This is a genomic window from Commensalibacter oyaizuii, from assembly GCF_029953265.1.
Lineage (GTDB): Bacteria > Pseudomonadota > Alphaproteobacteria > Acetobacterales > Acetobacteraceae > Commensalibacter > Commensalibacter oyaizuii.
Genome location: NZ_JASBAO010000001.1, coordinates 461,373 through 519,043, shown reverse-complemented (window position 1 = coordinate 519,043; position 57,671 = coordinate 461,373). Strand labels below are relative to the sequence as shown.

General features: G+C 37.7%; 45 protein-coding genes. 16 read left to right on the top strand and 29 right to left on the bottom strand.

The window, feature by feature from the left end; translation table 11 throughout:
• Positions 1-82 precede the first annotated feature (82 nt).
• Positions 83-1,465: an MATE family efflux transporter gene (locus tag QJV27_RS02240; protein ID WP_281447362.1), complete on the top strand. Its 1,383-nt coding sequence runs from the start codon at positions 83-85 to the stop codon at positions 1,463-1,465.
• Positions 1,466-1,499: 34 nt separating this feature from the next.
• Here QJV27_RS02240 and QJV27_RS02235 read toward each other — a convergent pair whose 3' ends face one another.
• The 7 genes from QJV27_RS02235 to QJV27_RS02205 form a co-directional block, all read right to left on the bottom strand.
• A complete protein-coding gene (locus QJV27_RS02235; protein ID WP_281447361.1) occupies positions 1,500-2,504 on the bottom strand; it encodes an acyltransferase in 1,005 nt (334 codons plus the stop codon).
• A gap of 74 nt (positions 2,505-2,578) precedes the next feature.
• Positions 2,579-3,604, bottom strand: coding sequence for a lipid A deacylase LpxR family protein (locus QJV27_RS02230; protein WP_281447360.1), 1,026 nt, complete (start codon positions 3,602-3,604; stop codon positions 2,579-2,581).
• A 149-nt stretch (positions 3,605-3,753) separates the two neighbouring features.
• Positions 3,754-4,440, bottom strand: a complete 687-nt coding sequence (gene dnaQ / locus QJV27_RS02225) for a DNA polymerase III subunit epsilon (protein ID WP_281447359.1) — start codon at positions 4,438-4,440, stop codon at positions 3,754-3,756.
• Positions 4,437-5,033 carry a dephospho-CoA kinase gene (gene coaE / locus QJV27_RS02220; protein WP_281447358.1) on the bottom strand — a complete coding sequence of 199 codons (597 nt, stop codon included), beginning with the start codon at positions 5,031-5,033 and terminating at the stop codon, positions 4,437-4,439. Before coaE ends, dnaQ begins: the two co-directional genes overlap by 4 nt.
• Before the next feature lie 9 nt (positions 5,034-5,042).
• Positions 5,043-5,885, bottom strand: coding sequence for a shikimate dehydrogenase (locus tag QJV27_RS02215; RefSeq protein ID WP_281447357.1), 843 nt, complete (start codon positions 5,883-5,885; stop codon positions 5,043-5,045).
• The gene (locus tag QJV27_RS02210) at positions 5,882-6,649 is read right to left on the bottom strand and encodes an N-formylglutamate amidohydrolase (protein ID WP_281447356.1); all 768 of its coding nucleotides are present in this window, start codon (positions 6,647-6,649) and stop codon (positions 5,882-5,884) included. The genes QJV27_RS02215 and QJV27_RS02210 overlap by 4 nt, the downstream gene beginning before the upstream one ends.
• Before the next feature lie 63 nt (positions 6,650-6,712).
• Entirely contained in the window at positions 6,713-7,444 is a 732-nt protein-coding gene (locus QJV27_RS02205; protein WP_281447355.1) for a JAB domain-containing protein, read from the bottom strand.
• A gap of 61 nt (positions 7,445-7,505) precedes the next feature.
• Here QJV27_RS02205 and QJV27_RS02200 point away from each other — a divergent pair, with 61 nt between their 5' ends.
• From QJV27_RS02200 to QJV27_RS02175, 6 genes are all read left to right on the top strand, one after another.
• A complete protein-coding gene (locus QJV27_RS02200) occupies positions 7,506-9,725 on the top strand; it encodes an ATP-dependent helicase (protein WP_281447354.1) in 2,220 nt (739 codons plus the stop codon).
• Positions 9,722-10,627: a 50S ribosomal protein L11 methyltransferase gene (locus tag QJV27_RS02195; protein ID WP_281447353.1), complete on the top strand. Its 906-nt coding sequence runs from the start codon at positions 9,722-9,724 to the stop codon at positions 10,625-10,627. The genes QJV27_RS02200 and QJV27_RS02195 overlap by 4 nt, the downstream gene beginning before the upstream one ends.
• Positions 10,624-11,130 carry a GNAT family N-acetyltransferase gene (locus tag QJV27_RS02190; RefSeq protein ID WP_281447352.1) on the top strand — a complete coding sequence of 169 codons (507 nt, stop codon included), beginning with the start codon at positions 10,624-10,626 and terminating at the stop codon, positions 11,128-11,130. The genes QJV27_RS02195 and QJV27_RS02190 overlap by 4 nt, the downstream gene beginning before the upstream one ends.
• Positions 11,131-11,158: 28 nt before the next feature.
• Entirely contained in the window at positions 11,159-12,916 is a 1,758-nt protein-coding gene (locus QJV27_RS02185; RefSeq protein WP_281447351.1) for an aminopeptidase P family protein, read from the top strand.
• A gap of 88 nt (positions 12,917-13,004) precedes the next feature.
• A complete protein-coding gene (locus QJV27_RS02180; RefSeq protein ID WP_281447350.1) occupies positions 13,005-14,033 on the top strand; it encodes an isocitrate/isopropylmalate dehydrogenase family protein in 1,029 nt (342 codons plus the stop codon).
• Between the two features lie 87 nt (positions 14,034-14,120).
• Positions 14,121-14,456, top strand: a complete 336-nt coding sequence (locus QJV27_RS02175) for a DoxX family protein (RefSeq protein ID WP_281447349.1) — start codon at positions 14,121-14,123, stop codon at positions 14,454-14,456.
• A 47-nt stretch (positions 14,457-14,503) separates the two neighbouring features.
• On the opposite strand, the gene QJV27_RS02170 is transcribed toward QJV27_RS02175, so the two are convergent.
• Together QJV27_RS02170 and QJV27_RS02165 are read right to left on the bottom strand one after the other, a co-directional pair.
• Positions 14,504-14,968 (bottom strand): hypothetical protein, encoded by a 465-nt coding sequence (locus QJV27_RS02170; protein WP_281447348.1) that lies wholly within the window; start codon positions 14,966-14,968, stop codon positions 14,504-14,506.
• 6 nt (positions 14,969-14,974) lie between these two features.
• Positions 14,975-15,667 carry a hypothetical protein gene (locus QJV27_RS02165; RefSeq protein ID WP_281447347.1) on the bottom strand — a complete coding sequence of 231 codons (693 nt, stop codon included), beginning with the start codon at positions 15,665-15,667 and terminating at the stop codon, positions 14,975-14,977.
• A 397-nt stretch (positions 15,668-16,064) separates the two neighbouring features.
• Between QJV27_RS02165 and QJV27_RS02160 the strand changes: the two genes are divergently transcribed.
• The 3 genes from QJV27_RS02160 to putA all read left to right on the top strand — a co-directional run bounded on the left by QJV27_RS02160 (position 16,065) and on the right by putA (position 23,031).
• Positions 16,065-17,438: a hypothetical protein gene (locus tag QJV27_RS02160; protein WP_281447346.1), complete on the top strand. Its 1,374-nt coding sequence runs from the start codon at positions 16,065-16,067 to the stop codon at positions 17,436-17,438.
• Positions 17,439-17,520: 82 nt separating this feature from the next.
• Positions 17,521-19,116, top strand: coding sequence for a carboxylesterase/lipase family protein (locus tag QJV27_RS02155; protein ID WP_281447345.1), 1,596 nt, complete (start codon positions 17,521-17,523; stop codon positions 19,114-19,116).
• A 273-nt stretch (positions 19,117-19,389) separates the two neighbouring features.
• Positions 19,390-23,031 carry a bifunctional proline dehydrogenase/L-glutamate gamma-semialdehyde dehydrogenase PutA gene (gene putA / locus QJV27_RS02150; RefSeq protein WP_281447344.1) on the top strand — a complete coding sequence of 1,214 codons (3,642 nt, stop codon included), beginning with the start codon at positions 19,390-19,392 and terminating at the stop codon, positions 23,029-23,031.
• A gap of 374 nt (positions 23,032-23,405) precedes the next feature.
• Here the strand turns inward: putA and QJV27_RS02145 are convergent, their stop codons facing one another.
• The 7 genes from QJV27_RS02145 to QJV27_RS02115 are packed head-to-tail and all read right to left on the bottom strand — an operon-like array spanning position 23,406 to position 35,517.
• Complete coding sequence (locus QJV27_RS02145; RefSeq protein ID WP_281447343.1) at positions 23,406-24,959, bottom strand: formylglycine-generating enzyme family protein; 1,554 nt, start codon at positions 24,957-24,959, stop codon at positions 23,406-23,408.
• Complete coding sequence (locus QJV27_RS02140; protein ID WP_281447342.1) at positions 24,956-26,176, bottom strand: ABC transporter permease; 1,221 nt, start codon at positions 26,174-26,176, stop codon at positions 24,956-24,958. Before QJV27_RS02140 ends, QJV27_RS02145 begins: the two co-directional genes overlap by 4 nt.
• Complete coding sequence (locus QJV27_RS02135; protein WP_281447341.1) at positions 26,169-26,882, bottom strand: ABC transporter ATP-binding protein; 714 nt, start codon at positions 26,880-26,882, stop codon at positions 26,169-26,171. Before QJV27_RS02135 ends, QJV27_RS02140 begins: the two co-directional genes overlap by 8 nt.
• Positions 26,882-28,876, bottom strand: a complete 1,995-nt coding sequence (locus QJV27_RS02130) for a vWA domain-containing protein (protein ID WP_281447340.1) — start codon at positions 28,874-28,876, stop codon at positions 26,882-26,884. The genes QJV27_RS02135 and QJV27_RS02130 overlap by 1 nt, the downstream gene beginning before the upstream one ends.
• A complete protein-coding gene (locus QJV27_RS02125; protein ID WP_281447339.1) occupies positions 28,873-29,925 on the bottom strand; it encodes an SEL1-like repeat protein in 1,053 nt (350 codons plus the stop codon). Before QJV27_RS02125 ends, QJV27_RS02130 begins: the two co-directional genes overlap by 4 nt.
• A complete protein-coding gene (locus QJV27_RS02120; RefSeq protein WP_281447338.1) occupies positions 29,915-32,539 on the bottom strand; it encodes a virulence factor SrfC family protein in 2,625 nt (874 codons plus the stop codon). The genes QJV27_RS02125 and QJV27_RS02120 overlap by 11 nt, the downstream gene beginning before the upstream one ends.
• A gap of 38 nt (positions 32,540-32,577) precedes the next feature.
• On the bottom strand, positions 32,578-35,517 hold the full coding sequence (locus tag QJV27_RS02115) for a virulence factor SrfB (protein ID WP_281447337.1): 2,940 nt from the start codon (positions 35,515-35,517) through the stop codon (positions 32,578-32,580).
• 227 nt (positions 35,518-35,744) lie between these two features.
• Here QJV27_RS02115 and QJV27_RS02110 point away from each other — a divergent pair, with 227 nt between their 5' ends.
• Entirely contained in the window at positions 35,745-37,115 is a 1,371-nt protein-coding gene (locus QJV27_RS02110) for a DHA2 family efflux MFS transporter permease subunit (protein ID WP_281447336.1), read from the top strand.
• Positions 37,116-37,121: 6 nt separating this feature from the next.
• On the opposite strand, the gene QJV27_RS02105 is transcribed toward QJV27_RS02110, so the two are convergent.
• The 3 genes from QJV27_RS02105 to thiD are packed head-to-tail and all read right to left on the bottom strand — an operon-like array spanning position 37,122 to position 39,880.
• Positions 37,122-38,069, bottom strand: a complete 948-nt coding sequence (locus tag QJV27_RS02105) for an aspartyl protease family protein (protein WP_281447335.1) — start codon at positions 38,067-38,069, stop codon at positions 37,122-37,124.
• Positions 38,070-38,079: 10 nt separating this feature from the next.
• Positions 38,080-39,048 (bottom strand): tyrosine recombinase XerC, encoded by a 969-nt coding sequence (locus tag QJV27_RS02100; RefSeq protein WP_281447334.1) that lies wholly within the window; start codon positions 39,046-39,048, stop codon positions 38,080-38,082.
• 34 nt (positions 39,049-39,082) lie between these two features.
• On the bottom strand, positions 39,083-39,880 hold the full coding sequence (gene thiD / locus QJV27_RS02095; RefSeq protein ID WP_281447333.1) for a bifunctional hydroxymethylpyrimidine kinase/phosphomethylpyrimidine kinase: 798 nt from the start codon (positions 39,878-39,880) through the stop codon (positions 39,083-39,085).
• A gap of 242 nt (positions 39,881-40,122) precedes the next feature.
• Between thiD and QJV27_RS02090 the strand changes: the two genes are divergently transcribed.
• On the top strand, positions 40,123-40,818 hold the full coding sequence (locus QJV27_RS02090) for a DUF421 domain-containing protein (protein WP_281447332.1): 696 nt from the start codon (positions 40,123-40,125) through the stop codon (positions 40,816-40,818).
• A gap of 32 nt (positions 40,819-40,850) precedes the next feature.
• Positions 40,851-43,073 (top strand): primosomal protein N', encoded by a 2,223-nt coding sequence (locus QJV27_RS02085; protein WP_281447331.1) that lies wholly within the window; start codon positions 40,851-40,853, stop codon positions 43,071-43,073.
• 51 nt (positions 43,074-43,124) lie between these two features.
• Here the strand turns inward: QJV27_RS02085 and QJV27_RS02080 are convergent, their stop codons facing one another.
• Positions 43,125-43,889 (bottom strand): helix-turn-helix domain-containing protein, encoded by a 765-nt coding sequence (locus QJV27_RS02080; RefSeq protein ID WP_281447330.1) that lies wholly within the window; start codon positions 43,887-43,889, stop codon positions 43,125-43,127.
• Between the two features lie 194 nt (positions 43,890-44,083).
• Here QJV27_RS02080 and leuA point away from each other — a divergent pair, with 194 nt between their 5' ends.
• Positions 44,084-45,751, top strand: coding sequence for a 2-isopropylmalate synthase (gene leuA, locus QJV27_RS02075; protein ID WP_281447329.1), 1,668 nt, complete (start codon positions 44,084-44,086; stop codon positions 45,749-45,751).
• A gap of 210 nt (positions 45,752-45,961) precedes the next feature.
• Positions 45,962-46,948, top strand: coding sequence for an MYG1 family protein (locus QJV27_RS02070; protein ID WP_281447328.1), 987 nt, complete (start codon positions 45,962-45,964; stop codon positions 46,946-46,948).
• Between the two features lie 112 nt (positions 46,949-47,060).
• Here QJV27_RS02070 and gabD read toward each other — a convergent pair whose 3' ends face one another.
• Complete coding sequence (gene gabD, locus QJV27_RS02065; protein WP_281447327.1) at positions 47,061-48,509, bottom strand: NADP-dependent succinate-semialdehyde dehydrogenase; 1,449 nt, start codon at positions 48,507-48,509, stop codon at positions 47,061-47,063.
• Positions 48,510-48,837: 328 nt separating this feature from the next.
• Here gabD and QJV27_RS02060 point away from each other — a divergent pair, with 328 nt between their 5' ends.
• Complete coding sequence (locus tag QJV27_RS02060) at positions 48,838-49,935, top strand: branched-chain amino acid aminotransferase (RefSeq protein ID WP_281447326.1); 1,098 nt, start codon at positions 48,838-48,840, stop codon at positions 49,933-49,935.
• A gap of 42 nt (positions 49,936-49,977) precedes the next feature.
• Here the strand turns inward: QJV27_RS02060 and QJV27_RS02055 are convergent, their stop codons facing one another.
• From QJV27_RS02055 to QJV27_RS02020, 8 genes are all read right to left on the bottom strand, one after another.
• Positions 49,978-50,481, bottom strand: coding sequence for a hypothetical protein (locus QJV27_RS02055; RefSeq protein ID WP_281447325.1), 504 nt, complete (start codon positions 50,479-50,481; stop codon positions 49,978-49,980).
• Between the two features lies 1 nt (position 50,482).
• Complete coding sequence (locus QJV27_RS02050; protein WP_281447324.1) at positions 50,483-51,715, bottom strand: hypothetical protein; 1,233 nt, start codon at positions 51,713-51,715, stop codon at positions 50,483-50,485.
• 44 nt (positions 51,716-51,759) lie between these two features.
• A complete protein-coding gene (locus QJV27_RS02045; RefSeq protein WP_281447323.1) occupies positions 51,760-53,001 on the bottom strand; it encodes a hypothetical protein in 1,242 nt (413 codons plus the stop codon).
• Positions 53,002-53,007: 6 nt separating this feature from the next.
• Positions 53,008-53,763: a hypothetical protein gene (locus QJV27_RS02040; RefSeq protein ID WP_281447322.1), complete on the bottom strand. Its 756-nt coding sequence runs from the start codon at positions 53,761-53,763 to the stop codon at positions 53,008-53,010.
• Positions 53,760-55,481 (bottom strand): S1C family serine protease, encoded by a 1,722-nt coding sequence (locus QJV27_RS02035; protein ID WP_281447321.1) that lies wholly within the window; start codon positions 55,479-55,481, stop codon positions 53,760-53,762. Before QJV27_RS02035 ends, QJV27_RS02040 begins: the two co-directional genes overlap by 4 nt.
• Positions 55,482-55,634: 153 nt before the next feature.
• The gene (locus QJV27_RS02030; protein WP_281447320.1) at positions 55,635-55,775 is read right to left on the bottom strand and encodes a hypothetical protein; all 141 of its coding nucleotides are present in this window, start codon (positions 55,773-55,775) and stop codon (positions 55,635-55,637) included.
• Positions 55,776-56,487: 712 nt separating this feature from the next.
• Complete coding sequence (locus tag QJV27_RS02025) at positions 56,488-56,871, bottom strand: hypothetical protein (protein WP_281447319.1); 384 nt, start codon at positions 56,869-56,871, stop codon at positions 56,488-56,490.
• A 252-nt stretch (positions 56,872-57,123) separates the two neighbouring features.
• Positions 57,124-57,408, bottom strand: coding sequence for a hypothetical protein (locus tag QJV27_RS02020; protein ID WP_281447318.1), 285 nt, complete (start codon positions 57,406-57,408; stop codon positions 57,124-57,126).
• Between the last annotated feature and the right edge of the window lie 263 nt (positions 57,409-57,671).

Below are 57,671 nucleotides of genomic sequence, written 5' to 3'. Positions count from 1 at the left end.
ACTTTTGAGGAAACTTTAAACCTGTTGTTTAATTTTTTAAATAAAAATTCAACTTTTTTTTCGATATGTCGTAGTTATTTCCATGCAGAATAATAATCCAAGCTTTTTCAAAAGTGAACTTGTTGCTATTGCATATATTGCAATTCCAATTGCTTTTTCCCAATTATGTCAAATGGCAATGGGGGTAACAGATACTGTTTTATTAGGACATGTAAACAAGGAAACTTTGGCTGTTGGCGGTTTAACAACAAATATTTTCTTTGCCATTAGCATTATCTTTCAATCTGCATTAAGCTCGGCTGCGATATTAATTGCACAGTTTATTGGTGCAGATAAAGTAAAAAAAATATCTGGTGTCTATTGGACAACATATATTTTTGGCTTATTGCTGTGTATCCCTTGTTTTTTTGTTTTATACCATACTGGAACGATTTTGCAGTGGACAGGGGAAAATAACCAAGAAATTTTAGATAAATGTAACCACTTTATGCATATCTTGCTATGGGGGATGCCCCCTGTTATCGCAGGAACGGGGTTAATACGGGTTATTCTACCAGCATTTAATGCTTCTAAAATTCTAATGCAAATTACCCCTATAACAGCTGTCATTAATGGTCTTTTAAATGCTGCTTTTATTTACGGATTATGGGGTGCACCGAAAATGGGATTATACGGTTCTGCCTTAGGAACGACAATTACTTTGTGGCTGTCAACCTTTATCTTAATTGGCGTGACCCATTGTAAAAAAAGCTTAAGGCAATATTTATGTCCATTTAAAATTGATTTAGCATTATTATGGCCTTTGGCACGTTTGGGGTTGCCAATTTGTATCAGCTCAGCTGCTGAAATCTTATTATTTTTATTTGCAAATTTTAATGTAACCAAACTGGGTACAGAATCCTTGGCTGCCCATCAAATTGCTGTCAGTTTTTCAACATTAACCTTTATGATTCCTCTGGCCATTGCCCAAGCAGCAAATGTCAGAGTTAGTTACTGGATTGGTGCAGAAAAACCATACCGTGCCAAAAAGAGTGGTTTTTTTTCAATTGGAATAAGTGCTTTTATTATGACCTTGGTCTGCGTTACAGTATTTTTATTTCCGCAACTGGTTGTGAATTTATCTTTAGATGCATCTTCTGAGGACAATTTTACCACAATATCAATCGCTATTGCGATTATCCAAGTGGTCGGACTTTTTCAAATAGTTGACGGTATACAGACCGTTGCTATGGGTGCCTTACGTGGGTTAAAAGATACCACTATTCCAATGATTTTAGCCTTAATTAGTTTTTGGGGGGTTGGATATACTTTAAGTATTTATTTTGCCTTTAATCTGCATTGGGGAGCCCCTGGCTTATGGGCTGGCATGGGGGTTGGATTGGGTGTTATCGCACTTTTGGCAACAACACGCTTTTATTTATTAACACGTAACCCCAAAAAAATGTTGGCTCGAGCATTAAAGTAATTATAAGATTCAATTTTATAATTACTTTTGACTTTTAAAATGCCTCTTTAACGTATTTTATTTTTCTGCATATCACAGTGACGAAGAAAGAAACAGTAAACACCAAAAGTGTGTTAACAATAGGATCAATAATGGTATTTATATGAAATAATAAGCTGTAATTCCCAAGTATCTGAATAACCAATACATGACACAGATATATTCCAAATGTACATTCACCTAATATATATAGCAATGTCGTATATTTCTTTTCGATGAAACTAAAATCTAAATTAATGAACAAATTAAATAATAAACATGAAGAGACGAAGACAGGTAAAGCCGTAAATGAAAACCAATATTCGTAAGGTCTTCCAATTTGATAGGCAAATTTAATATTAATACACGCGGTTAGGATGATACATAAAAAATATAGAAAAAGTGATAACAGGCGATTTATTTTCCTTGTAATAAAAGGAATGACCAAAGCATATAAATAATATTGAGAGAATTCAAAGTCAAAACCTGACAAATGTCTTATTTGAATACCCAAATTGTCTAATAATTCGTACAAAGATGGAAGAATAATGGAAAAAAGAAATATAAAAAAGATTATTGGCTTATAAGCCTCTTTTTGGGTTGTTTTTGAAAATGCCATAATAAGAGGTAAAACAATTGCATATCCTAAAAAAGCTACCATAAACCATAGATGATAACTACTGATATCACAAAATATCTTTGTGAAAAAAGAAACGAGGGTGTGTTTGTCATTAATCCACCAATAAATTACAGACCATATAAAGTAAGGGATAAAAATCCTTTTAAATTTTTTGTATGTATTGACTTTGCTGTTTCCGACAAAATATAGATAAGCCGTAATTAAGAAAAAACTTGGCACACAAAATCTAGCTAAGGAATAATAAAAATTTATTATTGACCATTCTAAGTGATGATTTTTCATTATTGTATCATTATAAAAAAACGACATTGAACAGTGAATAAAAATTACACCCAGCATTGCGAATGTTCTTAATATTTCTATATTTAAATTTTTTTGCATTTACAATTCGCTATAAAAAATTAAGCCCTACAAAAAATTGTAGGGCTGGTTATCATGATGTATACGTAAAAAACTCAGAACTTGAAGGAAACAGAAACAGAGCCATAGTTGAATAACCCCCCTCTTTGTCCATTAAATTCTTGGGTTTGCCATGTCTGGGTATAAGCAATTTTATACCCCTTAACGATAACTGCTGCGCCGGCGACAATTTCGCCGACATCCCACTTTTTGGAGACATGTTGAGAATGAGAGTTGGTTGGGTTACCTTGCAAGGTGGAATTATAAGCGACAGCTTGACCATCGACACCACCAAACAAATACCAATTTACGAATTTTGTGCCAACATATGCATCTGTTCCATCATTGCCAGAACCAATGCGCGATGGTCCAAAATCACTGTCTAACCCTTGACCAAATCTGAAAATGGTACCGATTTGAGCATAAGTTTTATAGTTTCCAGCTGCACCATTGGCAGAAGGCAAGAAATCAAATTCAATTGGACCAGCTTTTCCAACTGGGAAACGCCATGTGCGCCCCATTTGTACTTGGAAGACAGGCATATTTTGTAATTGATTGTGCCATCCATTATTTTTATGGTCGCCAATAATGCTATGAAATCCATTTTGAACTTGTCTGCCTAAGGCAGCTGGCCCCATTACACCTGCCTGAATACCAAAAACACTTCGTGTATTATCTGTATCACTGATTAAATTAACGGTGGTTAATAAAACACCTGCATATGGACGGTCATGGGGTAATCTAGCATATGCCCTGGTATCACTTGGGGTGTACATCATTTGTTGTAATCCCCAATGAATACGTTGCATACCATCACCAAGCAAAAAACGATTCACATTGGCAATTGGTTCGGGTAAGCTGTCTGTTGGAGAGGTCCAACCAATCCGTAATCCATTGGTGTAATATTGATCAGACGTACCACTTAACGTTGAAGCAGCATCATTTTCCCATTGTAGGGTTAACGTATTGTAAGGATCTTGTTTAGGGGTGGCTTTTGCAGGTTTTAATTGCAAAGAAGCCACAGAAAGAATGGTTGTCGTCAATATGAAACCAGACATGGATAAACATTTTAGGTTGCCCATAACATCCCCTTACCTATAAAAGAACCAATTGAAGAATTTCTAAGTCTTTTATACGGGAAAGAAAAGAATTTTATACGACTTTTTATTCTAAAAGATTTTTTTTAAGCCAAACAGGAACAAATTTGCAACGCCCTATCAGGTCAAAAAGATTATTTTTCCTGATTCCACAATGCATTAGGAATCTTTTTTTCTAAGAATTCTCGATGTAATTCTATTTCTTCCTTAGTGGGTTTGATAAATATAGAGGTATGTTTTTTAATGCTTTGATAAACCTTACTTGTTTTTTCTGATCGTTGATTAGCAAATCCAAGACCTCTTTGACGACCACCTGTTAATTGGATATAGACCTCAGATAATAATTTACAATCGAGTAACGCATTATGGGTTGTACGTTCAGATAAATCAATTGAGAAACGCCGACATAATGCATCCAAACTGTTTGGAGATGAAGGAAATTTTGCCCTAGCTAACTGCAATGTATCAATCATGCGGTCCATCGAAATGGGTGGTCTTTTTATACGGTTTAATTCGGCATTCACAAAACGAAAATCAAAAGGTGCATTATGGGCAACCAAGGGATCATCTTGAATAAAATTTAAAAAATCATCAACAATTTCTTTGAATTTTTGCTTATCTTTCAAGTCATCCAGGGTAAATCCATGCACTTTGGTCGCTTCAATTGGAATGTCACGTTCTGGATTTAATAAAACATGATAAAATTTATCCGTTGGTAAATCATTAATTAATTCAATAGCAGCAATTTCAATTATTCGATCACCCTGATCAGGATTAACCCCTGTTGTTTCAGTATCAAAAAGAACCGATCTTTTATTCATAATAGACCTTTTTGCATTTGACAAATTAAGCGTTTCATTTGAAAAAAAGTATGAGCCTTAGATAATCCTGTTTGAATAACGATATCAGCTTTTTTACATTTTAATCGATTTGGCCATTGACTATCAATAAAAGCTTGGGCTTGTTCCCACGTAATTTTACCCCGTTTTAATATTCTTACTTTTTGAATTGCCATTGGGGCATCAACAACCAAGGTCTTCGTGCATAATTGATCTATTCCTTTTTCAAATAATAAAGGTACGTCTAAGATACACCATTGGTGACCTTTGGCTTGTGCCAGACGTATAAATTTATCCCTTTCTTTTGCAACTAATGGTAGAATAATTTGTTCCAATCGCTTTAAATTCTGACGATCTTGAACAATAATTTTTCGTAAATACTGTCGATCGAGCACATTATCTTTTACTGCTTTAGGAAAAACCTGGGTAATATGATATAATCCTTTGCCTTTAGGGCTTTGCAGTTGATGAACTGTTAAATCGGCATCAAATACTAAAAAACCATAATTACGGAAAATAGAACATATGGTGGTTTTACCCATACCCATACTGCCTGTTACGCCCAAAATTTTCATATTAAACCATTATTTCCTTAAGCTGCTGGCAACATATTCCGTTAATTCTTGATCAACGGTTGGATTAACACCAAACCATTTTTCGAACCCCAGACGTGCCTGATGTAACAACATGCCTAATCCTTCGACTGTCTTTAAACCTTTATCTTGTGCTGCTTTTAACAGTGGTGTTACTCTTGGTACGTAAACAATATCTGTAACAACCAGCTTTGGATGTGCATAGGTCAGATCAAAAGCAAAATCCTCTTTCCCCTCCATTCCCAAAGAGGTTGTATTGACGAGTAAATCAAACTGTTCTAAGGAATTAGGCCAATCTTCCCAATTTAGTTGATTGGCTTTTATATCCAGATCATTAATCAGTTGTTTTGCCTTTGATGATGTTCGGTTGGTAATGGTTATAACAGCCCCCACATCCGACAGTGCTGTTACCACAGATCGTGCTGCCCCACCTGCCCCCAAAATTAATACTTTACATCTTTTTAATGATACTTCTTGATCTAATAATGACGCAACAAAGCCCAGCCCATCTGTTGAGGTTCCACAAATGGTTCCATCTGGCTCAAACCACAATGTATTAACAGACTGCATTTTTTTGGCAGCCTCGTCGACACGATCACAACATAAATAAGCAGCTTCTTTATGTGGAATGGTTACATTGCATCCTTTAAATCCTGCGGCCACCATGCCTTGTATAACTTTTCTTAGATCTTCTGGCTTAACGGCTAAGGGAATATACGCGCCATCAATTTGGTAACGATCAAGCCAAAAATTATGCAATAAGGGCGAACGAGAGTGTTGAATGGGCCATCCCAATACAGCTGCAATTTTTGCCCTACCTGTGATTATGGTCATAATATTGTATAGTCCTTTAAAGCAATAGGTAATAAGAACGATAGGCGTTCCGCCCATTCTTCTTGCTGTTCAGAAGTTGTTATTAGATCTTGACGGATTTCAAGTTCTAAGTACGGGATATTCCTTTTTAATGCGTGGTTCGGCACTGTATAATCATTTTTTTCGGTCAAAGCATAGGGCTGATTGTCCCCAATAGGATACGCATAATTTTCCTGCAATTTTTGTTTAAAAAGCAATGAAAATTTGTCTGAATATTCATGCAAAATCCCAGCATGCCAAGGCCGTTTTTCCCCGTTTTGCATTTTTGGGGTAAAGCTGTGCAATGAAACAAAGACAGTATGAATATTTCGTTGCAAACGACAATCTAATAAGTCAGATATTTTTTGATGATAAGGCTGATAAATTTCGGTAATTCTGGCTTGTTGTTGTTCTAAAGAAAGGTTTTGATTGCCGGGGATTACGGTATCATCACTAGTGGGGGCTATTAAGGTTGGATTTAGTGTATTGCGATTGCAATCAATGACTAATCTTGAATAAGATTGTGTTATTAGGGTTGCATGTAATAAAGAGGATAACTTTTCCCCGACCCCTTTAATACCTATATCTCCTGAGATATGCCGCTGTTGATCTTCTTTGGTCAGTCCAAGATTTTTCAAAGCTTTGGGAAAAGTAAAACCTGCATGATCACAGACAAGAAAAAATGGGGATAAGGAATCAGGATTTACAAGCGTTACGGGATTTGGATCAGTATCACATAATAACATTGGAATATTAAACTTTTATAAGAATCATAAGGTTAATCAGAGTTTACCATTATTTACAAAAAATTAAAAATCTAAGGCTTTGTTTTTAAAAATACTAAAATATTGTTTGTCCATATGAATGATATGATCACTAATATTTAAATCAAAAGGATGAGCTGAACTTTGTAGGGTTAAAGCAAATTTTGTCTCTTGTTGACGCATTTTCTGTGAGAAAACAGTATGAGGTGTATAATTAATTGTTATTAGATTGATTGCATAAAGTTCAATGGCTTTTTTGATAATAACAGAAATAGAATCTAGGCCTTGATATAAAATATATTCATCACAAATTAGACGTTGTTGGCCATTCAAAAATAATAATCGTATAATATTTTTATTGGCTGTCTCTACCTTTAACTTATAATCATTTAAATAAATGATAACATCTTTCCAACGTCTAAGATAAGGTCGGTCACAACCATCTGGTGCAATTAACCGATCTGAGATTTTTCTTAAAATATCGATTAAAACAATAAAATTTTCGGGTATAGATGTTTGACTTAGTGTTTCAATGTCAGCTTCAAAAATTTTCTCTAGGGACCCAAAAAGATTTATTAATTTTTTAGCAAAAGGTTTTGTATCCTTCCGTGGAATAACCAAATAAAGCAACATCTCCAAAACTTCATAATCCTCAAGGATATCAGCCCCTTTTTCAAGTAACTTATTTCGCATGCGTACACGATGACCCATTCCGTTTAAATGAGTAAAAGGTTTGCTTCTTTTCGCAACAGGGGGTAAAGAAGAATTATCGTGCATTTATTTGTTCTTTTTATCTATACTCATCATGAAACTGAAGCAAAGGTAATTGTGAAACGGTATGGCCGAGTATCTTAATCAATTAAACGACACTCAACGTCAAGCAGTTGAAACAACAGAAGGGCCCGTGTTGGTACTCGCTGGTGCAGGTACAGGGAAAACGAGAGTACTGACAACCCGTTTCGCCCATATCTTGTTAAGTGGAAAAGCTTACCCAAATCAAATATTAGCAGTGACCTTTACAAACAAAGCTTCTAAGGAAATGAGCGAACGTATTGCTCAATTAATTGAACGTCCTGTTGAAGGATTATGGCTGGGCAGTTTTCACAAAATCTGTGCCAAAATGCTTAGAATGCACGCAGAGCTTGTCGGGCTGGCTTCTAATTTCACGATTTTAGATACCGATGATCAATTACGATTAATCAAACAAATTATTCCAGCTTATGGAATAGATACAAAAACGACACCCCCCCAACTTATTCTGGGAACTATTCAATTTTGGAAAGATAAGGGTTACACCCCAGAAAATCTGTCTTTAACAGAAAGGAATAATTCTGAAAAGGCACAGATCGCTACTATCTATACAGAGTATCAAAAACGTTTACAACAAATTAATGCATGTGATTTTGGCGATTTAATGCTGCATATGTTGACAATTTTTAATCAGCATTCTGAAATCTTGCACAAATACCAACGTTATTTTCGATATATTTTAGTAGACGAATATCAAGACACCAATACAATCCAGTATTTGTGGCTGCGTCTATTGGCCCAAAAATCCGATATGCCTGCCAATATTTGTTGTGTTGGGGACGACGACCAATCGATTTACTCTTGGCGTGGGGCAGAGATAACAAATATCCTAAGGTTCGAACAGGATTTTCCAGGCGCAACACTTATTCGTCTGGAAAATAATTATCGATCCACACCAGAGATCTTGGGCGCGGCCTCTGGATTAATTCAGATGAATACTCAACGTTTGGGAAAAACACTACGTGCTGCCAACTCAACATTACAAGGGGAAAAAGTAACTATTTCTTCGGTATGGGATTCTGATGATGAGGCACGTTTAATTTGCGAACAAATCATAAAATTACATCAAGAAGGATATCGTTACGGGGATATGGCTATTTTGATGCGTACAGGCTCACAAACGCGCCCCTTCGAAGAACGCATGATCGCCCTAGGGTTACCCTATAAAATTATTGGTGGTGTACGGTTTTACGAGCGTGCTGAAATTAGGGATGTTATTGCTTATATGCGCGTTGTCGCACAACCTGCAGACGATTTGGCTTTGGAACGTATTATTAACGTACCAAGACGCGGCGTGGGTCCTGCTGCTTTACAAAAAATCCACCAAATTCGCCGCGAATTAACCATTCCCCTCAGCGATGCTGTTGATTATTTATTAATTCATCAAGGATTAAAGGGAAAGATTTTTAACGAATTAACCCAATTAATGAACCATTTTGATCAAACGCGTAAAAAAATAGAACAAGACGGCCATATCAATGCGATTGAATATTTATTGGATATTTGCGGTTATATGGATATGTGGAAACATGATCCCGCACCTGACGCCACAGGTAGGTTAGAAAATATCAAAGAACTTTTCCACGCCATGGCAGAATTCCCAACGTTACTAGAATTTTTGGAACATATTTCGTTAATTATGGATAATGATGAGTTGTCGGGTGACGACAAAATCAACTTAATGACGTTACATGCTGCTAAGGGATTAGAATTCAATACTGTCTTTTTACCTGGATGGGAAGAAGGATTATTCCCCTCCCAACGTACTATGGATGAAAGTGGCAATAATGGACTTGAAGAAGAACGAAGATTGGCATATGTCGGAATAACCAGGGCTAAACAACGTTTATTTATATCCCATGCCGCCAATCGCCAATTATATGGTAGCTGGCAAACTTCAATACCAAGTCGATTTATAGAAGAAATACCTAATCAATTTACAAAAATAGTTTCTTATTTTAAACAAAGTCAAAGTTATAACGCACAACAAAATCGTTTTAAAGAACATCGTTATTCTCAACAATCGACATTAACGCACTCTACTGCATATGAAGGATCAAAATCTACATCTATAAAAAAGCCTTATACACCTCCTAAAACTAAATCTATTCCCGTTGGAAGCCGTGTGTTTCATCAGAAATTTGGCTATGGGATAGTGACTGGTGTTGAACAAAACAAACTGGAAATTCAGTTTGATAAATCTGGTATTAAAAACGTTATCGACAGCTTTGTGACCCTAGAATCATGACATTAAAAACAAAAAGACACGCAACCGCCCTTGAAACAATTTCTATTGTCGTTCCTGAGGAACATGTAGAAATATTTGAAAACGCTCTTGGCACTATTTGCCCCACAGTTGGAATTTTTGAAGAAGATCCTGATCAAAATTTCTGGCGTTTAGAAGGAATCAAAGACGTTGGTTATGGTGAAGAAGAATTAAAAAACGCATTAACTTTGGCCACCAATCTGACGGGAATTGAACCCCAATTGGACCGACATGCAACCAAAACAGAAGGATGGTTGGCCAGAACGTACGAAGCATTTCCTGAACAAGAAATTGGCAAACGATTTATCATCCGTGGAACTCATCTAGAGGACGTTCCCTCTCCTTCTCATTTGGTTTTGACACTGGATGCTGGCGTTGCTTTTGGTTCGGGGGAACATGGTTCTACACGGGGGTGTTTAATTGCGCTTGAAAAAATTGCCCATACAAATCCCCGTAATATTTTGGATTTGGGGTGTGGCTCTGGTATCCTTGCAATGGCTGCTGCGGCATTATTACATAAAAAAGTATTAGCCGTGGATATTGAACCTTGGTCTGTTCGTGCAGCCAAACAAAATGTTATTCGCAATGGGCTGCGTAATTTGATTGTTTGTGAACATGGAAATGGGTGGCTGGCCCCATCTATCCGTAAAAAAGCCCCCTTTGATTTAGTTTTTGCAAATATATTAGCCCGTCCTTTGTGTAAAATGGCTAAAAATCTGGCCATTAATCTAGCCCCCGGTGGAAAAGCAATCTTAGCAGGATTGTTAAAAACACAAATACCAATGGTTCTAGGGGCACATCAACGCCAAGGTTTGAAATTACAAGAGAAAATTATCCAAGGCAGTTGGGCAACATTAATTCTTTACAAGCCAGAAAAATCATGACCCATATTCGACACGCTATTCCTTCTGATCTCAGAGACATTTTAGAAATCACCAACCGTGAAATTATTTGTGGAACCGCTTTTTGGATGACGGTTCCCAGAACATATGAAGAACAAGTTCAATGGTTCGAAGCACGTCAGGCAGCAGGATATCCAGTATTTGTTGCTGTTAATGAAAATCAAAAAATACTGGGATATGCCTCTTATGGCTCGTTTCGTCCTTATGATGGGTATAAATATACTGTTGAGCATTCTGTCTATGTTGACCCAGCTGCCCAAGGGCAAGGTTTGGGGAAACAATTAATGCAAAAGATAATTAATTATGCCGAAAATCATCAAGTCCACGCAATGGTTGCAGGGATTACCGATGGAAATATTGCTTCTATACGCTTACATGAATGGTTTGGATTTAAACGGGCGGGCGTTTTACCCCAGACAGGCATTAAATTTGATCAGTGGTTAGATTTACTATTTATGTATAAAATTTTAACCCCTTCTTCTTAATTTTTCAATTTTGATTGCACCCTAAATTATGACCCCTTCTACAAAGTTAACACAGCTACGCCGTTTGTTGGTTCAACATCAAATCGACGGTTTTATTATCCAACGTGGGGATGAATATTTAAATGAATATGTTGCCCCCTATGCCGAACGTTTGTCGTGGTTAACAGGATTTGCAGGCAGTGCCGGTTTAGCGTTGGTACTAGAAAAGAAAGCAGCTGTTTTTTCAGACGGACGTTATATTTTACAAATGCAACAAGAATTGGACAGCCAGTGCTGGGAACATTATCATATTTCTCAAAATCCGCCTGTTGATTGGATATTGTCTGAAGGAAAAAATACTTTAAAAATTGGATATGACCCAAGGTTAATGAGCGAAAAAGATTTAAAGTCTTTTGCACATCCAAATATTACTATGATCCCTGTCAACTCTAATCTTGTTGATGCTATTTGGGTTGATCAACCTCCTCCTCCATCCCATCCAATTGTTCCGCACCCTGTTGAATTCTCGGGATTAGACCATCAAAATAAAATCAAAACTTTGCAAGAGGGGTTAATAAAATATGACGAAGATGCTTATATATTTTGCGACCCAGCATCAATTTGCTGGTTATTAAATATCCGCGGGTCTGATGTCCCTTATACCCCTATTCCCTTAGTCTATGCCATTATCACGCAAAATCATGTATCTTTGTATGCTGACTCCAATCAATATAGCCAGGATTTGACAAGGTTTTTAGGTAATAATGTTATTTTACAGTCACATGCCAATTTGGAAAAAGACTTAGAAACATTAAAAGGAAAGAAGATTGGATTTGACCCTGTGCAAACTCCAATTTGGTTTATTCAAACCTTAAAATTACATCAAGCAATTTTACATCCTCGTGAAAATCCGTGTATGCTATCCAAGGCATGTAAAAATCCTGTTGAGCAAGAAGGCGCACGTCAAGCCCATTTACGTGATGGAATTGCAGTTTGTCGGTTTTTATACTGGCTAGAACATGAAGGGATTGGGCATAACGAAATCGAAGTTGCCCATCGATTAAATGAATTTCGTAAAGCTGCTGGTGGCACATATTATCAAGAAGAAAGCTTTCCTGCTATTTCAGGTGTTGGTGCGAATGGTGCCATTATTCATTACCATGCCAGCCCACAACATTGTGCTGTATTACAAGAAAACCAAGCTTATTTAATCGATAGTGGTGGACAATATTTAGATGGTACCACAGATGTAACACGAACTGTTTGGTTGGGAACAGAAAAAGCCCCAGTAGCATTAAGCCAAGCAGCCACGGCCGTGTTAAAAGGTCACATTGCTTTGTCTTCTGTTATTTTTCCCAAAAAAACAACTGGCAGTCGTTTAGACGTATTAGCCCGTTATGCTTTGTGGCAAAAAGGCTTAGATTACGATCATGGTACAGGTCATGGGGTTGGCAGCTATTTGTCTGTTCACGAGGGTCCTTGTCGGATTTCTTCTTTGCCATTTCCTATAGCATTGCAAAAAGGGATGATTTTATCCAATGAGCCTGGGTATTATTTATTGGGTCAATATGGTATTCGTTTGGAAAACCTTTTACTTGTCATTGATGCTGACTTCCCTAATTTTTTACAATTTGAACCTTTGACATTAATTCCATTTGATTTAAAAATTATTTCTAAAGAAGATCTATCCTCGTCTGAAAAAGAATGGCTAAATGCCTATCATTATCTTGTTATGATGAAAATATCTCCTTTCCTTTCTAAAAAAGAACAAGAATGGTTAGCTAAAATTTGTTCACCAATAACATAGATGTGCCTTTTGGTTTTGTTAAAAAAGACTATAATGACCCACAAGATGCAGAGATTCTGCGATTTATTGCGATAAAAGGAATTGATTAATGACAAACTCCCCCATGATCCCAGTAACCCTTATTCCTGGTGATGGTATTGGTCCTGAAATTATTTCTGCGACGCTGGAAATTTTGGAAGCAATTAAGGCACCGTTTCAATGGGATAAACAATTGGCTGGTATGGCTGGGGTTGATTCATCGGGTGATCCCTTACCCCAAGCCACACTGGACAGTATTCATAAAACAGGATTGGTTTTAAAGGGTCCTCTTACCACCCCTGTTGGCAAAGGATTTCGTTCAATCAACGTTACTTTACGCAAAGAGTTTGGTTTGTATGCAAATGTGCGCCCAACGCGTACTTTGATCCCTGGTGGGCGATTTGAAAATGTTGACATTGTCCTGGTTCGTGAAAATCTGGAAGGTTTTTACGCAGCTATGGAACATTATATTCCTGTTGACGATGATCCAAAAGCAATTGCTACTTGTGCTGGATATACGTCCAGAAAAGAATGTCGTCGTATTGTAAAATATGCTTTTGATTACGCAGTGGAACATAATCGTAAAAAAGTCACTTTGGTTCACAAAGCCAATATTTTAAAAGAACTTTGCGGTTTATTCTTGGAAGAAGGTCGTAAGGTTGCCAAAGAATACGAAGGTAAGATTGCCTGTGAAGAACGTATTGTTGATGCATGTGCAATGGAACTGGTTTTAAAGCCTGAAACCTATGACGTTATTGTAACAACCAATTTGTTTGGAGATATCTTATCAGATTTAACTTCTGGTTTGATTGGCGGTTTGGGAATGCCGCCAGGTGCAAATATCGGTGAAAAGGCTGCCATGTTTGAAGCCGTACATGGTTCTGCGCCTGATATTGCTGGAAAAAATTGTGCTAATCCGTTGGCTGTACTAAGAGCATCTGCGATGATGTTAGAACATGTCAATCGTGCTGACCTTGCAAAACGTATAGAAACTGCAATTGAAAAAGTAGTGGTTCATGACAAAGTTCGTACAAAAGATTTAGGAGGAAATGCAACCACCAGTGATATCACCGCCGCAATAAAACAAGCCATCATTTAAAATACTTCTAATAAAGCGAATTTTTTTATTAACTTTTTTAGCTATAAACTTTATACTTAAATCATGATCATCAAAGGAGTTTAAAAGATGGCGAAGCCTTGTAAAAAAATATGGCACAGTTTGGTTGGCCTTGGATTTGCGGCCTGTGGTATCAGCAAAGTAATGGGTGTTGATATACAAGAAAAAAGATTTTCTGCTTTAAATTGGTCTGAATCGAATATGAAAACCCTAGGCGGTGCACAGATTGCCGGCGCTGCTTTGTTAACTTGCAAAAAGACCTCTAAATTAGGGGCGTTGTTGTTGGCAGCAACTGCTTTATGTTTATTTTTTACAGGACTTAAACATAATAGAAAAGAAGAATTAGCAATCGATAGTGTTGGAGTAATTGCTGCTTTATCTCTGTTATTTTGTAAAAAGAAATAATACTTTTGATGAAAGCTCTTCATAAATATTGAAGAGCTTTCGTTTATCTACATTTTACTTAAAATACTGGACAGTGAATCTAAATCTTGCTGAGAAGGGTTTGTAGAGACTTTCGCACGTTTGTTATTATAGCTTGCCAGCTGTTGTTCTTTTTTCTTAATTTCTTGCTGTGTTAAACTGTGGTTTGCTTTTGCTTTTTGTAGCTTTTGCCTGATTGACCAAGCTTGACTGTCAATTTTACTTAATTCATTACGACGTTGCGCAATATCGTTTTGCAACTGATTAGCCTGTTGATAGGCTTGTTGTGCTTGTTGCTGTTGTTGCAGTGCACTTTGTTGTTCTGAACCCAACTGATTTTGAAGATTTTGGGTTCGTTGTTGATATCCTCCCCCTACAGAACATCCAATACCTGAAAATAATCCAGCATTGTCCGGATTACATTCTTGGGCAGAAGCACAACCAACCAGCAACATTAAACTGCCAAATGTAAAAAAGTAACGAGAAATACGCATTTCAATTTACCCCCTTGGCTGACTATAACCAGCGGGCTGTGCCCCCATACCAGATGCCAACAAATTTTCAGCATACTTCAAACGGTTAAGGGCATCATCCGTTTGTTGTGCTTCCCTTGCTAATCTTGGATCTTGGGATAATTGTGCATATTGATGTATTTGACGGCTTTGTTCTGAGTAATAATTTATTTTATTCTTTAATTCTTTTGATGTGTTTTGTATGCGACCTAACTGCTTATTATATTGCGCCATTGATATTTTTTTAGCAGCAATTTTTTGATTTAATGTTGCAAGTTGCTGTTGTGCGTTATTCACTTGTTGGGCGGCATTTTGTGCATCAGCTTGTGCTGCCATATTAATTTGATGGGCTGCAGCAATTTGCTGATTTAATTGATCTTCACCGATTTGTTGATTTTGAGTACGGTTAGCGGTCAAGGCACCCACACCTGTTCCCAAAGCCGCACCACTTAATGATCCGATCAATAATCCTTTTTTACCACCAGCCAAACCACCAGCCAATGCCCCAAGTGCGGTTCCTAGTAATGCGCCTTCCCCTAGGGTACGATTATATTGGGCGTCACGTTGTTGTTGTCTATTTTGCTCCGGAGTTAAATTAACATTATATGTCGGAGAACATGCTGACAGTATCAAACATGCAGAACCCACTAGTGTTATCTTGTAAAAATTGATCTTAATCATATTTTACCTTTGATACTTAAATATTTCATCAGTTAAAATATTATTTCTATATTAAATTAGATTAAAATACTTCAGGAAATACAGTATTTTGTACTATATAGTTAAATATAGTGATAATTTTATCACCTCTGTGATGATCTATCAAAATTTATTAAGATTAATAATACGTTCTGATAACCGATATTTGTAAATAAAAAATTATTTATTTAACGATTACATACATTTGTATAATAAACCTTTACATATCTTAACTGGTTTATTTTTGATTGATGTTTTATGTAATAAAAAATGAACCATTGCGACTTTCTTTAACTTCAAAAAATAATTAAAAGATAAAAAGCATCAACTACTAACGCTAACAAACTGTAAAGAAACGATATGTAAAGGAGATAAAAAAGTGATAATTTTTGAAGGGGAAGAATTAGTTCTTCATTACCACGAAGGACATTCCGATTACATCATAATTACATTTAACGGAGCTTACGAATATCATCACGCACGTAATACTTTTTTTCTAGAACCTGTTGTAAAAAAATATGACATATCGTGTATAGGTATTAATTCTAAAGCTGACTTATATTATTTGATCAAAGAGATGGATAGGGTTATTGATTTATGCAACGATATCACAAAAAATTACAATAAAATCATTATTATGGGACTATGTATGGGAGGGTATGGTGCCATAAAATATTCTAGGCGCCTGAATGCTGATGTTGTTTTTACAATGAATCCGAGATATACTCTTAACGAAAAAGACTACGCCGTGGTAGATTTCGTTAAATCCATAATGCATAATTTTTCTCAAGAGGAAATTGAGAAATCTACTATCCAAGCTGAAGATGTGAAGGGTAAAATCTATATCGGTCATGATCCTATTGATATTTCAGATATTTCAAAGCAAGACCGTCCTCAAAAAGAAGTTTTATTAAAAATACTACCTCACGCAGTATCAGTCCCAATTTATTTTTCAGGACATATTACCATTCATCATTTACAAGGGTCTCAAGAAATGAAACACATTATTGATGCACTCGTACATGGTGAAGATCAAGAGGTTGTAAAAGCTGTCAATAAGGTTAGAAAACATCACATAACTAATATCTTAGTTAAAACAAATGCATTAATGTCAAAATATCCATTACTTGTTTATAAGATGTTAACAAGTTTGACTTTTCAAAAAGTTAAAAATAATCATTTATTATTGGAAGATTATCCTCTTCGTTTGAGATTATGCTATCTTCTTAATACTAACGGATATCAACAAGAAAGTTCAAACTATTTAAAGCTAACTTTTTTTTATCGTTTGATGCGAACTCTTTCTCTTACAGACATTCAATCTGCATCTATTAACTCATACCCCTACGTCATATCTTATAATGGTTTTTATTTAGGTTACAATTTCATTACAAAAAAAATTGAATCAATCGTCAATTTTTATGAAAAAAAATTTTGCTTGCCGTTGCAACTCTACAAGTTGAACGGGAAAATCAGACTTGTGTGTGTTCACCAAGGTGTAATTTTTGCCATTCAATATGGTAAAGAGGATTCCTTTGACTTAGTGCTATTACCAAACACCACTACAGAAAATAGCGTTAAGATAAGTTTTTCTGATTATCGTCTCTTCATACAAACCAAAAGTAAAAAACAATATATTTGTGTATCTCCAAATGGAGACATTGCTACAAGTAATCAATTAAAAGAATGGGAAAGCTTTACTGCGATACCAATGACCTATAATAACGATATTAACAATGGATGTCTATTTTAATTGATGATTGCTAGAAAACTAACTTATGCGCTTTTTTACTCTTGTTAAGTCCTTATTCATCATGGGGATATTTAATTACACCATGTCTTGTCTTACTCCTTTCTCTGTCTTTGCACAATCTTATCAAGATCCCGTTGTATCGCTACCAAATCAGGGTAATATTCAAGGTGTTTTCTCAAATAATTTAGCTGTATTTAAGGGTATTCCATATGCAATGCCCCCCATCGGGACATATCGATGGATGCCCCCTCAACCAACAAAGAAGTGGCAAGAGATTAAAAAAGCAACAGATTTTGGCCCCAGCTGCCCTCAACTCTCAAATAATTGGGATAAAGACCCCCAATTATTTAGAACAAATGAGGATTGCTTATACCTCAATATTTGGGCACCGAGATCCTATTTTGAACATCCAAATCAGCAACATACTTATCCAGTTATGGTTTGGATCCATGGGGGTGGATTTGTTTCTGGTAGCGGGTCTTTGGATATATATAACGGTGCAGCTCTTGCACAACGGGGGATCGTTGTTGTTACGATAAATTATCGTTTAGGACGTTTTGGCTTTTTCGCTCATCCAGCTTTAAAAAAAGAAAATGAAGAAGACAAATGGGCAAATTATGGGTTGTTAGACCAAATTTTTGCTTTGCAGTGGATACAAAGAAATATTGCCTCTTTTGGGGGGGACAGCAACAATGTTACAGTTTTTGGGGAATCTGCAGGGGGTGCTTCGATCATCGCGTTGATGACAATTACCGAGGCGAAGGGATTGTTTAATAAAGCAATCATTCAATCTGGTACGGGACATAACAGAGCTTTCCCACCTATTTCTGCCGAAAAAGCAGAAGCAATAGGGGTAAATTTTGCATCTAAACATCATATAACTGGAAATGGTGCGCAAAGTTTAGAACAATTGAGGGCTTTACCAACTGATAAAATTGTTGATGGATTAAATCTACAAAATTTTCAATCAGATTTATTTTCTGGTTTGGTCGTTGATAATACTACATTACGAGAAACATTAGATGATGCCTTTAAAAATGATCATTTTTATCCTGTACCAACATTAATTGGAGATACTGATGGCGATGGTTTAATATTATCAGCAACTAGCCTGGATGATTTGGCAAAGACACTAAATACAACAGTTGATGAAATTAATAAAATTTACAATCCAATAGGTAAGAATTCACAAACGAAGGTACTGCATCAAGTAGTCGCAGATTTACAAATTATAGAACCTACGCGCTTATTGGCACGTCAAATTGCTCAAAAGCAAACCCCTGTTTATCGGTATCGTTTTTCGTACATCGCTAATGTAGCCAGACCTTATACTTCTTTTGGGGCCCCTCATGCTTCTGAAATACCTTATATTTTTAATACATTAAACAAAGTTTATACTGATATTACGCCTCAGGATACCGCGATGTCCAAGGCAGTTATGATGACTTGGGTAAATTTTGCCAAAAATGGCATTCCTCATATTGATGGTTTTCCAGATTTCCCGTCAATGCAATCGCATCCTGAAGGCGTGTATAATTTTAAAACTGATGGAATTATTTTTGAAAAAGATTCCTTTAAGTCTCGGCTTGATTTTATTGAGCGTCAATTAGATAGAAAAATGAATAAAGAGCAAAATAGCCCAACACAAAACAACCGCCCAAAATATCCCACACGTTAAAACCTGATTGCAAGGCAGGCCTTTAATGGCCTGCTTGATAAAGCATTCATTCACATACTGTAATCACTATCAATTTATCAATAAATCGTTACTTAATGTCGTTCAAAATGACAATAATTGTTGCTCAAATTATCGAATAAATAAAAAAATGAAAGAAAGCTATAAAAACACTAGCCTAACGGTCTATTAAATATTATTCCCTGAAATAACAAATATCCAATATAAGATAAAGATGTTTGAACATATCCAATTTTTTGATGTTTCGAGGGACGTATGTCTAATTTTTCCTTATTTTACAAATCATTACGTAAACAAACCCCACTAAGGGACAAAATTACCGAAGCGACACGTCGTCCAGAGCAAGATTGTGTACAAGATTTGATAAAACAGGCAACTTTATCAGAAACGATGAACGCCCAAATCACTGCTCACGCAAAAACATTAACCCAATACCTCAGAAGCCATCGTCATCTGACAGGTGTTGAAACACTCGTCCAGGAATTCTCTTTATCTTCTGCCGAAGGCGTAGCCTTGATGTGCCTTGCAGAAGCCTTACTGCGTATTCCTGATCAAGCAACTAGAGATGCTTTGATTCGCGATAAAATTGCAAATGGCGATTGGACCTCGCATGCTGGATTTCAAAAACCATTATTTACCAACGCAGCAGCTTGGGGATTGGCAATTACGGGGAAACTAGTACAACCCGTAAAAGAAAGCAATCTAGCCTCCGCATTGGCAGGTTTAGCCAAGCGTAAAGGCGAAAAGTTAATTCGTCAAAGCCTAGATATGGCAATGCGTATGATGGGTGAACAGTTTGTTTTAGGGCAAACCATTCATGAGGCCCTTGATCATAGCAAAAAACTTGAAAAAATTGGTTTTCGTTATTCATATGATATGTTAGGTGAAGCCGCCATAACTCATCAAGATGCTGAACGGTATCGTTTGGACTATGAAAACGCTTTACATGCTATTGGTAAAACAACCCAAGGTCAAACCTTATATGACCGTGCGGGTTTATCAATCAAATTATCTGCATTACATCCCCGTTATTCACGATCGCAACATGATCGTGTCATGCAAGAATTACTGCCAACGTTAACCAACTTGGTTATATTAGCACGTCAATATAATATCGGAATTAATATTGATGCCGAAGAAAGTGAACGCCTTGAACTATCTTTAGATTTAATGGAAGCATTATGCCATCATCCAGAACTGCAAAACTGGAATGGTATTGGATTTGTCGTGCAAGCTTATGGTCGCAGAGCACCTTATGTTTTAGACTACTTAATCGATTTGGCTCATCGAACCAATCGACGTTTGATGATACGTTTGGTGAAAGGGGCATATTGGGACAGTGAAATTAAAAGAGCCCAAGTCGAAGGACAGTCTGATTTTCCTGTTTATACACGTAAGGTTCATACAGATATCAGTTATATTGCTTGTGCTCGTAAATTATTGGCCCATCGCGACGCTGTATTCCCACAATTTGCAACCCACAATGTCCGTACAATGGCCACAATTTTTGCCATGGCTGGCCGTAATTATGACCCTGAACAATATGAATTCCAGTGTTTGCACGGTATGGGTGAACAACTATATAGTAAAGTTGTTCAAGCAAAACATTTGTCACGTCCATGTCGAATTTATGCACCTGTTGGAACCCATGAAACGCTGTTGGCATATTTAGTCAGACGTTTGTTAGAAAACGGGGCTAATTCATCTTTTGTAAATCAAATTGGTAATGATACAATTTCTATTGACCAATTGATTGCAGATCCAGTGATAGAAGCAGCATCAATAACCCCTGTTGGGGCGCCTCACCCTGCTATTCTTAATCCATTATCAATTTATGGGGATAAACGCAAAAACTCTAAAGGTATAGATTTTAATAACGAATTTACTCTTGACGACATTGCTGCTGCCTTAAAAGCCTCCCCTACCACTTGGGAAGCCCAACCTTTATTAGCACAAAAAAATGCTAAAAATAAAAATATTGCAATTGATGTTTTAAATCCAGGGAATCATCAAGACAAAGTTGGAACCGTTATTGAAGCTTCTACAGAACAAGTAGGGCAAGCCATTCAGTCCGCCAAGAAAGCTGCTAAAACATGGGCTGCTACCCCTCCCAAGGAGCGAGCAAATATTTTGTTGAAAGCTGCGGATCTTTTGGAAGAGCAGATTTATCCTTTGCTTGGATTAATTATTCGAGAAGCAGGAAAATCCTTTCCAAATGCTTTGGCCGAAGTTAGAGAAGCCGTTGATTTCTTAAGATATTACGCAATCAATATAGAAGAGGATTTTAATAACAAAACCCATGTTCCAGTGGACGGACCTGTTGTTTGTATCAGTCCTTGGAACTTTCCTCTTGCAATCTTTTTGGGTCAAGTCTCTGCAGCGCTTGCTGTTGGGTGCCCTGTCATTGCTAAACCCGCAGAAGAGACACCTTTGATCGCAGCACAAGCTGTGCAAATTTTACATGACGCAGGCATTCCAAAGGACGTATTACAATTATTACCTGGTAAAGGGGAAATTGGTGCAGCACTTGTTGAACACAAAGATATAGCGGGCGTTATGTTTACAGGTTCAACCGCGGTTGCGAAAGAAATTTCTAAAATTCTTTCCAAAAGACGATCACCCAGTGGTGACATTATTCCATTTATCGCTGAAACAGGCGGACAAAATTCTCTGATCGTTGATTCTTCTGCATTGGCAGAACAAGTAGTATTAGATATTTTGGCATCTGCTTTTGACAGTGCGGGTCAACGCTGTTCAGCATTACGCGTACTATGCGTTCAAGAAGATTGTGCCGATCGTGTAATAACGATGTTACGAAATGCTACCAAAGAGTTAAATGTCAATAATCCAATTGCCTTAAACACAGATGTAGGACCTGTTATTAGTCAAGAGGCACTAGATCGTTTAAATAAGCATGTCGACTATATGCGCGATCAAGGGTTTAATGTCTGGTCTTTACCTTTGCCTGACGATGCAAAAAATGGCACATTTATGATGCCAACAATTATTGAAATTAACAAAGTATCCGACATTCCAGATGAAGTATTTGGCCCTGTTTTACATATTATCCGTTATCAACGTGATAGTTTGGACAACTTAATTCAACAAATTAACGATACGGGCTATGGTTTAACCTTTGGTGTACATTCACGTATCGATGAAATGATTGAATATACGACCCGTAAAATCCATGCTGGTAATATTTATATTAATCGTAATATTATTGGTGCTATTGTTGGACTGCAACCTTTTGGTGGTCGCGGATTATCTGGTACTGGACCAAAAGCGGGGACCCCTTTCATATTACGTAGATTATTATCTAAATGTCCTGCTTACACACAGTTACCAGGGCAAATCACTCCTGCTATTGCTCAAGATTGGATGAATTGGCTTAAAATTCACCAACCTGATTTTTTACAAACGGCCAGTGAAATTTTATCACATACACTAGTTGGTACAACCATAAAATTAAAAGGACCTGTTGGCGAAGAGAACAGTTATACTCTTGCACCACGTGGCCCAATTTTATGTGTGGCTCAAACCAAAGAAATATTATTATATCAAATTACTTTGGCCGTTAATTGTGGAAATTCGGTATTAATCTTGGCACCTGATACAATTACACAATGGTATGAACATTTATCCCATGAATTAACTTTAAAAATTAAAAAAGTAAAACGCGCTGATGAATTTCCCTGTGTTGTAATTCTGGGTGAGAAAGGGTATGACGTTTATGAACAGTCACGTCAATTACTGGCCTTTACCCCATCAGGTATTGTCTCTGCCTTTGATGTGGATAAAAATCACAACCCAAGTGATTTCTTAATGGAAGAGCAATCTGTCAGTGTTAATACAACAGCTGCTGGAGGAAATGCCTCTTTAATGACCATCGAATAATAATAAAAAGAGGCTTTTTAAATCTAAAAAGCCTCTTTTTTACAAAATGACAAGTCGTACCCTGGAAAATGTATAAAGAAGTCAATAAACTTAACAAGCAAAATAGATATAACTTAATTTATACAAAGTTAAATTTGCAAACTATTATAAATAATATTTATCATCATAAATTGCATGTACAGCCCTCTTAAAGATATGAAATCTGTGCCAAATATATTCATTGATTAATATCTATACTTAAACCTCTATTCTATCAATATAACAAAATTAAGAATAAACTTGGTCAAGAACAGCCTGTAAAAATTCCTAAAAACATTATATACAAGCTATCTAAACTTAATGCCAAAAGTGGCCGAACGAATTTTGAATGGTCATTATTTCTTATCCCTTGCCTGAATTGGGGAGATAGCACTGATTTGTTGGATTACATAAGCAACGGTCCATTTACCCTTTGGTGTCGACAACAAATTTTGAACTTGATCAGCAAAAAAGGCTAGATTGTCTAAATTTCTAGTTTTATAGGCTGTTGTCACCATTGAAAATTGCTTGCTTTTATCGACCACTGGTGCCGCATCTGCAATTTGACGAATTAAGTCTAAATATCCTTCAACGGATCCTTGTAAAATCTTTTTGTGATTTTGCACGTTGGCCTGGATATCTGCCTTTTGTTTATCGCTTAACATTTTAAGGACGGATAATTCTTTTTCCAGTAAATTAATTGTATGTTGATGTTCCCATATATTCATTGCCAAAGCAGAAGCGGCCTCAATTTGGGCACGCATGGTTGCAGCTTGTGCATCATTGCGGGCCCTGGCATCTGAATCAAGCTGAGCTGAAATACGATCAAGACCTGCTTTGGTTGTTGCTTCTGTTGTTTGGCTTTTTAATGTTTGGATTAATTGATGCGTATCTGAAGTAATATTTTCAGATTTTTGTAATATTGCCTTGAATTCATTATCAGCCTGTGTCGTTTCTTGCAAACTGCCCAGACTGGGTCCTGCAATAACAACCCTGAACCCCATCGTTGCCAATTTTGTTGGGGCATTAGTATTTGAATCGTACAAGGGGATTTCTTCGCGTAAGGCCGTGTTTAGATCAGATGGGTTAAAGGTATAATTTCCTCCTTTCACAATAATTCCCCCTGTTTGTCCATGTAACCGCCCTACTCGGTTTAAATGATAATAATCCTGCATCATTTGGCCAACTTCACCCAACATATCATACAGCCCCAAAGGATTGGGTTTCATCGCCCCAACAGTCTGTACTTGACCATTCGCCAATTCAGATCCTGCCATTACGTATTGCTCTATTCCTTCGGGCATTGGCCACGTTGGCGATAAAAAATCTGTATTGCTGACTTTATTTCCCCCTTGGGCTGCGTAATACCACTCAGCCTCGGTTGGTAAACGGATAAATCCAAAACTATTATCACGTTTTGGTAAAGATTGCTTGGCATTTTGTAACAGCCATGTTGACCATTGTCTTGCAAAATCCTGAGCATCAAACCAAGACACATTATTTATTGGTTTTTGTCCATTTTGATCAACATTAACGCATTCCTTACCAGCATGCATAATGGCGTTATATTGATTACGTGTGACATCATATTTACCAATATAATATAATTTTACACTAGATTTTGATGATGGAAATGATCCAGCTAGAGCAGATTGATGGATGTAATTACTATATCCTTGATCTGTATCCCCTTGCCCCATTTGAACGGATATATCATCCAAAACACCACCTTCAGAAGGGACTTCAACGGCTCTAAAAACCATTGCCCCTCCGCATGGCATGGGTAACGTAAAATCGCCATCCATGGGATGTGGATCAATAAAATTTTCAGGCCATGAAGGATCTGCACTGTATGAAGCTGTGGGAATACTTATTCCCATCGCGATTATAATCAGTATTTTGCAATTCATAATGCCGTTATTCCTTCCCAAGGTTGAATTCTGGCGGCTCGATTTCCTGATAACAGACTGACAATTATTCCACCCGTCAAAGTCAATATAAAACTGCCCAAAATAATCCATATGTTTAATAAGAATAAAGCATGCCCTTGCGGTAAAACAGTATTAAACAAATAATTGATTAATTGCCCAGCCCCCACTGCAGCCCCCAATGATATTATAACCCCCAAACATACCAAAACAGCCCCTTGTATTACTGGAAAAATCATCAGATCAACAGCACTAAAACCATTGAACCGCAGCAAAGCCAACGACTTACGCTTACGCTCTGTATTAGCCCATAGTCCTGCGCCTAATGAGATACACAACCCCAAACCCCCAAGGGCAGCAACACAAATAAAGAGTAAAGATAATCGATAATCTAGGGATAATAAGCCAGAAACATCCCCTGCTCTTGAAACAATATCAATTCCTGATTGCCGCAAATCAGCATCAATTTTAGGTATTTCAGCAAGGTTATGTGTGTATAATCGAAATCCCGAATAAACAGTATGGGATGGTAAAACCAATTCCTGTAACGTATTGGGCCAAGACATGACCCCATCTTGATAAGACTCAATCCCCACGGCCAAGGATAACGTTACAAACGCACTGTCTTGATCTGTGATAGAGCTTGGAGCTATTCCGATAATCTTTAAGGTAAATCGAGTTTGCTGTTTTTCCCCTTTTAAAATACGATTCAAATAAGCTGTAATTTCATCCCCTTTCTTAAGGTGTAAATGATTGGCAGCCGATGAGGAAAGAATAATTTCGTTATTATTGATAATAGATGGGGTAATATCTGTTAATAATGGGTCCCCTTTTGCAGTTGGAATAATCGTAATATGACGACCACTGCCAGGGTCGTTGGCTTTTTCCATAAACAAACTGGCTGCTAATGTACGGGTTCTTGGTGCTAAAAACTGAACATCTTTTCTATTTCTTAATGAGTTTAACACCTCATTAGAAAAGCTGCGGTTAGAAACGTTAACAATTTCACGAGCATGAGGATCTTCTAATAATGTCTGTCGGATACTGGTCAAGACCCCACTGCGCAATCCAGCAATTACAATCAAAGGGGCCAAAACGGCAACAATCCCTAGAACAAGGCACAAGGATAGGATAGGTTCACTTTTTAAATCCTGCCATGCTAATCGTGCAGATAATAAAAAATGAAAGCGTTTATACATTACAAACCAACCTTGTCGTTTGATTTTGTGGATCCAGTTGACATGCAACTTCGGTCAAGCCGTATTTTAGGGTACGTTGTGTATCATGTGAGGTCATAATCAGCGCTGAATTGCTTTCTGCAACAGTTTCAATTAAAAGCTGCAATATTTCATCGGCCAATGAAGGATGTACAGAGGCTGTTGGTTCATCTGCTAACACAATAAAAGGACGATTAATTAATGCCCTAGCCACGGCAGCACGCTGTCTCTGCCCTACAGAAACCTCATGCGGTTTTTTTGAAATAATCGATGCAATTTCCAGTCGTTTTACTAAATGTTCAAACCAACTTTGATCTTGTTTAGCAATTAGATGTTGTGGCAATAGAATATTGTCTTGAAGGGTTAAAAATGGAATTAATCCAGCTGTCTGCGGAATAAACCCAAACAAAGAGGCCCTTATCATTGCCAAATCATCACGACGATTAAGACGCCATTTGTCTAAAATATCAATTTGATTGCATAAGAATATTTTGCCCCTATCTGGTCTTAGGGATAAAGAAAGAAGACCCAAAATCGTACTTTTCCCACATCCAGAGGGACCTGATATTAAAATCTTGTCCCTTAGCCTTATCCGTGCCATGGCAATTTCAATGGCAATACCGCCTGTAAATTGGCGAGATATTTTCTCAAGATAGAATACGTCTTGATTTTGCCTTTCTGGTGCCATCAGGGCAAGGCCTCTAGCGGTACGGGAAATACAGCTTCTCCTGGATCTTTGCTGCCACTTAATTGTACCCAAAGATCTGGATGAGCTTGATATTCTTGATATAAACGTAGACGACTTTCCACATTATTTAATACCGTTCTTTGCGCTATCGCCCCCATGGCTAACCAATCTTTTTCAGAAATATTCATAATGTCTGATTTATAAGGTAACCCTTGCAAATATTCGCCCAACATTGTCCCTATTTGCTGAGCTTTGGCAATCTGACTGGGATCTCTGGCGGCAGCGGCAAAGGCTGATCGTAATTGTGTAAAAAATGTTTGGGGTTCTGTTCGGCCAGCAAGACCCGTTTTTAAAATAATTTGTAAAGCTTGTGCTAAATCAGACAATTGATTACGAGTTAATAATACCCTAACTTTTATCGATTTTTTCATAGGATTTGTTAAATCGCGATCAGTCGTATAGCTGGAAACCACGTCTGGTGCTGCTGTTTTTTCTTCTTTCCCAACATAAGCTAATCGCATGGCTTCACTAACAACCTGAATTTGTTTTTGTGCAGCTTTATCTTGGGCGGTTTTATCCTCTGGTTTTAAACCTGCAACGGGACGCCCCGTTGTATTGGCAACTTGTTGTAATAAGGACGTAGATAAAGTTTGAATTACTTTGCCGAATTCTTCTGGTGTTCCGCCTTTTACTGGATAATAAAGCGACCCTGCGGTTCCAAATTGGCTTAATGCTCTATATTGTTTTTCAGCTTTTTTATGGTCATTGTTTTTCTCGCCTGCTGGGGTTAATAAATGAACCACAAAAACAGCAACATTTTTAGATTGTGCCAGTTGTCTTATTTCTTCGATCCCTAATTTTGTAATGCTATTAGGGTGGGTTGCATCCCTAGCGCCTGCATCTGTAACCAAGATCAAATAGCGACCAGCAGCCTGATCCCAATTAATTTCGTCCAAAGCTGTCTTAATACCAGCAATTGCATCCTCATCAAACGATTTGGATGAAACTTTAGCATCATGAACTGCTGCAATTGAGGTATTAATAGCATCCAATGGTTGTGAAAAATCAGGCTTTGCGTAAACTTTGGTTTCATACTCCAACCCTGGATTATCTTTTAAACTGTCACGATAAGCCACAAGACCAAAGCGAAAATTATCTTTTACAGCTGTGTTTTGAATGGTGCTAACAACGGATTTTACAGCTTTTTGCGTTTGTTCAATATACGGCTCCATACTAATGGTCGTGTCCATTACAAATACTAAATTAGCCTTAAAATTCCTTAAATTAGCAGGTGAAGCATTGGCTTGATTTTTTCCTGTTTCTGCTGGGGCAGAAACAACATGTAACAATCGCAACGGTGGCCCACTGGGGCGTTCAACTTGTTGGGCATCTAAAATAGGTAACAAATAAAAATTCTTGGTAATATCAACATACGTTGTTGGTTCAAGAGCCACGACTGGACCTGGGTTTTCTGAAGTTGCTGCTTGAATTAACTCTTTTGCTTTTTGTGCGGCATTGGGATCAGTCATTAACTGTTTTTCATCTTGTTCTGTTTTCAAAAACAAGGAACGTTCACGACCTGCGGGATTGGTAAATGCCCCAACCAATGTATGTGACCAGTTCATTACCTTATCAACAGGAACCCACCCCACAACATGTCCCTGAGTATCGGATCCGACCTGTATCCAATCTTCTTGCCCCTGCTCGTTTTTATGGCGTTGATAAACATAAAAGACTTTAAACCCCTCTATGGGTTGGGTATTTTCAGCAGAGGGCTGTTGAGAAATTGCGACACCTGGTTTTGTTATAATACGTTGGTATAAACTATGTTTGCCCTCAATCAATAACGGTTTCGATCCATCGTTATGGTTTTCAGAAACAGACGGTAAAACAGGATCTAATGATGCACCATAAACATAACAACTGTCCCCCATTGTCAGGCACGTTGCAATAAAACCAAGCGCAAGAATATGATTTAATCGAAATATACTCATGGCCAGAAATCCTTTAATGTTAGCTGTGCCATCGTATCCCCGTCATTTGCCTTTTTTGTTAACCATTCTTTCAAAGCTGCTCTTGGTAGTTCGGCTTCTTTAGATCCGTTTTGAACAGCTTTTTGAAAATAACGTGCTGCTTCCCTCATATCTGGGCTTGGAATGGCTCCTCCAACTTTAAAATCAACAGGACTATATAATTGTCCCAATTTTAACATTGCTGTTTTGTCCCCCTTAGAGGCTGCATTTTCTAATAATAAAACCCCATCATCGGCCTGTTTATTGGCCAGACGTCGATCTGCCTCTTTAACGATAAGTGCTGTATTGGGTGCCTTATTAATGACATCTGTCACCGTCATTTTTTCCAAATTTTCAGTAAATTGAGGCGGTGGTTGGGAAGGCGCAGGTGGCGGTGGCGGTGATTTTTTAGCAACCTCTTTGTCTTTATTTTCCTTTTTGATCGCTTGTGCTTTTTGAGGCGAGGGTTTTTGATAGTAACCATACCAAATTCCAGCACAAGCCCCAAGAATACATATTCCAAAAATAGCTGACAAAATCATTGGCAAAGCAGAGCGTTTTTGCTTAATTTCATCTACCAATGGGGCTTCTTCTTCTATGTGGATGGGTGCCATACGTTCTGGAATACTATTTTCTTCAACAGATGGTTCTGGAACTTCGTCCATTTCAAGTTCCGAAGATTTTTCCTCTTTGGGGGGTATGGTTGATTTTGGTGCTGTTGCAACAACACCTTTTTGACCGCTTCTTTTGCCAACGATTTCTGGCCAAATTATCGTTTCAATAATATTCAATTCAGGAATTTTCAGCTGGCAAGGACTGCCAGGTTCTAAAATATCTGCCAAACTATCGGCATCAAGGGTTAATAGTAAATCGTCCCCCCGTACCTCTTGATGGATAATCGGTTGCGATATAATTGCAGGAAATTGAGGAAAAGCAATGGTTAAATTTGTATCCAACTGCCCAGCTTGACCAATAACAGTAACAATAGCCTCGCCTGGTGATGCAGCATTAATTTTTAACTTAGCATTCATGAGGTTTATCCTCCAATACAGAGATAATTTGGCCTAATAATGCGTTGGCGGCGGGGTCTATACCTTTTAAATCAGAGGCACCAGCATTTTCCTCGAAACGTTGTACCAAAGCCGAAATCCAATCTCTAACGAAACGTTCATTATAAGGAATCGGTTGTTCAGGTAACACCAACAATCCTGTAGGGGCTTGCCTTGGCATAAATACCCGCTCCCCTTTTAACCCTCGGGTCATTGGTTTTTGCTCAGCTAAAACATCAAAATAGCCCAACCAATTAACAAAGTTACCAATTTCAATTTCAGCCAATAAAGCCTGTGTTTCACCACTTAATGCTGCACTCCCTGGTAGCGATGCATTTTTACGTAATTTATTTGCCAATTGATCTCGTAAGTTCAATCGTCTGGAAAGCAACGATAATTCAGCAGTCAAAGCCGTTAATTGATTAGATGGCACAAAATAAGTTTGTTCAACATGATCCTGACTGGCAAAATGATCCATAACCTTGTTCCATTTATCCAAAGCCAGATCTGCATATTGTTCATGGCGATCTTTGGCGGTCTCGGGTTGATTGGAATCAGAATCTTCTGCAGTTGACGTATCAACGGCATCAGGGAACATATCATCAAATAAGCTGTCGACATCACTGGTTCGGCCCATCAAAAATTGCTGATTTGCAGATTGTGTTTCCAAACTATGCCATGCCTCTTTCATCTGATCGCGCGTTACCTGTAAACCTGACAGTAAAGGTCCAAACATTTGCGATTCAACACATTTCATCAAGGATCTAGCAATGGTTTGTGCCTCTATTGATGCTTTACGAATGGCTTCTTCCTTGTTTCCACTGTGATGATAAGGGGAAATAAAACGTGCTAAATTTACTGCCAGTTGTTCTGTCTGTGCTGAGATTTGTTCGGCTTTTAATTTCGCATCGCAAACTTTACCTAATGCTTGTGCCAAATAGGTAATTCCACCATCATTAGGTTGTAATACAGCCTCCCAGGCCTGATCTGGGTTTGCTACATATCGTTGTATTGCCTGGTTAGATAAATAAGATTGGCGCATCGTTTGGACCAGTGCTTGGGATCTGGATGCTATGCCTGATTCTTTATGAACGCCATCAATATCGTCATAATCCATAACGGCCGGAAAGCTGATAGAAGGGCTGCGCAGCCAATAAACATTATTAAATGGCTGATCGTTTTTCCAATTTTCAACCCAACTGCTGGCCTTAAAGAAATCTAGCAAACTGGCATTAATACGGGCTGTCCAACGGGCACCAGATGAAGGTTCATCCCCCTTTTTTTGTTCGAACTCTCGATCAAATTTTGTTAGAACGATAAATAAATTATCCCTTTGTTTTTCACGATCTGCTGGGGTTGCACCGATACTACTTTTAATCCAGCCATCAATCATAGCAGGCAGAGTGGAAACATTTTGAATGGAATCCCCAATACATAACAGCATGGCAGATATTTCACGCTCCACCTCATACCGTTGAAATAAATAGGCAACTTTGCCGCGTAAAAACAATCTACCTATTGCTTCTGGTGCTTGTAAAAAGGCTTGAGGTTCATAAATTATTTCTCTTGAACGTGCGCCTGGAAAATCTAACAGATCAGTTTCTTTTAAAAAATCCCAAGGGGCCTCACCTATTGGAACAGTAATTTCTGCTGTTAAGGCGGTAACCATAGATCGATTTATCGTTACCTCTTTGCCTTTGGTCGTCAATAATGTGATATGATCGTCATAAGTTTCTTGTCCAAGGGTAAACAAGGTTTCCACGTTTAAGATACTTCTTTCCCTTGGGCGCAAAGCATCTGTACTACAATAAACAAGATCCGTTTGTCCCAGCTGCTCTAAAATTGTCAATAAAGACGTGGCTAATTTTGTAAATTCAGCAAGACCATTCCACAAAGGCGAAAATAATCGCGCACATTCCCTTACTGAAACATAAGGGATAACATCTTTTAACTGTTGCCAATATCCATCCCCCAAATTTTCCAGACGTTGATGGTCTGGATACAAAGCTTGTAAATACTCGACCAACCCCTCAATATCGTCCAAATTAATAATTTCATTAACAACTTTTTCAGATAATGGTTCAGAGGGTGAAAAAAAATTATCAGATATTAAAAAATCGGTCGATTGTTCTTTCGTTTTAAAATCTTCTAAGGAAGTATTTGTTAAAATCTTAATAACATCAACAGCCGATAATAACCTTAACGGCACGGGCATGGACTCTTGAATAACATTGGGTTTTGCCGTTGTAAAACGGGATACAAGCCCTGTTGACTCGTTTCCGCCCTGTGGGTTCATGTCCTGCAGAAAATTTAATTTTTCATCATGATAATAAGCATATAAAGACTGCCCAGGTTTGGTAGCAAGGCTAGAGACCAAATAGGATTTTCCAGACTGTGAAGCACCAAAAACAGCAATGGCTGGAGGTTGATGAGAAGCACGATTTAATTGGCGTGCCTGCCTTCTGAAACGTCGTAAGTTTGCTGTAACGGTTTCTATATTCCCTTTGACGGCTTTTGGATTATCATGAAACCATGATAATGCTTGATCTGCTGCTGTTGACACAGCATGATTACGAGCCTGTAAAGTTTTAATCATTGTTTGAAATCCTTCAGACATCCTTATCTGTTCTTTCCCTAGGCCAACGTAAAGCGACCTGTGTCGCGCCAATAGCCATCAGCATTTTGCATGGTTTGTAATCTTAATGATAATATTCTTACGGGGTATTGCTCTCCGTTATGATCGGTTACTTCGGCAATTTTGAATTGTTCACGATCAGAATAGTCATTCTTCTCTTGTTCTTTATCCAAATCAATATTTTGTCTGGCAATTTTTACAGTTAATGGCAATGCAACCCTGTTTGCACCTGGAAAATTGCCAAACTCTAACGTATAAAGTGGTGAGGTCGGCCAACGCTCTATTCCCAGCTGACGAAATCCGATACGGGTTGTGTTTTCAAAGTCCGTGATTGTAAAGCCTGCGTTTTCTACAACATCGCTTTCTAAATCTACGTTAGACATCCATACATTTTTATCTCTTAACTGTCCGTTTTTCTCCAATCGTCCGATAAAACGTGCCGTAGAATACATTTTCAAATCCCGTGTACGTAGCACAAAATTTTGTAATTTCCCTTCGGCTTGAAGACATAACGAAGCCCCAACCACCACGGTTGTTTTGGGGTCATTAATCCGATTACGTGCATCCCGAAATGCATAATATGCACCAACCCTGTAATGATACATACCAACAATTCGATGTGGGGGAACTGGCATAGCAGCAGTAATCATATCAACAATTCGTCTGAACCGTGAAGGACGCCCTGATACCAGCAGTACATCGCAATCATATGCCCAAATAGCTTCACATAAATTGGATATAACCTCGCCCATAACGTGAGAAATGGCTGCTTCTATATGTTGAATTTTTACTGAAATCTGAACATCAGCGATATTGAATTCTTTTGCCCCAGCCTGTTCTGCCTGACGATGAATATAAAGTGCAGACCGCTGAATATTTTCTTTGTCTTCACCCAATATATCCCGCACGTAAAACGAGGGTAATCCCTCGGTATTGCGATCCGTTATCGATTCATATTTGGCTAGAATAGCAATGGCGATTGGTTCTAAAATTGTATTAACAAATAAACGACGTAAGTGACGTTCCTGCTCGGATTGTCCCCCCCAATCCTGGCCGATTGCACGACTTAATAAGGCCTGTGTATCAACCACGCCTGCTTTCTTTAATGCATCTTCGAGTAGGGGTAAAATAACATGCGTAATTAAATGTTCTAATATATCGTCCCCAGCAACCTTGAAACTTTCTCGAAATTCTTGTTTGGGGCAAATTGTTTCACCTACAGGCACGCTATAAGAACTAATCATCAAATCTGTTGTTCCGCCACCAATATCCAAACTGGCAACCCGAATTGACGGGGATTGAGATATATTATCGCCTGTTGTATTATCGCGCATACGGCCGTGTAGGCGCATAAATTCATCAACATTGCCACCAAGCCGTTCTGTAATTTCGTTATACAACCATACGATTTGCGTTGCCGTTGCCTCATCTAGACGACATTGTAGTTTTGGACGTGTATTAAAAGGCAGACCCAACATTTTCCAACATAAATCAATGGCAGCCTTGGTTCTGGTTTGCAAAACTTTTTGTTCTGCTACGGGCATACCAGGGGGGATTGTCAAAACAATAGATCGTAATTTTCGCATTAATGTCTTGTCTTGGCGTTGCTCACGATTTTGCGGGGAATTCATCTGCAATCGAGCTTGCATCAAAATTTCGACAAACATAAAGGTAAATAATGCACTACGGGAAAAATTAGGCTGCGTTGCTATATTTGCCCCTGATGCACGTTCTTCATCTGATAGAACACGTCCTTCTGGAGAAATTAACGCCATAAAAGCCCCTGTTACAGGGGGATCAATGATGCGACCACCATCACTGATAGAACGACTGTTGTATCGCCAGCTTTGTAAAGATAAGCGACTGTCCCAAACATAACGTTTGGGCGAAGATAATCCTGTTAACCCTTCGTTTCCAATACGTGTTCCTGCCAGATGTGCAGCTTCGAAGCCGACCCGAACAGGACTGGGCCAAAAAAATGCTTTGGCCCGTCCAGAACGTCTTGATAAAAGGTCACTGCCGAAATTTGCCTTGGCAAATTCAATACAACTTGGAAATGGTTCATCATATTCCAAATGAGGGCGGGACAAGTCACGTAATATTAAAGGATAACTACTGGAAAAATTTAAATCCTGCCCTGGATGATCTTCGATTAAAATCCCACAACTTCTGGAATTCCCTAAATCTAGTACTAAATCAACCTCGACAGCATTTTGTAAATTCTTATTTTGTTCCCCGTCCAGCAAATGCAATACAGGCATTTGTTGCGTTAACGATAATATATGTAATAACGTTTGATAGACCGCATAATGCCAGCAAAAATACTGATGATCTGTTAAATTCTTAGATTGTATTTTTTTCTGGTTGTCTTGATGAATTTTTAATAGCCAATCACCAACCCAACCTTCATTTAAAAACCAAGCAATATCCTTTAAAGAAGTAACGAATCTAAAATGATCTTGCCTTTGGCTATCTTCCAAAGTGGGGGCATTATATACCCCTTTTTCCACGGTTGTTTCAAGTGTTGTATCAATCACCAAATCAAGATGAATTTTCCCGTCTTCGTTTTGTATAAAACGACCCCTGACCCAATTTCCTGGGCCATTGCGAAAAAAATCATTACCATTTTGTTCAGATGATACGGATGCAAAAAAAGGCATAGGCAGCCATTGATCCATTAAGGATTGTGCAACTGACCGCCACGAAATATCGTATATCTGATCCTCTGGTGGAACTTGACCAGTTTCAGGGTCCTTGATTACCCCTGTTTCTGTATCCTCTATTAATCTGTGTAATATATATCGTGGGCTACCATCTTCGTATTCACCATTACGTTCTTCCCAAAACCAGCAACGTACACTTTTAATTTCTTCAACAGAAAAATTAACTGGCCAAAATTGTAATCCGCTGTCAGGTATTAACGTTATGGTTCGGGTCATCTTGCGTGTATTCTCCTGATATTTTAATATCGTCACAATTTATAATAAATTTACAGTAAACTATATTCATTTTTTTAAATAAATTTAATAATCAACTTTAAAAAATAATACCGATCCTTTATTCTGAAACAATTTCTTACTTAAAAAACGTATAAAAGCCATAAATTCATACCATCGTCCCACGATTAACATCTTTTAATCATAACGCTATTTTGTACTAAATATAAATGAACAATTCTATTCAAAACAAACAGTTACAACTTATCCCCATTGTTGCGGCTATCTCCTTTTTTATGGCTTCGTTAGATGGAACCGCTGTTAATACAATTATTCCATATCTAGCAACTGTTTTTCATTCCCCATTATCAACAACCAAAAACATCATCATATTTTACATGATCGCAAATTCTCTGTTTATTCCATTAACGGGAATTTTATGTCAAAAATATAGTTGTCGTATAATTTTTTGCATTGCCTTGATCGTCTTTACTTTTGGTTCTTTATTATGCGGCATATCGCAAACATTAAATCAACTGCTAGCGGCACGTATTATCCAAGGTATTGGGGGTGCGTTAATGTTACCTGTTGGACGGTTGGCAGTGATCCAAACCTTTCCCAAAGATCAATTAATCAAAGCATTGGGAATGGTGACAATACCAGGTTTAACAGGTCCGTTAATTGGGCCAATTGTTGGGGGCATCATTGCATCTTATATGCATTGGTCTGTCATTTTTTTGATTAATATCCCTTTTGGTATTGCAGGAATTTATTTCGCTTTACGCTTTTTTCCAACAACGACAGATAAAAAGATTAAAATCGATTTTTGGGGTTATTTACTCTTTGCCGTTTCTATTGCTTTAATGACCTATGCGCTTAGCTTGTTTAGTGAAAGTCAAGATTATACACGCCCTGCAATTATTTTATTAATTGGTTTATTATTATCTGGGGTGTATTGGGTACGTTCTTTTTTCCATGATCATCCTTTGTTTAATCCAAAATTATTCAAAATTCGCAGTTTCTCAGTTGGAATTATTGGAAATTTAGTTGCTCGTTTGGGTTGTGGTGCTGTTCCATTCATGATTCCTTTAATGTTGCAACAATTAATGGGGTTGTCCCCTGTTGCTTGTGGTATGGCTATGATACCCCTAGCTCTGTCCTCTATTATTGCTAAACCTTTCGTAGCAAAAGCCATTAGATTTGCTGGATATCGCAACTTCTTATTTATTAATACTTTAATTCTAAGCGCATCTTATGTTTCATATAGTTTTGTTGATGAACATTCTACATGGACGCTTTTGGTAATTTTGATGTTAATTACGGGTTTCGTTAATTCGATGCAATTTACAGCAATGAATACGGCCACCGTTCTTGATTTATCCCCCAAACGTCAACCAGCTGGTAGTTGTTTGTTATCCACTGTGATGCAGGTTTCTATGGCTTCTGGGGTCGCAGTTGCTGCAATTTTACTGACTTTGGATGAGAAAATCCATATTCATGCCCTACCTGCCAGTCATTTTCATTTTACTTGGATCTGGCTTGGTGGATTTACGACCATCAGTGCTTTTATCTTTTTACTATTACCTAACAAAAGAATATAATCGCCTCTATTTTTTAGTTGATGTATTTGTTGTAAAGAATAACATGTGACGCGCATATGAAATCCAAACTTTGCGGGTTGCAAACCAATCTGATCCAATTAACATGTCCATTGAATCCTGTAGTGGGGACACAGTCAAAATAGGGTTATGCTCAATTTCATTGCCAAGTTGAAATGTCTTAAAGTGATGCCAATAATAACGCGTACTGCGCATGTCGACACCACTGGCAATTCCACCAGGATCTTTAGTCAAAGTTTGATAACTAATACCCATTTGCAACACTTTGTGAAAAGCAATGATCCGCGATCTGGCCCCACTATCTAATAAAGCGACCAGTGGATAACGATCAACGTGAACTTGTATAAAAGGACGATGACCTACCATTTGCAATCCAACTTGTTGCATTGCATTTCCCCAAAATGGCGGCAATTTGCATAACATCGAACGTGCCTGTACATCCCAAAATGTTAATAATTTTTCAGGTACATCGAACTCAAGATCAAAATGAGATAAAATATCCCCACCAATTAACCCAATTACCGGAATATCAAGACGTGGATATGCAGGTAAATTGCCCAAAGGCACAGATAGAGGACCAATCGTCAGTTTGCCCAATTTAATATGATTAATCCATACATTTTGTACTAGATCTTGGCCGCCTCTTGGTCCTTGAACAACTGTTTGACGATTAGGGTCCAAAGGCAAATTTAGAGATCTTGCCCCCTGAGGTGAAATCAAGCTGCCTTCTGACCCTGTATCTACAACCATGTTAAAAGGCCGACCATTAATTTGTACTGTTGCAAGTAGGAAACCATTTACATCTTGTAAAGATACTTGCCCCACTTTCTGATACGAACATGAATTATTTTGGGCATAGGCCTTGGTCACAGCATTCAATAAAACAGCACTACAGAAAATAATAACATAAAGTGCATAATTAAAAGATTTACTCATCACTTTTTTCCTAGTGGGCGCGCGGGTGTGTTTTTTCCCAAACTTTTAATAAATGAGCTTCGTCCATCAACGTATAACGCTGTGTTGTTGACAGACTGGCATGCCCTAACAAAGTTTGAATACTGCGTAAATCCCCCCCATTTTGCATCATATGCGTTGCAAAAGAATGACGCAGCGCATGGGGTGTAGCCATATCCGACAATCCCATCATTCGTCGATAGGTTCGCATTGTTTTTTGAGCAATGGAAGGATTTAGACGTTTACCTCGAACACCGATAAAAACGGGACTTTCACCTTTGGCAATGCCAGGGTAATGTTTTTGCCACTGTAATAATGCCTCTCCCACTATGGGAAGGATTGGGATTAACCGTTCTTTGTTGCCCTTACCTGTAACTTTTAAAATCCCATCTTTATCGTTCATTCCAGCATTTTGTAGATCAGCCCAATTTAAACCCAATGCTTCGGATAATCGCAAGCCACACCCATAAAGTAATGTAAACAAAGCAACATCACGATTCTGTGCCATTGGAGATGGATCAATAATGGCAATATCTTTGGCAAGGGTTTTTGCTTCTTCTTGTGATAAGGGATGGGGCAAGGGTTGTTTGACTTTTGGGGTGGTAATTAAACTGGGTGCAATATTTTCAACCTGATGAAATCTTGCTAAATATTTATAAAAAGATTTCAATGCCGATAAACGGCGACGGCGAGTACGAATTGCAGCGTCTTGTGTATGCCTTCCCTGTCCCAGATGTGGATTCTGCAAGGCTTTTTTATTCTCATAAGCCAACCAAGATCGTAAATCAGTATGAGATAATGTTGACAAAGTCTGTATCGTTGGTTCTTGACCAAAATGCGAAGTTAGAAATTCCAAAAACCGCACCAGATCTTGCTGGTATGCTGTCAAACTGTGGGGCGAGGCTCTTTGACTATTTTTCATCCAACTTAAAAATTGTTGTAATAATTCGAATGCTAACATTTCTTAATATTGCCCCTTTTAGATATGTATTTAGCTATTTCCATAATCCGTAAAAATGATGCAGGGGACCATGGCCATGCCCCACAGATAACTGAGAGCTTGCCTTTAATGCTTGACTTAGGTAATTTTTTGCTTTTTCAACAGCTTTGGGAACCGTTGTTGTGGATAATAAAGCCGTAATCGCAGACGATAACGTACATCCAGTTCCATGGTCATTTTTGGTAATCAAACGCTCATTAGTAAATTCATAATATTCGTCAGTATTACATAAAACATCTTTACAAATATTACCCTCTAAATGCCCCCCCTTTAGCAAAACCCATTGAGATTTAAATTGCAGCAATTGTTGTGCATTTTCTAACATCTCATCAATAGAAATAGTATCTTTCTTTTTTAGTAGGACGCATGCCTCGGGTATATTAGGGGTTATAATGGTCACCAAAGGTAATAATTGTTCCCTGATGGCGTGTATTGCAGCTTCGTTAATCAAGGAATCTCCACTTTTGGCAACCATAACTGGGTCAAGAACAATATTTTTTACAGAATAATACTTTAATTTGCTTGCCACAACGTTAACAATATCAGCGTTCGACAACATTCCAATTTTAACAGCATCGACATGAATATCTTCAAAAACAACATCGATTTGTTCACCAACGAAATTAGCATCCATATCACGATATGAACGAACCCCCATCGTATTTTGAGCAACCACAGCCGTAATTACAGACATTGCATAGGTACCGAACGCAGAGAAAACCTTCATATCCGCTTGTATCCCTGCGCCGCCACTGGGGTCTGTTCCTGCTATGGTTAAAATATTTTTAATCATCTTGTGCCTATCATTGAAAATATACCTAACTTTTAATATAAAATATCCAATTAAATAAAGAAGAGTTATTTTAAAAAATTATTATGTAATATGTTATATGCAAAAATTGGAATATTGCTTTTTATATTTCCATTACGTCTTAAGCATTGATAAAAGAGAATATTAAAAGCGCACAAGCTTTGCACCTTTTGATTTAATATAAAGAAAAATTTATAGCTGCATATCATCATGTAGGGGCTACAATGATTTACTATTACTTAGTTGTATTTATTAAATTTATTATTGGATTTGCCATTATTATTTGTTATTTCAATTTATCTGGTAAAACGCAAATATCTCAAATGTCCCCTATTGATTTAATAGGTAATTTTATTTTAGGTGGAATCATTGGTGGCGTTATTTATAGTGACACTATTCCCTTACATACTTATATCATTGTATTAATTATTGGCACTTTTTTAATGCATATTTTAAATCGGGTTGCCAAAAAATTCGAAATATTCAGATCTTTGGCTGTCGGTGACCCGATCGTTATTATTAAGAATGGTTCTTTGATGGTTGAAACCATTAACGATAAGCAAAATAAAATTGATATGTTCAATTTATTATCTATCTTACATTCAAGAGGTATTGGATCCTTACAAGAAGTACATTACGCCCAAATTGAACCTAACGGTCAATTAACGGTATTGACGAAGCAAGAAAATGAACCTTCGGTTATTTTAATTTTACGAGGCAATATTCAAAAACTCCCCCTAGAATTGTTGGAAACAGACGATCACTATATTACAAATTTATTAGAACAGCATAATCTAGCACTAGAAGATGTTTTTATCGCAGAATATTATAATTATAAAATTACCATAACCTTAAACGACAGAAAAAAAATCAGCGTTGACGTTAATCTTCATAAAAAAACCTCAGAAATCGAGGCATAACCCCAAACAATTTTAACATAAAATTCATTTATATGACCAACCCTATCAGCCTTCCAGTTTTGTTGCCTTATCCTTTCAAAGAACCCTTCGATTATGAAATACCGCAATATTTAGATGTTAAAATTTTGGTACCTGGAACATTGGTTATTGTTCCATTGGGGAACAGAAAAGAAATAGGGGTTATCTGGCAACATCACAAATTACCCAAAGGATTGGATTTCTTAACATCCTCCCCTAAAAAATTTACAAAATTAAAATCTATTCTTTCTATTCTTCCCTTACCCCCTTTACCTTTTGTTTTACTAGAATTTATTGATTGGGTTGCGGCTTATACGCTTTCCCCCTCTGGTTCTGTACTAGCCATTGCTTTACGCGGTGTTCAAACAATCATGGCTAGCAAAAATCATCCCCGTACTGGATGGATGCTCTCTGCTCAGATACCCAAAATTACACGCAATACACCAACACGAGAAAAAGTATTAACATTTCTAAAAGATAAAAAAATCCCTTATACGACGCAATATCTTGCCAAAACATTAGAGGTTAGTGCCGGTGTGATCCAAGGACTAGCCAAAGCAGGCGTTATTGAGGAACATAATCTCCCTGATACTTCTTTATTTTTAAAACCTGATCTTAATTTTAACGTTCCACAATTTTCGTCAGAACAACAAGCAGCGGCAGATTTTCTTTGCCAAAAAGTTATACAGCAACACTATTCTACAACATTATTACAAGGGGTAACAGGTTCAGGAAAAACAGAAGTTTATATGCAGGCTATTGCTGCCTGCGTTGAAAATAATAAACAAATTCTTGTTTTATTACCAGAAATTGCTCTGTCAACTCAATGGGTGGAACGCTTTGAAAAACGTTTTGGGGTGCGCCCAGCATTATGGCATTCTGATTTAACCCCAAAGCAGCGTAAACAAACATGGAACGCCATTATCAAAAATGAAGTTTCGGTTTTGGTCGGTGCACGTTCAGCGTTATTTTTGCCTTTCACAAATTTGGGGTTAATTGTCGTTGATGAAGAACATGAAACATCCTTTAAACAAGAAGAAGGTATTATTTATCACGCCAGAGATATGGCCATTGTTCGCGCCAGATTATCAAATTGTCCCGCTATTTTAGTATCAGCAACCCCGTCCCTAGAAACATTGATGAATGCCCATCATCATAAATACGATCATTTAGTACTAAATAGTCGTCATGGCGGTGCCTTAATGCCTGATGTACAGATTGTTGATCTTCGCATAACACCACCCCAACGTGGATTATTTTTATCACCACCCTTGATAACAGCAACTCAACAAAGGTTGAAAAAAGGGGAACAAGTTCTTTTCTTTTTAAATCGGCGTGGATATGCCCCCTTAACCTTATGTCGGGCATGTGGTTATCGGCTAGAGTGTCCTCATTGCTCTGCATGGTTAGTGGAACATCGAAATACCCAACGGCTGGTATGTCATCATTGTGATTACTTTATTCCTATTCCCAAAGAATGCCCTCATTGTAACGCCCCAGACAGTATGGTACCTATTGGACCTGGTATTGAACGCATTACTGAAGAAGCACGCAGCATATTCCCGGATGCCAAAATTTTGGTGATGTCCAGTGATAACCTTACCAGCCCCAAGGCTACTGCTGAGGCTATTAGACAAATTGATCAGCAAGAGGTCAATCTGATAATTGGCACGCAAATTGTTGCCAAAGGATGGCATTTCCCTTTTTTAACGTTAGTTGGGGTTATTGATGCCGATCTTGGACTTAGTGGTGCTGATTTGCGGGCATCAGAAAAAACATTACAATTATTGCATCAAGTAGGTGGACGGGCTGGACGTGAAAAATCACCAGGCACTGTTATGTTGCAAAGTTATCTAGCAGATCATCCTGTTATGTCTTCTTTGGTCAAAGGTGACTTTGATGCATTTATGTTACAAGAGGCTGCTGAACGTCAAGCTGGATTTTGGCCCCCTTACGGCAGGCTAGCCGCAATTATTATCAGTGCAGATACCAATGAGAATGCTACACAAATAGCTTTTGAATTAGGTCAATATGCGCCAAAACAAGATGGCGTTATTGTTTTGGGCCCTGCCCCCGCCCCTTTGGCTTTGCTACGTAATCGATATCGTCAACGTTTTTTATTAAGAACGCAAAAACATATTGCTATCCAACCCATCTTGTACCAATGGTTATCTTGCGTAAAGCCTAAGAAAACTATTAAAATTGATGTGGATATTGATCCTGTATCTTTTTTATGAAGCTTATAGATTTAAAATTCTTATGAAAAGTAGCGTCAAAACAAGTATATCTTATTTGATACTCTTTCCTTGTTTATCCATTAATTTTGCAATATATGCACGTGGGGAAAATCCCAATCGTTGTTTAAATACCGTACTAAATGCACTGGGGCTGTCATATCCAACCTGCAAAGCAACATCGGTAATATTGCCCCCTTGCGTTAACAATTCCAAGCCTGTTTGAATACGTTTCCTGCGTAACCATTCCACACAGGTCAAACCTGTTTGTTTATGAAACTGACGGGCAACTGTGCGTTCACTCACATTTAACTGTTTTGCAAAATCTGCGACAGACCATGGAAAATCTAAATTTTCAGAAATCTGCTGGCATATTTGATAATAAGCACGATCCGTTGGATAGGGCAGTTCAAACGCGTATAAATCAGACAAGTATCTCAATTCATTTAAAAATAATTCGATGGTCCATTCTTCAATTGAATGGGGCGCGTATTTCATTTGCATCCCAATTAATCTAGGCATTAAAGCGTGCGCCAACGCTGAAATATTAACCACCTGCGTTTTATAAGGGAAATCCGCCCTGGCCAGTGGATCGACAAAGATACTGTATAGATACGTATCTTTTAACATTGTTAATCGATGTTTTGTCCCTGCAATAATCCAAATGCCATCTTTTTCCGTGACAATTGATGAACTTGCTTGCGTTTCAACGCGGATTAATCCTTGTTGAACTACCAATAACTGGACACAATTGTGATGATGGTCTTCTTGTTCAAATGCATTTGAGAAATGATATTTCTTTACCGAAAGTAAAGACACGTGCACCCTTTCATACTGAATATCTGTCTTTTCCTTATATTCATTATTTTAAATGAATACCAATTTAAAAAACTGTCAGTTTTAAAAAGAAAATTGTCGTTCTCTAAAAAGTAAACAAATACGACCCATGTTATACTGATTTTCAACAGATAGTTAATATATAGTATGAAATCAAAAGCAAAAGGTTTAAAAAAGTGATTCCTAATCCAGAAACAAAATACCGTCCTTTTCCCCCTGTCCATTTTCCACAACGGACATGGCCCGATAAAAAAATTACGCAAGCCCCTATTTGGTGCGCTGTTGATATGCGAGATGGTAATCAATCATTGATTAATCCAATGGACCACGATCGAAAGATCAAATTCTTTAAATTATTGATTGAGTGTGGATTTAAAGAAATTGAGGTCGGTTTCCCCTCTGCTTCAGAAACTGAGTTCAATTTTGTTCGATTTTTAATTGAAAATGACATGATTCCTGACGATGTCACCATTCAAGTATTAAGTGCAGCACGACCAGATTTAATTGAACGCACATTTGAAGCCTTAAAGGGTGCTAAAAACGTCGTATTTCATATATATAATGCCACGGCAGAAATATTTAGACGGATTGTGTTTAATAAATCCGAAGATGAAATCATCGAATTGGCAACATCGGCAACACAGATTGTCAAGGATTTATGTACAAAATATCCAGAAACAAAATGGACATTTGAATATTCACCTGAAAATTTCTCGTTAACAGAGATCGATTATGCTATACGGATCTGTGAAGCAGTTACCAATGTTTGGAACCCTTCAAAAGAACGACCTATGATTATTAACCTACCCTCTTCTGTCGAGGTTAATACCCCAAATGTGTTCGCAGATCAAATTGAATATTTTTCGACTAACTTTGCACAACGTGATAAAATTACCTTAAGTGTACACCCTCATAATGATCGCGGAACCGCAGTCGCCACAGCAGAGTTAGCATTGATGGCTGGGGCAGATCGTATCGAAGGATGTTTATTTGGAAATGGCGAGCGCACTGGTAATGTTGATATTATTACCTTGGCAATGAATATGTATACCCAAGGAATTAATCCTAAATTAGATTTTCATGATATTAAACGTATAGTTGAAATCGTTAAAGAATGTAATGAATTACCTGTTCACCCACGTCATCCTTATGCTGGTGAGTTGGTTTTCACTGCATTTTCAGGAAGCCACCAAGATGCAATTAAAAAAGGGTTTCAGGCACGTCAAAACCAACAACATTCTTATTGGGAATTACCATATCTGCCCATTGATCCTGCTGATTTGGGTTGCAGTTACGAAGCCGTTATTCGCGTTAACAGTCAATCGGGGAAAAGCGGGGCCGCATGGATTTTACAACAAAATCATGGGATTGAATTGCCCCCCCATTTACAACGGGAATTTAGCAGCGTTATTCAACAACAGACCGATCAAACAGGTCACGAGTTAACCCCTGCTGAAATTTGGGACATTTTTCGCACGCAATATGGGTTAAAAAATCAAGAAAAATTGGTTTTGCAGGAATTTAACGTTGAACAAAATGCACCAAATAGTACTAAATTGAAATTAACCTTGGCTATTAATGGTAAAAAAGTCACTTTGGAAGGTGTAGGAAACGGAGTTCTATCTGCCGGAACCGCAATCTTAAAAGCAAAAACCCAATTAGATTTTCGTATCGTTGAATATAACGAACATACATTAGGAAAGAGTAGCGATAGCCGTTCTATTAGTTATATAAAATGTTCAAATAAGAATGGTGATAGTTTTTGGGGGGTTGCAATCGATAATGATATTTTAGGATCTTCGTTAAAAGCATTATTAAATGCCGTAAGCCAATTCATCGATTAAGAAATTTTATAAGCAGGTCTGAATAAAATTCAGATCTGTTTGTGTAATGTATACTTAAAGAATTTATTTGTGAATTGCTCTTCATTCAATTGATATTTCATAATATTTTTATATCGAAATAAAAAATTAAAACTCGCACAATACTTGTTTTTTCTTTATGATACCCAACAACTAAATACCATCCCTTTATAAACAAATGTTGGAGAAATCATGCCTACCGCAATTGCAATTCCTTCTGATTCCTTAACGGAAGGATTAATGGATCGAAGCAAAGAATTACTAATCGTCACTCATAATGGACGGTTTCATATTGATGATGTTTTTGCCTTTACCACATTGGCCATTGCATTGGACTTGGATAATCGTCCCTTTAAAGTGGAAAGAACACGCGATCCAGAGATTATAGAAAAAGCAGATATTGTTTTTGATGTCGGTGGGATTTTTGATGGAAAACGTCGTTTCGATCACCACCAAATTGGTGCCCCAGAACGCGATATTAAACAAACCCCAAAAAATTTAGAAGGCACAATTCCATACAGTTCTGCTGGTTTAATTTGGCAGGCCTTCGGTTTAGATGTTATTCAAAAACTAGCCCCTGATTTAGATGCAAAATCACGTAAAGTGGCCCACGGGGTAATCGAAAAAGCTTTGGTTATTCCCATTGATGCAATCGACAACGGCAAAATGCATCCTGAAAATGGATTAAATTTTTCGTCAATTATTAATGTGTTTAACCCTGCTTGGGATACTGACGATCAATCTACACAGCTTGAACGTTTTTTTGAAGCATCAAAAATTGTCAGAACTGTTTTAATTTATCAATTAAATATCGAATTTGCCCGTATTCGTGCCATCAGCTGTTGTGAAGAGGCATATAAATCCAGCCCTGACAGTCGTATCTTAATGCTGCCTCGTTGGATGCCTCATATTTATCCAATATTCGCACATGGTTGGAATACACAGTTGGTTATTTATCCTGCTGAAAATGAATGGCGTATTGGCACTGTGCCTATTCGTATGCACGGCAATGACCGTCGTCGGTTATTTCCCAACAGTTGGGGTGGACTTGAAGGCGAAGCACTAGAAGCTGAAACAGGTATTAAAGGTTCCAAATTTGTTCACAAGGGTTTGTTTATTGCCGTTACAAACAGCAAAGAATCTGCCATTGCCTTGGCTGAAAAAACTCTGGGCGGTTAAACATACTATATCGCCACCATAAAAATATAATGCTTTTTTACGATGCATTTATTTTGCCCTATCTCTTTAAAAAGAGTTTAGAAAACATTTTCTAAACTCTTTTTATTTGTATCTATTTATTTAAATTAACACATAGATATTTAATTTCTAAATAATCTTCGATACCATATTTTGATCCTTCACGCCCTAATCCAGAGGCTTTGATTCCCCCAAAAGGTGCCATTTCATTTGAAATAAGACCAGTATTAATACCAACAATACCATATTCTAATTTTTCAGAGACGCGAACAATTCTGGACATGTCATTGGCATAAAGATAAGAAGCCAGTCCAAATTCCGTATCATTAGCCAATTGTATAGCTTCTTCTTCTGTATCAAAACAAAAAACAGGGGCTAATGGACCAAAGGTTTCTTCTTTAGAAACTAAGGCTGATGTTGGAACATGCGACAAAATTGTCGGTTCAAAGAAATTGCCCCCCAATGCTTTACCACCAACAGCAATTTTCGCACCTTTAGATATGGCATCGTCAATATGTTCCTTGACCTTTTCCACAGCCTTGGCATCAATCATTGGGCCTACCGTCACCCCAGCCTCGGTTCCATTTCCAACCTTTAGCTTTCCAACCGCTGCTTTTAATTTGGTAACAAAATCATCATAAATGCCTTTTTGAACATAAAGACGATTAGCACAAACACAGGTTTGCCCCGCATTGCGATATTTAGATATCATCGCCCCTTCAACAGCGGCATCAATATCAGCGTCGTCAAAAACAATAAAAGGTGCATTCCCCCCCAATTCCATAGAAAGTTTTTTAACCGTTTTGGCACATGCCTGCATTAAATCTGCGCCAATTTCTGTTGAACCAGTAAAAGATAATTTACGGACAATAGGGTTGCTGGTCAATTCATCTCCAATTTCCCCAGCAGAACCAGTAAGTATATTCAACACCCCTGCTGGCACCCCTGCTTGTTCAGCCAAGACAGCCAATGCCAGCGCAGAATATGGGGTTGCACTGGCGGGTTTTAAAACCATCGAACATCCAACAGCTAGTGCAGCCCCAGCCTTACGCGTTATCATAGCATTGGGAAAATTCCATGGCGTAATTGCAGCGGTAACCCCAATTGGTTGCTTTATGACAACAACCCGCTGGGTTTGACTGGCACCAGGAATGACATCTCCGTATACACGTTTGGCTTCCTCTGCAAACCATTCTAGATACGATGCACCATAGGCAATTTCTCCCTTTGCTTCAGCCAAGGGTTTTCCTTGTTCCATTGTCAATAACAATGCCAAGTCGTCTTGAGATTGTAAAACTAGGTCATACCAACGGCGCAAAATAACCGAACGTTCTTTGGCAGTTTTTTCACGCCAATGTATTTGTGCTTGCTCTGCAGCTTTGACAGCCTTACGTGTTTCTGTTGGCCCCATTTTGGGAACTGTACCAATCACTTCATTTGTCGCAGGGTTGGTTACGTTAATGGTTTGACCACTATCTGCATCCAACCATTGCCCATTAATATAGCATTGTTGACGAAATAAGGATTGATTTTTAAGATTCATGACAACTTCTTTCAGATTTTTTCTATTTTAATAAATTAATACTAATAGAAGATAGAGGTTTTGCTAGGTTTAAAGAGATTAATTTTCATTTTATAGACAAATCTAATTACCATTTAATCGTAATTTATAATTCTATGTTTAGTCTATCTTATTTTAATAAGTATTTTAAAATCAAATTATGTTGCATAGAAAAAGTATTTAAAAAAGACATATTTTAGTGACAAAAGAAAATTAATAAAATAGTAATAACTTACGAATAAAAATATTCTAATATTTTACACTTTGTAATATAATTACAAAATATAACTATATAGCGAAAGATAAGAAAATGAATTCCGGAAAAAATTTTTCGATTACATTTGAAAAAAATCCATCCCCCTTATCGGAATCACAAAGAAAATCTATTTTACAAGACCCTGGTTTTGGTAAATCATTTACGGACCATATGTTATTGATTGAATATAATACCGAACAAGGCTGGCATAATGCCCGTATCAAGGCATATGGCCCGATTAGTTTGGACCCTGCGGTTTGCGTCTTTCATTATGGTCAAGAAATTTTCGAAGGATTAAAAGCTTATAAAGCCAAAGATGGACGTATTTTATTATTCCGACCCGAAGCAAACGCACAACGTTTCGTCAATTCAGCAAAACGTATGGCTATGACTCCTTTACCCGAAGATTTGTTTATACACGCTGTTCACGAATTTGTAAAAGTCGAAAAAGACTGGCTGCCCGATCAATCTGTCGGTACTCTTTATCTGCGTCCTTTCATGATTGCCAGCACCCCATATCTTGGGGTTAAACCCTCCCCTAATTATTTATTTATGTTGATTGCATCCCCTGCTGGATCCTATTTTTCCAAAGGTGCAAAACCAGTTACAGTATGGATTTCAGAATTCTACACCCGTGCAGCTTCTGGTGGAACAGGAGAGGCAAAATGTGGTGGAAATTACGCAGCAAGTTTGGTTGCACAACAAGAAGCAACAAAAAATAACTGTGATCAATTGGTTTTTTTAGACGCTGCTGAACATAAATGGATTGAAGAAATGGGGGGAATGAACATTTTCTTTGTCTTTGATGATGGTTCATTAATGACACCACCCCTGACAGGGACAATTTTACCTGGTGTTACGCGTAACTCGATCCTAACTTTGGCAAAAGCCAAAGGATTAACCGTTCGCGAAGAACGTTATGCTGCTAGTCAATGGATCAAAGATATTCAAAGCGGTAAAATACGCGAGGTATTTGCCTGCGGAACGGCTGCTGTTGTATCCCCTATTGGTTTTGTTAAAGATAAAAATGGGGAATATACAATTCATAACGGCCAACCTGGTCCAATTACCCAAGACATTCAAAAAACACTAGTTGATATTCAATATGGGAATGCCCCTGATCCCTATAACTGGGTTCAAGAGGTTAAATAGTAATTTTCAGAGTATTCTTTTATTACTGAATACTCTGAATATTTATTTGATTTTAGTGAAACCTGCTTTGGCATTACATTTATTGAAATAATTTAACATCGTAGGCATACCCGATAAATCAACAATGCTAACTGGGTGTTGACCATACTCTATCAAAGCCATTTGCCCAAATGATAAAGATCGAAGTAATTTTCGAAAATCATCTGGCTGCATACGATTCATCAGCATATTCCGATCCATTGCCTTCATCGTAAAGATAAAATGTTGCTTACCAACAGTAATAGCAGCTTGCTTGTCTGTTTGTGGCTTTTGTTGACCTTGTTGATCCCAGATAACAAGTCCAGTGCCTTCTTTATTACTTTTAAATCCTAAACCCAAATCATTAGATATGGCAAAACATGAATCAATATTACCGTTTACTTTATCCTCATAATGAAAAGCAGTCCAGTTTTCTTCATGACCATCCATTGTATAAACAAGATTGGCCCCATGGGCTGCAACAGGGCTACAAATCAAAAATATTGAACTTAATAATTTTTTAATCATTTTATCGTTTAAAAATACCTGTACGTTCTTTTAACATGTGCCGATTATCAGTATATACACAACGAGCCTCATAATCATTGATTCTTGTACATGCTTGCGTACCTTGTAACAGGAAAAATCCTCCTTTACAATTTTGAGGCTGTTCTATTACCATTTGATTGCCTTTGAAATATGCCTTTACTTGACCATTACAGGTTTTTCCATCTGATTTTGTAATTGTTTGAGTACCTAAACCCCCTTTATCAAAACACACTGACCAATTTGTTACGGGCGTATTACGTCTGCTAGGCATTTCAACGAGATCCATTCGTGTTGTTAAATGCCAACATCCTGCTAACATGGATATGTTTTTTTTGTCCCATTCACTTTTAGGCAAATCAACTTTTTTCTTTGGTTTCTCAACAGGAGGGGGTTTTATATCTGCCTGTTTAGAGGGTGGAGAAAACTTTGGAATTGTTTGCGGCAAAGGAACAGATAATTCTGGCATTTGGGGTAAATCTGGAACAGAAGTATTGTCGGGTAAAACTTGAGGGGCTATAGGTGGCACAACAGGAATCTGACATTGTTTCTTCAAACCAGCAAATTGATTCAACAATTGATCGCGATGACGTTTCAAATCATCAGACTGCTTTTCAGTATCAAGCGCAGCCTTAACATCTTTATTACAAGGATAATCCTTATAACACGTTTTATTATTATGATGCAGACCATGCCATATTACTGCAGCACACAATCCAAAACTTAGTGATAAAAGCGACGTAAGCCAAGGGAAATAAGTCAATATTCGCCAAAGTTTGCGATTATTATGGACTAGTAATAAAGGGTCACAATAATCCGTAGCCCCAGCATATCCCCAACTGGTAATGACAGGAACACCATCCACAACATATATATTGTTTAAACTAGGAAATAAATAATAACGGTTTATATATTGAAATAATAAAGTCTTGGGATATTGATTGATTATCAATGCAATATCATTCAATACAGAATGAATAAACGTTAATGTTTCTTTTTGCTGAGCGGTAGATAAATTTTTCCAAGGATAAATTTGTTGTCCATCAACGCACCAAAAAACTTTAGCCTCCTGGTATCGGGGGCTTGCAAAAATAGAGGCATGTTTAGGACCAATAAGCGTTGCAATCTCGTGAATTACTTTATCATGAAATTGCCTGTCTTGGTTACATAAAGGTTTATAATCTTCAAGATCATGATGATTTAAAATTAAAACCATAATAATCATTCCATCTTTTTAAACGTTAAATTCATAACTAGCCCTTAACGTTTAAAAGTACCTGTTGATTGGTGTCCTTCTGCATCAATATAAGTACATCTGGCCTCTTTATCATTTAGTCGAGTACAAACATTTTTACCTGGAATTAGATGAAATGCCCCCTGACAATCTGTTGGTTGCTGTAAGACCAATTTATTTCCTTGAAACTGTGCATTTAACGGACCAGTACAGGTTCCACCATCACGACGTGTTAGTACTTGTCTTCCCGCGCCATTTGGTTTGAAACATAAAGTCCAATTCGTAACAGGCTGATGAGAAGTGGAAAAAAAGGTGCGTTGATACAATTCCAGATGTGTTGTTAAATGCCAACAACCATTCAGCATGGATGTATCTTTTTTATTCCATGACTCTTTGGGTAAATCGACATTTTGCTTGGGTTGAGGGGGTGGTTTTGGTGTTTCCATAGATTGTGGTGGCTTACTGTTAGGTAGTGCCTCACTATCAGGGATAGGATCTAACTCTGGTGTTTTAGGGATTTCAGGTAAAGGTTGTAAATCAGGCACATCCTTGGGCACCAATGGTTGTACAGGGGGGACAGCGCATTGTTTTTTCAAATTTTCCAAAGATTTTAATAAATCATCTCGCTTTTTTGTTAATGCTTGGTTCTGATTTTTATCTTTTAGTGCCTCTTCGACATTTTTAATTAATGGATAGGTTGCATAACAAACTTTTTCTGAATGCTGAGAAACATGCCATATCACCGAGGCTAATATTCCACAACCCAGCGCCAATAATGATGTAATCCACGGGAATTGTTTCCAACCATGTATACTCATAAATCGTTTTTTTGAATCAGAATATCCGTCCAATAAATCCACAAAGGCACCATCTTTTTGATGATACCCCCACCCTGTTAATACTGGTTTTCCATCAACCGCATAGATATATTCAAACGAAGGAATTTGCTTAATTTGATCAAAATATTGCGCCAATAACGTATGTGGATGAGAAAGCGTAATCTGACGAATATCTGATAAGATCGATTGAACAGCTGCCAATAATTGATTTTGTTGACTAGAGGATAATTTATTCCAAGGGGTGTAATGTTGACCCTCGGCCTCCCATCGAACAATATTGTTATAATAATTAGGTTTGGCGAAAAGAGATGCGTGCTCGGAACCTAGATGCGTTATGATCTCTTGTATAAAGTAATTATATATCCCAATCTCTTTATGACCAAGGGCGGTTAAATGATCAAAGGATTGCCTGCTTAATACTAAAACCATTGCACCTTATTTCCTTATCACATTGGGAACTTGTGAACGACTGTAATAATTTTTTAATAAAATTCCGATTACAGGCAATAATATTAGCAACAAAATTACAGGCCCCAACCAATAATATCGGCAATAAGGAATGGGAATAATCCCCGTCCACCAAGGTAAGAAAATCAGCAGTAATAATAAAATTAATCCTGCAATCCACGGCCAAAGCGATAATAATCCTTGTCCTTTAATTGGTAATTCAGGTGGTGGCAAGATTGTCATGGTTTGGACAGCATGCCCATCGCCTTTGGCTGCAACAAATTTGTCTTTTGCGTCTAATTCCTGAGACTGATGCCCCCAAGAAACAATGGCTGGTCCATAGGGTGTCGTAATAATATGATTATCCGAAGGGTAAGTAAGAGCTTGCTGTAACAAAGCTCCCTTTTGTTGTTGCTCTACATCTGCGGATTGCATTAAGCGTTGGGCAACCATCCGTCCTTGATTGATCAAAGAATGAGCTTGCTCAATAATATTTACATTTGGATCAAGATTTGTTTTGATCGTTTGAAGCCCAGAAGGAAGATACCAATCCACTTCTCCCCTTTGCCGATCAATGACTGGCTCTAACAATAATCCAGCACATTGGGGGCCAACCTCGTGATACAAAATTTGATAAAGTGCCTCCCAGTGTTCTAAAACCAGCTGCCCTCCAACCCCCAATGGTTGAGCAGATTGAAAATTCGTAGTGGTGACGGGCTTGCCAGGAATAAACTGTGTCTTCATGGTGTTTCTCCATGATGTGTTGAAGATGTTTCTGGTTTGTGATTATTAGGAGTATCTGATTTTTCTTTTAGATTATTCGATTGCTCTTGGCCTTTGGGATCTGATTGCGGTTGTTTTTGATTTTGCTCTGCCGTAGGTGGGTTTTCTTTACAGGCACCTGTTTGTACCTGAATTGGAACATTAGCCCCTTGTAATGCCTGAACAATAGAATCTGATTTTTGGGCGTAATTGCTGTGCGACGATGTTTCTTGATCAACAGTAACAAAGGTATTCACCCCGACAACCCGACCACACAAATCCACCAATGCCCCCCCTGAATTTCCTGGGGATACTGCGGCACTATGAGGCATTATTTTTTCACCATGTGCATTATCCTGAATAGCGTTGATTTCACCCTTGGTTAAAATAACCCCTGGAATGGCTTGCCTGTCTCCTTGAATTAAGCGTTTTAAGGCGTTGTCTTGGCGAATAATAATTCCTGGATACCCTGCGGCAACAACAGTTTGCAAAGGTTGGGCTTCTAATGAAAAACTTAAAGGCTGTTGGGGTGGGGCATCTTCTATTTTCAAAACAGCCAAATCAAACCCATCTACAGAATCTGAACGATTACTAATTGATGTAATATGTGCTTTCTTTAATTGACCCAAGGATTTATTGGTAACCAATATTGTATTATTAACTGTATTTTCGACCACGTGACGATTGGTTACAATTAAATCAGGGGTTACGAAAAAACCACTTCCCGAAGTAACGTTTTTATTTCCATTTTCATCTGCTGACAATACAAGAATAAAGACGGTGCTTCTTTCCAATAACTCTGGAAGGCTACCTTGAAACGTTTTTCCGTCTGATTTCATAGGGGTAAATGGGGTATCTATGTGCTTATTTAATTCAGGCAAGGCCCTGCTCTTTTGCAAATCACATGGGGAATGTTTCAGTTGTTCCTCTAATTTTTTGATTTCGTCTTCTAACTGATGATTATGTTTTTCAATTTCAGGTTTTTTGTGAACGAGTTCTTGTGCCTCAACCACAGAAATACCAGCAATTTTTTTGGGGCGTTCTGCATAAAGAATACGCCATCCTAATAGTAAACCAATAATAAAAAACAAAATCGCTGCTATCACGCGCGTTATAATAACCCACCCTCGTCCATGGAAATTGCCATTTTTTAAATAGACGTGGCGCGAACCAATTGGATCTTTTTGATCAATCAGTGCAGGCTTTTCAGCCAAAGAAGGTGTTTCAGGTGCTTGATTATTCTGTTTACCTTCGGCAAACATAGAAAACAAATTTAATGTCGAAGGCGTTCCTTGATTAAGGGATTTTAACCCCCAATTTTTTATAACCACAAGATCATCTGCAATTAATAAATCTTGTCGACTTTGAACTGTTAATGCGGCATGCAACAACTGGCTTTTTTCAGGATCTTCCGCATAAAATGTCGACAAAACCGATATTGCCTGTGTCAGTTTTTGACGCACAATTTCGTACTGATCTGCCAAAGGTACAACTGGTTCAACTTGTGTATCACAGTACCAACTAATAAAAGAGCCATTCTCATGGTCGGTTGTGATAACGGGTTCAGCCAATCGGATGGATAAACCATGTTGATTTAAAATTTGGCATATTTTTTCAAAATCTTGGTAAACTCCATGATCATGGACAATGATTTCTTCATGTGATTTTAAATATGTTTTTCCAAGCAGATGCAGCGCCATTTTATTCTCAAATTTTAATAAAAATTATCATCACTTTAATTCATTCCACTCTTGTTGCCAAGAACAGTTATGCTGGCTTTATTTTTTTGCTTTAATTATAAGAATTATATACTTAACTATCCAATTAATTCTGTTTTGCAGAGGAAAAAGTTATTATTCCTCAATCAAAGCTTGCTCTACTGCTGCAATAACTAATTGACCAACAGATAGTGATAATTCCTTTTTCTTAATTTTGTTATCAATATGCTTAGCAATTTTTCCATCTTCAATGTATGTATTTTTTAAACCATTCACGATAAATGTATAAGACAGCCGATGAATAGCACCAAGCTTCTTGCAAATCAGATTTTGCTTGTGAATGTGAGTCTGGATATTTATGAGAGTGTTTTATTCTTGCGCCATAATGAGTGGCGCGACCTTGTTCATTCCAATCCATTTTAACTGGTTAACCGATAGAAATATCGATTACATTTTTTTCTTCTACATTGACTCCTGCTTATACTATTTCACGGATAATTGTATGTGCTTCGTTAAAGACAAAGAAGAACCCTTTTAGTGCTGATTGATGATCTAATTTGATACGGTTCATACCACTCTTTTAAATCGATTTTTAATCACGTCCAGTTGGATCATATCGAACTGGACTATATATATCATCTCTCGAAGTTTAGAGCCTACCAATAACCTAAAATTGTCTCTAGCTTGCTTTTGACAATTTGCGCCTACGTCAAATGTGTAATAATTTAAAATAGCAAGGCAAACTTTAGCAGGATAGCAATAATGCGTTATATTTTTATAATTGATTTCAATATAGGCTATATTTATAAAATAACCGGCTTTTTGAGGAATATTTTTAATAGAAGTTATTCGTGATTTTAAAAGGTCTTCATTCTATTAAGAACTAATGGTGCCAATATGAGCATTTTGAACACCGTATAGAACGGCCAAACCACGTTGGTTTAAAATATAGAGCACCAGTTGATGATGGCTTTAACTTATCAATCGTTTATTGCTGTAGTATATTATTGATATTATTTACTAGGTTTTGCCCTCTTATTGGTTTTTGCGATGCTTCTGCAGCAGCAACATCAGGATCATCCACTTTAGGACGAGATCGTGCCGTCGCGCTGGTCGTAGAGTTCACTATATCAACAGTCATATTCCCACTATTAGATGTAATCGCACCTGCAACAGCACCTGCGCCGCCTGTTAGTAAGCCCTGCACAATACTATTTACAATCTTATTCCCGTCAGAGGTCGAATCTTGAACGGGTATAAGATGGTTGTTAATATAATCTTCCTCATTTTTCTTGTTATTCAAATTATAATTCTGAGCATCTGTTTTAGTTTCTGATTTCAATTCAACAGCATCCTTATGCTGCTGCCCCAAATTTAGATCCTAAGGGAACAAACTATCCGCAGCGGATTGGGCGAAATCATTGGCAACGCTGTTCATGGCGTCCCCAGTGGTGGTACCCTGCAACGGTCAAGCCAATATTGCCCCCATCTAATGCCGCAGAACCCGCACCAATCGCCATATCCAGTCCAATCTTGCCAATACTGCCAGGTTAAAATGATCACTTTGCCCAGTTTCCTAAATGGCCATGTTCCCATATTGCGTCATCAATCCGCTGACAGTTTTTTAAGTGCTGAGGTCACTGTTGATTTGTCCAGCGTCAAGGGTTGAATCAAGATGCCCATTAGCTTTGTCTGGATCACGTGACAATGTGTCTGTGGTTGATCCCGTATTAATCGTGATATTCCCCCCAATGGTTGAGACTGTGGTTGAGGTCTTATCATGAGAAACTGAACTAGAGCTTAACGCAGGAATGCCTGCTGAACTTAACACTAAACCTAGTGCCAAAATTGTTTGGTCTGATCCTTTGGCTGGCGTTTCAGAAAAATTATACGCCGTTCTAAAAGCCATACTGGCATTGGCAATTAGGCCGCTCTATTGATCTTTATTATACAAAGAATTCGCAACCAAGCCGCACGTCGTGATTTGGTTTTCATTACCGTCCGCAGCACTGATGATCCCCTGTTAACATGCCAACCAAAACCACCATACCACCAATAATCGCATCTTTAATGATACTCAACCCCAGCTTATTCAAATCCGTTTGGTTATCATATTTCAGGGGTTAGTTTGTAGGAGCATCTATGACTTTGGTTACTTCAAAAAAAGGCTGA

Coding starts and splice junctions, on each gene's coding strand:
- QJV27_RS02185 (WP_281447351.1), top strand. CDS start 11,159: ATGACCCCTTCTACAAAGTTAACACAGCTACGCCGTTTGTTGGTTCAA.
- QJV27_RS02205 (WP_281447355.1), bottom strand. CDS start 7,444: ATGCACGATAATTCTTCTTTACCCCCTGTTGCGAAAAGAAGCAAACCT.
- QJV27_RS02180 (WP_281447350.1), top strand. CDS start 13,005: ATGACAAACTCCCCCATGATCCCAGTAACCCTTATTCCTGGTGATGGT.
- QJV27_RS02085 (WP_281447331.1), top strand. CDS start 40,851: ATGACCAACCCTATCAGCCTTCCAGTTTTGTTGCCTTATCCTTTCAAA.
- QJV27_RS02170 (WP_281447348.1), bottom strand. CDS start 14,968: ATGCGTATTTCTCGTTACTTTTTTACATTTGGCAGTTTAATGTTGCTG.
- QJV27_RS02175 (WP_281447349.1), top strand. CDS start 14,121: ATGGCGAAGCCTTGTAAAAAAATATGGCACAGTTTGGTTGGCCTTGGA.
- QJV27_RS02045 (WP_281447323.1), bottom strand. CDS start 53,001: ATGGTTTTAGTATTAAGCAGGCAATCCTTTGATCATTTAACCGCCCTT.
- QJV27_RS02050 (WP_281447324.1), bottom strand. CDS start 51,715: ATGGTTTTAATTTTAAATCATCATGATCTTGAAGATTATAAACCTTTA.
- QJV27_RS02190 (WP_281447352.1), top strand. CDS start 10,624: ATGACCCATATTCGACACGCTATTCCTTCTGATCTCAGAGACATTTTA.
- QJV27_RS02130 (WP_281447340.1), bottom strand. CDS start 28,876: ATGAGTATATTTCGATTAAATCATATTCTTGCGCTTGGTTTTATTGCA.
- QJV27_RS02210 (WP_281447356.1), bottom strand. CDS start 6,649: ATGTTATTATGTGATACTGATCCAAATCCCGTAACGCTTGTAAATCCT.
- QJV27_RS02040 (WP_281447322.1), bottom strand. CDS start 53,763: ATGAAGACACAGTTTATTCCTGGCAAGCCCGTCACCACTACGAATTTT.
- QJV27_RS02135 (WP_281447341.1), bottom strand. CDS start 26,882: ATGGCACCAGAAAGGCAAAATCAAGACGTATTCTATCTTGAGAAAATA.
- QJV27_RS02155 (WP_281447345.1), top strand. CDS start 17,521: ATGTCTTGTCTTACTCCTTTCTCTGTCTTTGCACAATCTTATCAAGAT.
- QJV27_RS02140 (WP_281447342.1), bottom strand. CDS start 26,176: ATGTATAAACGCTTTCATTTTTTATTATCTGCACGATTAGCATGGCAG.
- QJV27_RS02120 (WP_281447338.1), bottom strand. CDS start 32,539: ATGATTAAAACTTTACAGGCTCGTAATCATGCTGTGTCAACAGCAGCA.
- QJV27_RS02195 (WP_281447353.1), top strand. CDS start 9,722: ATGACATTAAAAACAAAAAGACACGCAACCGCCCTTGAAACAATTTCT.
- thiD (WP_281447333.1), bottom strand. CDS start 39,880: ATGATTAAAAATATTTTAACCATAGCAGGAACAGACCCCAGTGGCGGC.
- coaE (WP_281447358.1), bottom strand. CDS start 5,033: ATGAAAATTTTGGGCGTAACAGGCAGTATGGGTATGGGTAAAACCACC.
- QJV27_RS02035 (WP_281447321.1), bottom strand. CDS start 55,481: ATGGCGCTGCATCTGCTTGGAAAAACATATTTAAAATCACATGAAGAA.
- QJV27_RS02125 (WP_281447339.1), bottom strand. CDS start 29,925: ATGAATGCTAAGTTAAAAATTAATGCTGCATCACCAGGCGAGGCTATT.
- gabD (WP_281447327.1), bottom strand. CDS start 48,509: ATGAATCTTAAAAATCAATCCTTATTTCGTCAACAATGCTATATTAAT.
- QJV27_RS02115 (WP_281447337.1), bottom strand. CDS start 35,517: ATGACCCGAACCATAACGTTAATACCTGACAGCGGATTACAATTTTGG.
- QJV27_RS02230 (WP_281447360.1), bottom strand. CDS start 3,604: ATGGGCAACCTAAAATGTTTATCCATGTCTGGTTTCATATTGACGACA.
- dnaQ (WP_281447359.1), bottom strand. CDS start 4,440: ATGAATAAAAGATCGGTTCTTTTTGATACTGAAACAACAGGGGTTAAT.
- QJV27_RS02020 (WP_281447318.1), bottom strand. CDS start 57,408: ATGGCTTTTAGAACGGCGTATAATTTTTCTGAAACGCCAGCCAAAGGA.
- QJV27_RS02145 (WP_281447343.1), bottom strand. CDS start 24,959: ATGAATTGCAAAATACTGATTATAATCGCGATGGGAATAAGTATTCCC.
- QJV27_RS02100 (WP_281447334.1), bottom strand. CDS start 39,048: ATGTTAGCATTCGAATTATTACAACAATTTTTAAGTTGGATGAAAAAT.
- QJV27_RS02110 (WP_281447336.1), top strand. CDS start 35,745: ATGAACAATTCTATTCAAAACAAACAGTTACAACTTATCCCCATTGTT.
- QJV27_RS02105 (WP_281447335.1), bottom strand. CDS start 38,069: ATGAGTAAATCTTTTAATTATGCACTTTATGTTATTATTTTCTGTAGT.
- QJV27_RS02070 (WP_281447328.1), top strand. CDS start 45,962: ATGCCTACCGCAATTGCAATTCCTTCTGATTCCTTAACGGAAGGATTA.
- QJV27_RS02215 (WP_281447357.1), bottom strand. CDS start 5,885: ATGACCATAATCACAGGTAGGGCAAAAATTGCAGCTGTATTGGGATGG.
- QJV27_RS02240 (WP_281447362.1), top strand. CDS start 83: ATGCAGAATAATAATCCAAGCTTTTTCAAAAGTGAACTTGTTGCTATT.
- QJV27_RS02090 (WP_281447332.1), top strand. CDS start 40,123: ATGATTTACTATTACTTAGTTGTATTTATTAAATTTATTATTGGATTT.
- QJV27_RS02165 (WP_281447347.1), bottom strand. CDS start 15,667: ATGATTAAGATCAATTTTTACAAGATAACACTAGTGGGTTCTGCATGT.
- QJV27_RS02235 (WP_281447361.1), bottom strand. CDS start 2,504: ATGCAAAAAAATTTAAATATAGAAATATTAAGAACATTCGCAATGCTG.
- QJV27_RS02055 (WP_281447325.1), bottom strand. CDS start 50,481: ATGATTAAAAAATTATTAAGTTCAATATTTTTGATTTGTAGCCCTGTT.
- QJV27_RS02060 (WP_281447326.1), top strand. CDS start 48,838: ATGAATTCCGGAAAAAATTTTTCGATTACATTTGAAAAAAATCCATCC.
- putA (WP_281447344.1), top strand. CDS start 19,390: ATGTCTAATTTTTCCTTATTTTACAAATCATTACGTAAACAAACCCCA.
- QJV27_RS02200 (WP_281447354.1), top strand. CDS start 7,506: ATGGCCGAGTATCTTAATCAATTAAACGACACTCAACGTCAAGCAGTT.